At 63.4% G+C, this 57,671-nt stretch carries 44 protein-coding genes and 1 tRNA gene (1 of these 45 running past the window's edge); 19 read left to right on the plus strand and 26 right to left on the minus strand.

Annotated elements, in window-relative coordinates:
• Positions 1 to 1,182: biotin/lipoyl-containing protein (locus ACFDTG_RS00770; protein WP_375289169.1), on the plus strand; the 1,182-nt coding region annotated here is incomplete at its 5' end.
• A 113-nt stretch (positions 1,183 to 1,295) separates the two neighbouring features.
• Here the strand turns inward: ACFDTG_RS00770 and ACFDTG_RS00775 are convergent.
• Positions 1,296 to 2,561 (minus strand): multidrug effflux MFS transporter, encoded by a 1,266-nt coding sequence (locus tag ACFDTG_RS00775; RefSeq protein WP_375289297.1) that lies wholly within the window; start codon positions 2,559 to 2,561, stop codon positions 1,296 to 1,298.
• Between the two features lie 64 nt (positions 2,562 to 2,625).
• Here ACFDTG_RS00775 and dinB point away from each other — a divergent pair, with 64 nt between their 5' ends.
• A complete protein-coding gene (dinB, locus tag ACFDTG_RS00780) occupies positions 2,626 to 3,750 on the plus strand; it encodes a DNA polymerase IV (RefSeq protein ID WP_375289170.1) in 1,125 nt (374 codons plus the stop codon).
• Here dinB and ACFDTG_RS00785 read toward each other — a convergent pair.
• The 3 genes from ACFDTG_RS00785 to ACFDTG_RS00795 all read right to left on the minus strand — a co-directional run bounded on the left by ACFDTG_RS00785 (position 3,737) and on the right by ACFDTG_RS00795 (position 5,357).
• Complete coding sequence (locus tag ACFDTG_RS00785; protein ID WP_375289171.1) at positions 3,737 to 4,210, minus strand: NUDIX hydrolase; 474 nt, start codon at positions 4,208 to 4,210, stop codon at positions 3,737 to 3,739. The two genes, dinB and ACFDTG_RS00785, sit on opposite strands and share 14 nt — an antisense overlap.
• Entirely contained in the window at positions 4,207 to 4,827 is a 621-nt protein-coding gene (locus tag ACFDTG_RS00790) for a 6-phosphogluconolactonase (RefSeq protein WP_375289172.1), read from the minus strand. Before ACFDTG_RS00790 ends, ACFDTG_RS00785 begins: the two co-directional genes overlap by 4 nt.
• A 68-nt stretch (positions 4,828 to 4,895) precedes the next feature.
• Positions 4,896 to 5,357, minus strand: a complete 462-nt coding sequence (locus ACFDTG_RS00795; protein WP_375289173.1) for a Dps family protein — start codon at positions 5,355 to 5,357, stop codon at positions 4,896 to 4,898.
• Positions 5,358 to 5,530: 173 nt separating this feature from the next.
• Between ACFDTG_RS00795 and ACFDTG_RS00800 the strand changes: the two genes are divergently transcribed.
• Positions 5,531 to 6,604, plus strand: a complete 1,074-nt coding sequence (locus tag ACFDTG_RS00800; protein WP_375289174.1) for a PLP-dependent cysteine synthase family protein — start codon at positions 5,531 to 5,533, stop codon at positions 6,602 to 6,604.
• A 53-nt stretch (positions 6,605 to 6,657) separates the two neighbouring features.
• Here the strand turns inward: ACFDTG_RS00800 and ACFDTG_RS00805 are convergent.
• From ACFDTG_RS00805 to ACFDTG_RS00855, 11 genes are all read right to left on the minus strand, one after another.
• Positions 6,658 to 6,731, minus strand: a tRNA-Gly gene (locus ACFDTG_RS00805).
• Positions 6,732 to 6,786: 55 nt separating this feature from the next.
• Positions 6,787 to 7,554, minus strand: coding sequence for a competence/damage-inducible protein A (locus ACFDTG_RS00810; RefSeq protein ID WP_375289175.1), 768 nt, complete (start codon positions 7,552 to 7,554; stop codon positions 6,787 to 6,789).
• A 13-nt stretch (positions 7,555 to 7,567) separates the two neighbouring features.
• The gene (locus ACFDTG_RS00815; RefSeq protein ID WP_375289176.1) at positions 7,568 to 9,070 is read right to left on the minus strand and encodes a flavin-containing monooxygenase; all 1,503 of its coding nucleotides are present in this window, start codon (positions 9,068 to 9,070) and stop codon (positions 7,568 to 7,570) included.
• Positions 9,071 to 9,161: 91 nt separating this feature from the next.
• Positions 9,162 to 11,888: a phosphoenolpyruvate carboxylase gene (locus ACFDTG_RS00820; RefSeq protein ID WP_375289177.1), complete on the minus strand. Its 2,727-nt coding sequence runs from the start codon at positions 11,886 to 11,888 to the stop codon at positions 9,162 to 9,164.
• A gap of 62 nt (positions 11,889 to 11,950) precedes the next feature.
• Positions 11,951 to 12,535: a TMEM165/GDT1 family protein gene (locus ACFDTG_RS00825; RefSeq protein WP_375289178.1), complete on the minus strand. Its 585-nt coding sequence runs from the start codon at positions 12,533 to 12,535 to the stop codon at positions 11,951 to 11,953.
• A 247-nt stretch (positions 12,536 to 12,782) separates the two neighbouring features.
• Entirely contained in the window at positions 12,783 to 13,820 is a 1,038-nt protein-coding gene (locus tag ACFDTG_RS00830) for a serine hydrolase domain-containing protein (protein ID WP_375289179.1), read from the minus strand.
• 176 nt (positions 13,821 to 13,996) lie between these two features.
• The gene (locus tag ACFDTG_RS00835; RefSeq protein ID WP_375289180.1) at positions 13,997 to 14,104 is read right to left on the minus strand and encodes an enoyl-CoA hydratase; all 108 of its coding nucleotides are present in this window, start codon (positions 14,102 to 14,104) and stop codon (positions 13,997 to 13,999) included.
• A gap of 233 nt (positions 14,105 to 14,337) precedes the next feature.
• Entirely contained in the window at positions 14,338 to 15,807 is a 1,470-nt protein-coding gene (locus tag ACFDTG_RS00840) for an alpha-amylase family glycosyl hydrolase (RefSeq protein WP_375289181.1), read from the minus strand.
• Positions 15,804 to 16,694 (minus strand): ROK family protein, encoded by an 891-nt coding sequence (locus ACFDTG_RS00845; RefSeq protein WP_375289183.1) that lies wholly within the window; start codon positions 16,692 to 16,694, stop codon positions 15,804 to 15,806. Before ACFDTG_RS00845 ends, ACFDTG_RS00840 begins: the two co-directional genes overlap by 4 nt.
• Complete coding sequence (locus ACFDTG_RS00850; RefSeq protein WP_375289184.1) at positions 16,691 to 18,217, minus strand: MFS transporter; 1,527 nt, start codon at positions 18,215 to 18,217, stop codon at positions 16,691 to 16,693. The genes ACFDTG_RS00845 and ACFDTG_RS00850 overlap by 4 nt, the downstream gene beginning before the upstream one ends.
• Before the next feature lie 93 nt (positions 18,218 to 18,310).
• Positions 18,311 to 19,345: a LacI family DNA-binding transcriptional regulator gene (locus ACFDTG_RS00855; RefSeq protein WP_375289185.1), complete on the minus strand. Its 1,035-nt coding sequence runs from the start codon at positions 19,343 to 19,345 to the stop codon at positions 18,311 to 18,313.
• 361 nt (positions 19,346 to 19,706) lie between these two features.
• Between ACFDTG_RS00855 and ACFDTG_RS00860 the strand changes: the two genes are divergently transcribed.
• The 9 genes from ACFDTG_RS00860 (at position 19,707) to ACFDTG_RS00900 (ending at position 34,655) form a co-directional block, all read left to right on the plus strand.
• On the plus strand, positions 19,707 to 22,469 hold the full coding sequence (locus ACFDTG_RS00860; RefSeq protein WP_375289186.1) for a TonB-dependent receptor: 2,763 nt from the start codon (positions 19,707 to 19,709) through the stop codon (positions 22,467 to 22,469).
• 87 nt (positions 22,470 to 22,556) lie between these two features.
• Positions 22,557 to 24,062, plus strand: coding sequence for a tryptophan halogenase family protein (locus ACFDTG_RS00865; RefSeq protein WP_375289187.1), 1,506 nt, complete (start codon positions 22,557 to 22,559; stop codon positions 24,060 to 24,062).
• A complete protein-coding gene (locus ACFDTG_RS00870; RefSeq protein WP_375289188.1) occupies positions 24,059 to 25,894 on the plus strand; it encodes an alpha-amylase family glycosyl hydrolase in 1,836 nt (611 codons plus the stop codon). The genes ACFDTG_RS00865 and ACFDTG_RS00870 overlap by 4 nt, the downstream gene beginning before the upstream one ends.
• The gene (locus ACFDTG_RS00875; RefSeq protein WP_375289189.1) at positions 25,891 to 27,507 is read left to right on the plus strand and encodes an alpha-amylase family glycosyl hydrolase; all 1,617 of its coding nucleotides are present in this window, start codon (positions 25,891 to 25,893) and stop codon (positions 27,505 to 27,507) included. The genes ACFDTG_RS00870 and ACFDTG_RS00875 overlap by 4 nt, the downstream gene beginning before the upstream one ends.
• On the plus strand, positions 27,504 to 29,537 hold the full coding sequence (locus ACFDTG_RS00880; protein WP_375289190.1) for a glycoside hydrolase family 97 protein: 2,034 nt from the start codon (positions 27,504 to 27,506) through the stop codon (positions 29,535 to 29,537). Before ACFDTG_RS00875 ends, ACFDTG_RS00880 begins: the two co-directional genes overlap by 4 nt.
• Entirely contained in the window at positions 29,534 to 31,006 is a 1,473-nt protein-coding gene (locus ACFDTG_RS00885; protein WP_375289191.1) for a tryptophan halogenase family protein, read from the plus strand. The genes ACFDTG_RS00880 and ACFDTG_RS00885 overlap by 4 nt, the downstream gene beginning before the upstream one ends.
• A 91-nt stretch (positions 31,007 to 31,097) precedes the next feature.
• Complete coding sequence (locus tag ACFDTG_RS00890) at positions 31,098 to 32,309, plus strand: acyl-CoA dehydrogenase family protein (protein WP_375289192.1); 1,212 nt, start codon at positions 31,098 to 31,100, stop codon at positions 32,307 to 32,309.
• Between the two features lie 37 nt (positions 32,310 to 32,346).
• Positions 32,347 to 33,417, plus strand: a complete 1,071-nt coding sequence (locus ACFDTG_RS00895) for an acyl-CoA dehydrogenase family protein (protein WP_375289193.1) — start codon at positions 32,347 to 32,349, stop codon at positions 33,415 to 33,417.
• On the plus strand, positions 33,417 to 34,655 hold the full coding sequence (locus ACFDTG_RS00900; protein WP_375289194.1) for a serine hydrolase domain-containing protein: 1,239 nt from the start codon (positions 33,417 to 33,419) through the stop codon (positions 34,653 to 34,655). The genes ACFDTG_RS00895 and ACFDTG_RS00900 overlap by 1 nt, the downstream gene beginning before the upstream one ends.
• 41 nt (positions 34,656 to 34,696) lie before the next feature.
• Here ACFDTG_RS00900 and ACFDTG_RS00905 read toward each other — a convergent pair whose 3' ends face one another.
• The 6 genes from ACFDTG_RS00905 to ACFDTG_RS00930 all read right to left on the minus strand — a co-directional run bounded on the left by ACFDTG_RS00905 (position 34,697) and on the right by ACFDTG_RS00930 (position 40,636).
• Positions 34,697 to 34,837: a hypothetical protein gene (locus tag ACFDTG_RS00905; protein ID WP_375289195.1), complete on the minus strand. Its 141-nt coding sequence runs from the start codon at positions 34,835 to 34,837 to the stop codon at positions 34,697 to 34,699.
• 129 nt (positions 34,838 to 34,966) lie between these two features.
• Positions 34,967 to 35,089, minus strand: coding sequence for a DUF2474 domain-containing protein (locus ACFDTG_RS00910; protein ID WP_375289196.1), 123 nt, complete (start codon positions 35,087 to 35,089; stop codon positions 34,967 to 34,969).
• The gene (gene cydB, locus ACFDTG_RS00915; protein WP_375289197.1) at positions 35,086 to 36,093 is read right to left on the minus strand and encodes a cytochrome d ubiquinol oxidase subunit II; all 1,008 of its coding nucleotides are present in this window, start codon (positions 36,091 to 36,093) and stop codon (positions 35,086 to 35,088) included. The genes ACFDTG_RS00910 and cydB overlap by 4 nt, the downstream gene beginning before the upstream one ends.
• The gene (locus ACFDTG_RS00920; RefSeq protein ID WP_375289198.1) at positions 36,090 to 37,550 is read right to left on the minus strand and encodes a cytochrome ubiquinol oxidase subunit I; all 1,461 of its coding nucleotides are present in this window, start codon (positions 37,548 to 37,550) and stop codon (positions 36,090 to 36,092) included. The genes cydB and ACFDTG_RS00920 overlap by 4 nt, the downstream gene beginning before the upstream one ends.
• 242 nt (positions 37,551 to 37,792) lie before the next feature.
• A complete protein-coding gene (locus ACFDTG_RS00925) occupies positions 37,793 to 38,953 on the minus strand; it encodes an alpha-hydroxy-acid oxidizing protein (RefSeq protein ID WP_375289199.1) in 1,161 nt (386 codons plus the stop codon).
• A gap of 75 nt (positions 38,954 to 39,028) precedes the next feature.
• On the minus strand, positions 39,029 to 40,636 hold the full coding sequence (locus ACFDTG_RS00930; protein ID WP_375289200.1) for a carboxylesterase/lipase family protein: 1,608 nt from the start codon (positions 40,634 to 40,636) through the stop codon (positions 39,029 to 39,031).
• Between the two features lie 250 nt (positions 40,637 to 40,886).
• Between ACFDTG_RS00930 and ACFDTG_RS00935 the strand changes: the two genes are divergently transcribed.
• The gene (locus ACFDTG_RS00935) at positions 40,887 to 42,047 is read left to right on the plus strand and encodes a dihydrodipicolinate synthase family protein (RefSeq protein WP_375289201.1); all 1,161 of its coding nucleotides are present in this window, start codon (positions 40,887 to 40,889) and stop codon (positions 42,045 to 42,047) included.
• Between the two features lie 19 nt (positions 42,048 to 42,066).
• Positions 42,067 to 43,695, plus strand: coding sequence for a carboxylesterase/lipase family protein (locus tag ACFDTG_RS00940; protein WP_375289202.1), 1,629 nt, complete (start codon positions 42,067 to 42,069; stop codon positions 43,693 to 43,695).
• Positions 43,696 to 43,753: 58 nt separating this feature from the next.
• Here ACFDTG_RS00940 and ACFDTG_RS00945 read toward each other — a convergent pair whose 3' ends face one another.
• Entirely contained in the window at positions 43,754 to 44,167 is a 414-nt protein-coding gene (locus ACFDTG_RS00945; protein ID WP_375289203.1) for a VOC family protein, read from the minus strand.
• Positions 44,168 to 44,264: 97 nt separating this feature from the next.
• On the minus strand, positions 44,265 to 45,128 hold the full coding sequence (locus ACFDTG_RS00950) for an acyl-CoA thioesterase (RefSeq protein ID WP_375289204.1): 864 nt from the start codon (positions 45,126 to 45,128) through the stop codon (positions 44,265 to 44,267).
• A gap of 152 nt (positions 45,129 to 45,280) precedes the next feature.
• Here ACFDTG_RS00950 and ACFDTG_RS00955 point away from each other — a divergent pair, with 152 nt between their 5' ends.
• Positions 45,281 to 46,459 carry an amidohydrolase family protein gene (locus ACFDTG_RS00955; protein ID WP_375289205.1) on the plus strand — a complete coding sequence of 393 codons (1,179 nt, stop codon included), beginning with the start codon at positions 45,281 to 45,283 and terminating at the stop codon, positions 46,457 to 46,459.
• A gap of 64 nt (positions 46,460 to 46,523) precedes the next feature.
• On the opposite strand, the gene ACFDTG_RS00960 is transcribed toward ACFDTG_RS00955, so the two are convergent.
• Complete coding sequence (locus ACFDTG_RS00960; RefSeq protein ID WP_375289206.1) at positions 46,524 to 48,017, minus strand: MmgE/PrpD family protein; 1,494 nt, start codon at positions 48,015 to 48,017, stop codon at positions 46,524 to 46,526.
• Positions 48,018 to 48,169: 152 nt separating this feature from the next.
• On the opposite strand from ACFDTG_RS00960, the gene ACFDTG_RS00965 reads away from it, so the two are divergent.
• Positions 48,170 to 48,763: a TetR/AcrR family transcriptional regulator gene (locus tag ACFDTG_RS00965; protein WP_375289207.1), complete on the plus strand. Its 594-nt coding sequence runs from the start codon at positions 48,170 to 48,172 to the stop codon at positions 48,761 to 48,763.
• Here the strand turns inward: ACFDTG_RS00965 and ACFDTG_RS00970 are convergent.
• Positions 48,744 to 49,610 (minus strand): TetR/AcrR family transcriptional regulator, encoded by an 867-nt coding sequence (locus tag ACFDTG_RS00970; RefSeq protein ID WP_375289208.1) that lies wholly within the window; start codon positions 49,608 to 49,610, stop codon positions 48,744 to 48,746. The genes ACFDTG_RS00965 and ACFDTG_RS00970 overlap by 20 nt on opposite strands.
• A gap of 152 nt (positions 49,611 to 49,762) precedes the next feature.
• Here ACFDTG_RS00970 and ACFDTG_RS00975 point away from each other — a divergent pair, with 152 nt between their 5' ends.
• The 3 genes from ACFDTG_RS00975 (at position 49,763) to ACFDTG_RS00985 (ending at position 55,941) form a co-directional block, all read left to right on the plus strand.
• The gene (locus ACFDTG_RS00975) at positions 49,763 to 51,181 is read left to right on the plus strand and encodes a carboxylesterase/lipase family protein (RefSeq protein WP_375289209.1); all 1,419 of its coding nucleotides are present in this window, start codon (positions 49,763 to 49,765) and stop codon (positions 51,179 to 51,181) included.
• A 51-nt stretch (positions 51,182 to 51,232) separates the two neighbouring features.
• On the plus strand, positions 51,233 to 54,235 hold the full coding sequence (locus tag ACFDTG_RS00980) for a TonB-dependent receptor domain-containing protein (RefSeq protein ID WP_375289210.1): 3,003 nt from the start codon (positions 51,233 to 51,235) through the stop codon (positions 54,233 to 54,235).
• A gap of 86 nt (positions 54,236 to 54,321) precedes the next feature.
• The gene (locus ACFDTG_RS00985; RefSeq protein ID WP_375289211.1) at positions 54,322 to 55,941 is read left to right on the plus strand and encodes a carboxylesterase/lipase family protein; all 1,620 of its coding nucleotides are present in this window, start codon (positions 54,322 to 54,324) and stop codon (positions 55,939 to 55,941) included.
• 71 nt (positions 55,942 to 56,012) lie between these two features.
• Here ACFDTG_RS00985 and ACFDTG_RS00990 read toward each other — a convergent pair whose 3' ends face one another.
• Positions 56,013 to 57,671 carry the 3' portion of a 3-hydroxyacyl-CoA dehydrogenase NAD-binding domain-containing protein gene (locus tag ACFDTG_RS00990; RefSeq protein ID WP_375289212.1) on the minus strand. Its footprint extends 378 nt past the window's final position, so 1,659 of the gene's 2,037 nt are visible here — the last part of the coding sequence; its start codon lies off the right edge, out of view; its stop codon occupies positions 56,013 to 56,015.

The raw sequence follows: 57,671 nt of genomic DNA on the forward strand, positions 1-57,671 counted from the left end.
TGCTCGCTCCAGCGCCGCCACCAGAAGGTGATTGAGGAAGCCCCCGCCCCCGGCATGGACGAAGCGACGCGCGAGGACATCTGCGCCGCCGCCGTCCGCGCGGCCAAGGCGGTCGATTACGAGGGCGCTGGCACGATCGAATTCATCGCCGACGCCAGCAAGGGGCTGAGGGCGGACCGCATCTTCTTCATGGAAATGAACACGCGCCTTCAGGTGGAGCATCCGGTGACCGAGGAGATCACCGGGGTGGACTTGGTCGAGTGGCAGCTGCGCGTGGCGAACGGCGAACCGATCCCATTGAAACAGGAAGATCTCTCAATCGATGGTTGGGCAATCGAAGCGCGCCTCTATGCCGAGGACCCAGCGAAGGGGTTTCTGCCTAGCATCGGAAGGCTTGAGATGTTTTCGATCGACGATGGATATAGCCGCATCGAAACTGGCGTAGAGCAATACGATGAGATTTCCTCTTTCTACGATCCGATGATCGCCAAGCTCGTCGTGCATGCGGACGATCGGGAATCCGCGATCTGGCGGATGGAAGACTGTCTGGAGGAATTGCTCGTCCACCCAGTCAAGACCAATGCGCCTTTTCTTTTGCAGGCCCTCACCTCGGACGAATTCGAAGGCGCAATGCTGGATACAGGCCTGATTGAACGAAATCCGGAATGGAGCGCATCGGTCGATTTGTCGCAAGCCGCCCTCGATCAGGCGGCCATATCGTTTCTGGCCCGCAGAAGCGATGGCGATACGATCGCGCGCAACGGCTTTCGCCTGAATGCTCCGCCGCGCACCAAGGTCGCGATGACCCACGGTACCGAAGTCGTGGTCGGGGACGCGGCGCAGCCCTTCGATGGCGTTCTCCAGTTCGATGACGGCGAAACCGTCTGGGTCAACCAGATGGCGGAAACCTTCGCCCTCAAGCCGTTCGAAACGCGTGGTACGGGTTCGGCCTCCGCCGCCGACGGCGCGATTCTCGCCCCGATGCCGGGCAAGGTCATCGCGGTCGATGTGGCTGAGGGCGACAGCGTCACCGCCGGCCAGCGGCTGATGGTGCTCGAGGCGATGAAGATGGAACACGCGCTCACCGCGCCGTTCGACGGGACCGTGACCGAGCTCAACGCCAGCGAGGGCGGGCAGGTTCAGGTCGAGGCGGTGCTGTGCGTGGTGGAGCCGTCGCAATAGCAGCGATGCCGTCATCCCCGAGAAGTCGGGGATCCAGGCTCACTTGACGCCAATCTTAAGGCTCCCGGCCCACCTTCGCGAGAGCGACCATCGACCTAGAACGCGCGTCGCTCTCAGTCGTCAACCGGCACCGGCGCGCCGAACAGCTCGCCTTTCTCGCTGAACAGCACGAACGCCAGACTCAGCACCGCCGTTGCCAGCAGGGCGAGCGCCAGTGGCCGTGCGGTTCCGTCATACGCATAGCCGATGAAGGCGCCCAGCGCCGCGCCGCTCGTCATGCGCAGGAAGCCCTGCGCGCTGCTGGCCGCCCCGGCAATATGGCGGAAGGGTTGAAGCGCGATGCTGCCGAAGTTCGCACCGATGAAGCCCAGAAGGCTCATGTTGGCGGCCATCAGCGGCACGAAGGTCCACAGGGTTTCATCGGGCTGGTTGGCGAAATACAGCTGGATTGCGGCGATCACGATGAACGCGAACAGTGCGAAATGGCTCACGCGCCGCGCGCCATAGCGTTCGACGATCCGGCTGTTCGACCAGTTCGCGACCGCCATGCACCCGGCGCAGATCGCGAAGATCATCGGGAAATCGTCGCCAGCGCCGAAAGCCTCGCCGATCAATTGCTGGCTCGAATTGATGAAGCCGAACAGGCCGCCGAACACCAGCGCGCTACCCAGCGTGTATCCGATCGTCTCCCGCAGGGTGACGGCGCTCGTCATGTTGCGCAGGATCGTAGGGATGTGGATGGCCTGCCGGTCGTCCTCATGCAGCGTTTCCGGCAGGCGGACATAGACCCACACGCTCATCACCGCGCCCAGGATCGCCATCGAAACGAAGATCCAGCGCCAGTCGCCTAAGAGGGAAAGCACACCTTGCCCGATACTGGGTGCGATGGCCGGAACCATCAGGAAGATCACGAAGATCAGGCTCATCATCCGCGCCATCTTGTCCCCGCCCACACGGTCGCGAATGATGGCCGGGGGAAGCGCGATGATCCCCGCCGCGAAGAACCCCTGTGCCGCACGCAGGATCACCAGCATGCCGAAGCTGCTCGCCAGCGCGCAGAGGATCGAAAACGCGATGTAAAAGAACAATGCGGTGAACAGGACCGGTCGGCGCCCGTATCGATCGGCGAAGGCGCCGGGCACCACCGTTCCGAAACCTGCCGCGAGCAGATAGGCGCCCACCACGAATTGCCTGCTGTTGCCGCTGGCCCCCAGGTCGCCGGCAACGGCGTCGAGTGCGGGGAGGATGGAATCGATGCCGAAGGCGTTGCACGCCATCAGCAGCGCCATCATCCAGATCAGCTCGCGTTCGCCGATGACGGCTCGCTTGGCCGAAACGGCCTGCGGGCGCTCACCGTCCGCCAGTTGATCAATTCGCATCTGCACAAAACGCCAAGTGGCGAGGGCGGTTCCGATTTGCAACCAGCGGCATTATCCCACCATCATGGATGATGACGAGGAAGGGAATGACGAGGGCGAGGCGGCCAGGGGCCTGCGCAAGATCATCCACGTCGATATGGACGCCTTCTTCGCCAGCGTGGAGCAGCGCGACAATCCCGAGCTGCGCGGCAAGCCCGTGGCGGTGGGCGGATCGAGCGGACGGGGTGTGGTTGCCGCCGCCAGCTACGAAGCGCGCAAATTCGGCGTGCGTTCGGCCATGCCGTCGGTCACCGCGCGGCGCCTGTGCCCGGACCTGATTTTCTGCAAGAGCCGGTTCGACGTCTACCGCGAGGTCAGCCAGCAAATCCGCGCGATTTTCCGCCATCACACCGATCTGGTCGAACCGCTCAGCCTCGACGAAGCCTATCTGGATGTCACCACCGACAAGCTCGGCATCGGTTCGGCGACGCGCATCGCCGAACTGATCCGGCAGGAAATCCGGGCCAAGACGAAGCTGACCGCGAGCGCGGGGGTGAGCTACAACAAGTTGCTGGCCAAGCTCGCCAGCGACCAGAACAAGCCCGATGGGCTATGCGTCATCCGGCCGGGCGCGGGCGCGGACTTCGTTGCAGGGCTGCCAGTACGCCGCTTCCACGGGGTGGGGCCGCGCGGCGCGGAAAAGATGTCCCGGCTGGGCATCGAAACCGGAGCCGACCTGGCGGAAAAAGATATTGCCTGGCTCCGCTCGAACTTCGGAAGCTTTGCCGATTATCTCTATCGCGCCGCGCGGGGCATCGATCTGCGGCCGGTACGTTCGAGCCGCATTCGCAAATCGGTTGGCGGAGAGCGCACCTTTTCCGAGGACATTTCGAGCGGCCCCGCTTTGCGCGACACGCTGGAAACGATCATCGACATCGTGTGGGGCTATATCGAAAGGGCCGAGGCGAGCGGACGCACCGTCACGCTCAAGCTGAAATACACAGATTTTCAGATCATGAGCCGGGCGCGCACGCTGACTGCGCCGATCGCCGACAAGTCGCAGTTCGCCGAGGTCAGCCGTGGCTTGCTGGACGAGGTTCTGCCCTTGCCGCTACCGATCAGGCTGATGGGGCTGACCCTGTCCAAGCTGGAGGGGGCACGGGATGCCGCCGCCCCTCCGGCAGACGACGCGCAACTCAATCTGCTTTGACGGCTCCGGAGCGGTCCTGCCAGAAGGCCAGCCGTTCCTGCGTTCGCGGGGTCAAGGGATGAGGCAACGAGTGCAGGGGGAAGAAGCGCGCCTCCACCACCTCGCGCCCATCCGGCTTCGGCGCATTGTCGGTAATGCAGGTGAAGATATGCGCGGTATGGGGACTGCCGGAAACCACCTCTTCGAATGTTCCGAGCGCTCGCACCGCGCTGGCACTGCACCCGGTCTCTTCGGTCAGTTCACGGATGGCTGCATCGCGCATCGCTTCGCCGCGCCGGGCTCCCCCGCCGGGAAAGCTCCACCCGGCTTCGGCATAGCTGAGCCTGACGAGGAGCAGCTTGCCATCCAAATCGCGTGCCACCATGCTCACGCCGTGGAGGTGAACCTTGCGCCAGCGCCGCCAGCGATGACGGACCGTATGGGCAATGTTGAGCGCGACGCGAAACGCGCGATCGATCATGCGAAATAGGTGATCGGCTGCGCCGCCGCGGCCAGGAGACGGGCAACGGGGGTGTCGCTGGCACCCTCGCGCGCGGCATCGAATACCGCGCGTTTCTCAGCGCCCCGCGCTACGAACACGATGGCCTCGCTCGCCAGCAGCGCGGGCATCGTCAGGCTGATACGGTCGAAGGGCGCTTCCGGCGGCAGCGGATCGGGCGTCAAACTGACGATCGGCCTGGTTTCATCCGCGCGCGGATCGGTGTTCGGAAAGAGCGATGCGATATGCCCGTCCGCACCCATGCCCAGCCACGCCAGTACGAAGGGCGGGACCTGCTCCATAATGGTCAGGGTCGCCACTTCCGCACCCGCGGGCTCGAAGAGGGCGCGCAGCTTTCCTGTGTTGGAGGCCGGGTGGTCCTCCGCCACGATCCTGTCGTCGTTCGGCCAGACGACGAGGCGATGCCAGGGCAGATCGCGGCGCAATAGGGTTTCGATGATCGGAAAGGGCGTGGATCCACCCGGCACGGTAATGGTGACCGGGCCTTCGGTCGCTGCGAAGGCCGCTTCCAGCCTCTCGGCCAGCCATGCGGCTATGGCAGCGTCGTCGCTGCATTCGATGATGGTGATCTTGCCCATGGGACCAAGCCTATTGGCAAACAGGCGGACGGGGAAGGGTAATCGCCTGCCCGCCCACCGTTTGCCCGTCAGGCCATCGTCTGGCCCAGGAACCACACCCGTTCTTCGGCGGCGTCCTGCCATTCGTCCACCAATGCGCTGGTGGCATTGTCGCCGGCTTCCTCCGCAGCCTCCTTCAGGGCCTTGAGATCGGCAACGACCTTGGCGTTGTCGGCGTGCAGTTCCTTCACCATCGCGTCGGCATCCAGCTTGGTGGAATCCTGGTCCTTGATGCGGGCGTGCTTGGCGATGGAGCCGATGGACGTCAGCGTCGATGCGTCGACCTTGCGCGCCCGCTCCGCCATCGGATCGGTCACCGCCAGGATCGCGGCCGCCTGCTCGTCGAACATCAGGTGCAGATCGCGGAAGCGCGGACCCTTGAGATGCCAGTGAAAATTCTTCGTCTTGATGTAGAGCGCGAAATGATCCGCGAGCGTGGCATTGAGCTGTTCGATCATCGCGGTTTTGGAATTGTCGCCGGAATTGGCCATCGTGTTACCCTCTAGGAAAATTACATGGGAGTTGGTTTGCCAACGCATGATCGCCTCGGGCGGTTTCCTGGATAAGTTTCATAAAACAGATCAACCAAACCGATTAATAGCGGGCGAGCCAAAATTAGAGCGGGGGGCTTTCCGCAATGCGCCCACTCGATAAAAGGGCCAGCATGGCGACGCAGAGAGAATGGGTAAACTGGGCCATCGGCCGGATCGAGGCCGATTTCAACAGGTCGGCGGATACGCATCTCATCCCGCTTCCCGTTCCCGTCCTGCCCGATATCGCGATCTATCTGAAAGACGAATCCAGTCACCCGACCGGCAGCCTCAAGCACCGGCTGGCACGCTCGCTGTTTCTCTATGGATTGTGCAACGGGTGGATCCGCAAGGGAACACCGGTCATCGAGGCCTCGAGCGGATCGACGGCCGTTTCCGAAGCATATTTCGCACGCATGCTGGGGCTGCGGTTCATCGCGGTCGTCCCGCGTTCCACCGCCCGCGCCAAGATCGAAGCCATCGCCTTTTACGGCGGCGAATGCCATTTCGTCGACGGCCCCTCCCAGGTCTATGAGGTCGCGCAGTCGCTAGCGGACGAACTGGACGGTCATTACATCGACCAGTTCACCTTCGCAGAACGGGCGACAGACTGGCGGGCCAACAACAACATCGCCCAGTCGATCTTCGCGCAGATGGCGCGCGAGCCCTATCCCGTGCCCACCTGGATCGTCTGCGGCGCGGGCACCGGCGGCACCTCCGCCACCATCGGTCGCTTCGCGCGCTACAATCGGCACGATACGCAGATCTGCGTCGCCGATCCCGAGGGGTCGGTCTTCCATCGCCACTGGGCCGACCGGTCGATCCTGCGGGTCGACCATGCGTCCGGATGTATCGAGGGGATCGGGCGGCAGCGTGTCGAGCCAAGCTTCCTGCCCGATGTCGTGGACCGCATGGAAGCTGTCCGCGACACCGCGTCCATCGGCGCCGCGCATGAAGTGAGCGAGCGGCTCGGACGGCGCTGCGGAGGCTCGACCGGGACCAACGTCTGGGCCTGCGCCACAATTGCGGCGGAGATGGCCGCGCGGGGGGAGAAAGGATCGATCGTGTCGATCCTGTGCGACGACGGCGCGCGCTATACCGATACGATTTTCGACGAGGCCTGGCTTGCGGATAAGGATCTCGATGTGGCGCCGGACCGGGCCCGCATCGCGCATTTCTTCGAAACCGGGAATTTCGCCGCTCTTTGACCGGCGGCTACGGGGGACATCCGCTGACTCACGACCGCGATGTCGGTCTGCGCTGGAGCGGGTGAAGGGAATCGAACCCTCGTCGTCAGCTTGGGAAGCTGCTGCTCTACCATTGAGCTACACCCGCGCGCGGGATCGGCGCTTTGCCGTGTGGGGGAGATTCGGTCAATGACCGACTTCGCCTAGCGGCTGAGGGCGACTCCGCCCGGTTGCCAGGCGAAGCCCGCTTCGTCCAACCCGTCGGTCAGGTCGCGCACGCAGGCGGCCAGTGCCGCGGAATCGGTCGATCTGACCACGAAATTCGATCCCACCTTGCCTTCGCGGAAGAAGGGATAGCTGCCGATCTGGCATTCGGCATGCGCTTTCTCGGTATCGCGCAGCAGGGCCGAAACCTCGCTTTCGGGAATATAGCCGCCAACCGTTTCCGACATCAGGGGGGCGCCGCCTTCCAGGGTGCCGGTCAACGCGTCCAGCATGCCGGCGGTGATGTGCGGAACACCCGCCATCAGATGGCAATTGCCGATGCGGATACCGGGTGCCCCCGACATGCGGTTCGGAATGAGGTCGGCCCCCTCGGGCACGCGGGCCATGCGCAGGCGCCCTTCGTTGAGGCCGCCCTTGTCGGCGTAATACTTCTCCAGAATGGCGCGGGCGTCGGGGTGGATGACCACGGAAACGCCCAGCGCCTGGGCCACCGCGTCGACCGTAATGTCGTCGTGCGTGGGGCCGATCCCGCCGGTGGTGAACAGATAGTCGTAGCTTTCGCGCAGCACGTTCACGGCGTCCACGATCCGTTCGATCACATCGGGCACCACGCGCACTTCGGCCAGGCGGATGCCCTGCACCTGCAGCCAGCTTGCGACCTGCGCGATGTTCTTGTCATGCGTGCGGCCGGACAGGATTTCGTCGCCGATCACGACGAGGCCGGCGGTGAAGATGCGGGATGTCATGCGCCGGTGATAGCTATTCGGCGGCTTCGAGCAACTCCGAACCGCGTTCGGGCTGGCCGCCCGCAGCGCGGAAAGTCAGGATGCCATCATCCACCGGATCATCGCGCATGCGTTTGCGATCGATCACGTACTCCTGATTGAGACGCCACGGATAGGCCACAGCGTTGCGGGGCATGATGTGCTTGGAACGCTGGATGTAGCCGGAAGAAAAATCGAACACATCGTCTTCTTCCAGGCCGTGGTCGGCGGCGAGGACGGGGACGGCGATCTCGGCTCCGGATGCCTTCATGTGGTTGAGCACGCGGCACACATATTCGGAATTGATGTCGGCTCGCAAAGTCCAGCTTGCGTTGAGATAGCCGAACACCACGGCAAGGTTCGGCACATTGGAGAACATGCAGCCCTTGTAATAGAAATGCCGGGCGAAATCGACCGGATCGCCATCGACGCTGACTGCGATCTTGCCCGCGACCGCGAGTTTGAGGCCCGTGGCAGTTACGACGATATCGGCATCGATGTGCTGCCCATCCTCCAGTCTCACGCCGCCCTTCTCGAAAGCCGAAATCCGTCCGGTCACGACATCCGCCTTGCCCGCCTTCATCGCCTCGAACAGATCGGCGTCGGGGACGAGGCACAACCGCTGGTCCCACGGATCGTAGGGCGGGGTGAAGGGCGTGACGTCGAAATCCTTACCCATGATCTTGCGGATGCGCTTGTGCAGCCATTCCGCCATTTTCTGCGGTTTCTCGCGCGCGCGCTTAAAGCCCTTGTCCTGCAGCGTGATGTTCTTCCATCGGGTGATGTCGTAGGCGACCTTCTCGGGCAGCCATTTGCGCAGGAAATTTGCAAATCCATCCTTGGCCGGGCGGCTGAACATCCATGTCGGCGTGCGTTGGAGCATTGTGACGTGTGCGGCCGTCTTCGCCATGGAGGGCGCGATGGTGACGGCGGTGGCACCACTGCCGATCACGACGACCTTCTTGCCCGCATAGTCCAGATCTTCGGGCCAGAACTGCGGATGCACGACCTGCCCGGTGAACGCGCCGAAATCGAAGCCGGGATCGAACGGCTCGTCATAATCGTAATAGCCGGAGCCGAGATAGAGCCAATTGGCGGTCAGCCGCTTGCGCTCTCCATCGGCGAGCGCGACGGTAACCTGCCAGCGCGCCGTCGCGCTGTCGAAATCGGCGGAAAGCACCTTGTGGCCGAAGCGGATATGTTCGCGGATGCCGCGTTCGTCTACGATGCGGTGAAGGTAATCGAGAATGGCGGGGGCGTCCGCGATCGATTTCTCGTGCCGCCAGGGTTCGAACGCGAAGCCGAGCGTATGCATGTCCGAATCCGAACGGATGCCCGGATATTTGAACAGATCCCAGGTCCCGCCCAGATCGTCCCGCCGTTCCAGAATGGCGTAGCTGCGATCCGGGCTTCTCATGCCCATGTGAGCAGCCATCCCGATGCCCGAGATGCCCGCGCCCACGATCAGGACGTCGAAATCGGTGGCCGTTTGCGCCATTGTCTTTCTCCCGACCGGGAGGTTTACCCGACTCCGAAGTCGAGTGCCAGCCTTGGTTGCAATTGGAAACCGACCCGCAGGGATGCCCCGACTAGCCGAAGGCCCCGAACTCGTTGGCGATGGCGGTGGCGACGCGCAGCGACAAGGTGTGGGCACGCTCGATCGGATCGATATAACCTGCATGAAGCGCCGCATATCCGCGCGTCTCGCTGGCCGGATAGTCCGCGGATTCGTCCATCGCGAAATCGGACAATCCGGGGAATCGGGTGGGAAAGGCCCGCCGCAGTTGGGCGAGAGCATCGTCCACGCGCAGGCTGAAGATCATCTCCAGCACATCTTCCCGGCTAATGTCGTTGGCGCGGCTAAAGGCTGGGATCGACACGGCTTTCAGCAGCATATGCATCAACAGTGTCAGGCGCAGGGCCTGCAGCACGCCGATAACGCGGCGGGTATGCTCGCGATCGGGCATGGGCGCCTCGTCCGGCATCATGTCCAGCATCCGGTGCAGCTTCAGCCCGTCCACGCGCAGCCTTGCGGCCATGCGCCGAAAGGTGCCGGCCCTGTCATCGTCGAGCAGATGGCCCGCCAGCGTTTCGCAGGCATGGGCGATCGAATCCTCGGTGCCGCGATAAGGGCGGCTGGCCCAATAGGCGGAATTGAACAGCTCCCCGAAGGCGGCCACGGTCTTGATGCTGCCGAGAGCATTGGAGGCGCGCACCAGCCGCACGATCTGGCGCCCGCGCGCGCTGTCCGCGAGAAGGGTGGATAGCTCCTCGAACTGCCCTTCCGACGCGGTGCCGAAGCCGGCGATGATGTTCACCGGATAGCCAAGCTGTTGCAGCACCGCATTGTGCGGGATCGCGCGGATCTGGCGCAGGCTCATCTCGCGATCCGCCGTCAGGTCCGACTGGCGTCGGGCCTTGCGGCTTCCGGTGGTGGGGACGAGGCCAAGACCGAAAGCGGTGATGGCGCGCGCATAGGTGCGGCTGGCGAGATAGCGCCGCTGGTCGTCCTTGATGGCACGATAGAAATCGAGGCTCAGGTCGGTACGGCGATAGAAGGGATCGTCGTTCTCGGTGGACCATTCTCCCGAGAGCGCGGCAATGGCGGACAGGGTCTTGTAAGCCATCTCCTCGGTGGCGAACCAGACGTAACCGTCGCCGCCCTGGAAGCTGGCTTCCGCTTCCAGGGCGATGCCCGCGCTGGCGAACTTGCAGCGCGCCCACGGGGACAGCGGCCATTCCAGCCGGTCGGCCAGGCTCGCCGGGTGCGCGCCGCGACCCATCCCCTCGCCATGCGTGTCGAAGACGAGCGCGGCGACCTCGGTCAGGCCGTTTCTCGCCATCGCCTCGGCGAGGCGCCCCTGAAGGCGTTCGATGGCGAGGCTGGCGGGGATCTGGCCCAGGAAGCGCCCGGCATCGGAAAACCCGGTCTGGATGGCGATCCGCCCGCGCTTTCTGGCGTAGTTCTGGAAGGTCTCTTCCTGTAGCAGCGCGTCGAGCAGACGCCCGCCATGTTCCAGCGCTTCCTCGGTCTCGAACAGGGGGGAGACGTCCACCTTGTCCTCGATCCCGAAGAGCCGCGCGAAATACAGCGCCACGAGCACCGTAGCGGGTTGTTCGCATTCCGCGATCAGCATGCGGATCGGCTGATCGGCGTCGATGTGCTTCAGGATCTCGCTCATGGCGAGGAACTGGCGGATCGCGGTGCTGCTTTCGATGGCGAGCGCGGCGAAATTGGCCCGCAAGGGCTGCGTTTCTTCCAGCAACTGGCGCAGCGCGGCGATGGCCGTGCGGCTTGCCATGTCGAGATCCTCGCGCTCGGGCAGGTGCTGGCGCAGCGCGTTGTGAAGCTGCTTGGCATTGACGCGGAAATGCACCCATCCCATGCCAAGGCCATCGGCCCGCATGGCTGCGGCCAGGGTCTTGAGCGCAACCGCCCGCTCGCCCTCGGCAGTGGCGGCCTCTTCCTCCAGCGACGTGATCAGGGGCGCCAGGCTGAGCAACTTGGCGGGATCGTCGGCGGTGAGGCGGTTGGCGGCTTCGGACAGTTCGGCAGGATCGTCCAGCTCGCCCGCGAAATCGGCGGCTCGCGCGGCGGCATAGTCGGCGGCGGGGCGCAGCGTGTCCAGCAGCGGATGGCCATCGTCGATCGCTTCGAGCTGCTCGACATATCGGGCCAGCCGCTCCGATTTCTCGGCCAGACGGAAGCCGATGGAGGTGTGCCACTTAATGTCGGTGCGCCCGTCCATGTCGTAACCCACCCAGGTCGCGAAACGGAACGGGAGAGGTTCGAATCCGCGCCATTCGTCGGGCCAGCGCTGGTGCGCCGTGCGGACCAATTCGCTCACGATCCGGTCGCGCGCGTTCTGCGCATTGGCGATGGCCGCCATCGCGCGCGCATGTTCGTAGGGCAGGGTGATCTCGGCCTTGTCCGACGAGGGGGCCGCCACCTTTTCCCCCAGCGCGCGACGCGCGATCGACTCATATTCCTCGGCGCTCAGCAGAAAGGTCGGATGCGCGGTGAAGACGGCATGGAGCGCAGGATGCTCCCAACGTGCCTTGAACGCCGCGAAACCTGGCGCATCGCTGCGCGGCGAGGCGCTCGCCAGCAGGCGTGCCAGGCGCGACGCGCGGCTGTCCAGCCCCAGCGCATAGAGCTCGTCGATCCACTTCGCGATGGTGTCCAGCGAGATATCGCCGCCCTCCAGCCGGCGGCTGAGTTCGTGGCTCAACTGGAATACCGGATTGTAGAGCGGTGTCTCCGCGGTCCGCTGGGCCAGTTCGCGCAGGCGCTGGAGCAATTCGTCGACGATCATCTATGGCTTCCTCTTGGGGAGTTCGAGAAACATTTGTGCATTGCAATAGCAACGCCGCGCAATCAACCGCCAGTGTCGAGCAGCGGAAATGCCGCCAAGATGACCCATATCCCGATGACCAGGAACAGCAGCGCCGCGATGATCCGCACCCATTTGAGCGACACCCGCTCCACGATCGCATTGCCGAAATAGACCGCAGGCACATTGGCGATCATCATTCCCAGCGTGGTGCCCAGCGTCACCAGCAGCACATTGCCGAACTGAGCCCCCAGCGCAATGGTGGCGATCTGCGTCTTGTCGCCGATTTCCACGACGAAAAAAGCGATGGTGGTGGTGAGGAAGGCGCCCAGGCGCGGCGTCTTCACGGTCTCTTCGTCGTCCAGCTTGTCGGGCACCAGCGTCCAAGCGGCCATGGCGATGAAGCTGACGCCCACCGCGATCCTGAACCACGGGCCCTGCAACCAGGACGCGATGGATTGCCCGAGAAAGGCGGCGATACCGTGATTGGCCAGCGTCGCGACCAGAATGCCCAGGACGATGGGAAAGGGCTTGCGAAACCGGGTGGCGAGCAGGATCGCCAGCAACATCGTCTTGTCGCCGATCTCGGCCAGTGCGACCACGGCGGTGGAGGTGAAAAGTGGTTCCATGCGAAGAATACTCCGGCCGGGCATTCGAAACGGCAACGACACCTCACCTCCCGCCCGGCCAGGCGGAAGTCAGGTGTCGCCGGTCTCGCACGAATGGAATTCCGACTGGCGGATTTCCAAACCCTGGGCGCCATGGCCTCTCGACCAAGCATGTTGACGCGAAGGCACCACAACAACGCGGCGCGCTACTCCCCAAACGACGGGGAGTCGGTAGCTCCACCGCAGGAGGTAAGCAACCGTCTCCGGGTCAGGCCCCGATCTCTGCGGCGGGGACGATACCCTCGCTCAGCAGGGTCCATAGCGCGCCGATATGCCCGCTTCCGCGCTCGACATCGGTGCCGGATGTCATCACCACGGTCAGCGCCAGTGAGGGCACGATGTAGATCATCTGCCCGCCATATCCCCAGGCAAAATAAACAGGATGCCCGCTCGCCTCAGCGATGAACCAGCCATATCCGTAGCCCTGCCCGCTCCACGGGGATGTCGTGGCCTTGGTCCAGCTTCGCTCTATCCACGCCTCCGGCACTATCTGCGTGCCGTCGATCGTGCCGCCCAGACGATAGAGCTCGCCGAAGCGCGCCATGCCGCGCGGGCTCATCGCCATCTGATTGCCGCCGAGATAGATGCCCTGTGGATCGCGTTCCCACTGGGGGATCTGAACGCCCAAAGGCTCCGCCAGCCATTCCTGAGCGAGTGCCCAGGTGGATCGACCGGACGCTTCGGTCAGCATGGCGGAAAGCAGATGGGTGCTGCCGGTCGAATACAGCATCGCGCCCCCCGGCTCTTCCACGAAAGGCTGCGACAGGGCGTATCGCACCCAGTTCGGGCTCGACACCCAGCGTCCGTAATTATCGCCCGATGTGCGCGCGAGCCCTGCCTGCATCGACAGAAGATTGCCCACCGTTACCCGGCCCAGCCGCGGATCGGGCTGTTGCGGCGCGTATGGGCGCAGTTCGCTCAGAACCGGCTGTTCCACGCCATCGAGCACCCCGCGCTCGATCGCGATGCCCACCAGGGCAGACATGACCGATTTGGACGCCGACTTGATATTCACTGTGCGGTCGAGATCGGGACCGCCGTTGAAGCGCTGCGCGACAAGCTCCTCGCCGTTGCGCATGACGATCAGCGAACGCAAATTGGGCAGTTCGGCGGCGCGCAGCAGAGTCGCGTCCACCCGCTCCCGATCAAGGCCGCGGGTCGGTGGCGCGGCCTCTTCCCAGTTCTCGCGCGGCGCGGTGTCGCTGGCCGCCCCGCAGCTTGCGATGGCAAGCGAGAAAGCGGCCACAAGGAGGCCTGCGAAACGCCAGGGGCTTGTGAGATTCGTGGCGGGGCAATTTGTGCGCATGAATGCCCTTCAAGCGCCCGCCGCGACGCCCAGTTCCGCCATTTTGTTAGCGTGTCGCCGCTGCAGCGCATTCGAGGGGCAACCGCACAAGCCGCCCGCTCGCGTTAGCCAAGCTATCAGACGAAGGTCGTGGGGCTGGCGGGGATGATCGCATAGGCGAACAGGCCGACCGAGAGAGCGATGGAAAATGCTGCGGCGAAGAGGTTGCTGGCGGTGTTGGTCATGTGATGTCTCCTGTTTGGCCGATTGGCCTTTAATTCCGTCTCCAGAGGGACGCTGCCGCTGGACATCACATGGATTGCAGGAGGCGTGCCAAACTTGGCACCATTATGTTTTCAATGGGTTGGCCGTCGAGAGTGGTTCTTGACGGAGGACGGATCCGCAAGGATCGGTGGAAATTGCCAACAGTTGGGGAGCAACCCGCCTCGCTCGCGACGAGGGCCAGGCCTCGCGGTTCCTATCCCTCTTCGCGCATGATCGGCGGGGCGCTGCTGCGGGCTGTGTCAGTGGATAGCAGGCGGTAACCGTGGGCGGGCACCGTCATCGCATCGCCCGGCTTCACCGTCACACTCTCGTCCTTGCCGAATTCCCTGTAGGTGCTGGCAGGCAGGGCATCGGCAAAGGTCGCGGTCACCGGCGCCGCAGCGAAGTTGAAAAGGGCCAGCACCTTGTCGCTGCCTTCCTGCCGCACCCAGGCGAAGATTTTCTGCGGCACGTCGGTTTCAACCTTCACCATACGCGCGCCCCATTGCCCGTTCGCGAGCGCGGGGTTGGCCTTGCGGAAGGCGATCAGGTCTCGGAGCAACGCGCCATAGGTGCAGCTTTCGCCCTTGTTCCAGTCGATGGGGTCCTTCTCGAAGAACTCCAGCCGTTTGACGTTGCAGGCCTCCATGCCGTTGTAGACCAACGGGATACCCTCGCCCATGAAACTCAGCACCGTGATCGGTTCCAGATTGGCGCCGTAGTTTTCTTCCACGGTGCCTTCCCAGGCGTTGGAATCATGGTTCTCGATATAGGTCATGCGCATGGCGGAGCGGGGCCACAGGCTCTCGTTCTCGGCGTAATAGCCATAGAAGGCGGTTGGGTCCGCCTCGCCCAAAGCCACTTTTTTGGCGGTGTTGTGCCAGTCCCAGGCATAGGTCGCGTCGAAGGCGGCGAAGTGGAAGGCGGTCTGCTGCACTTCGCCCAGCATGAAGACAGGGCGGATCGCCTTCAGCCGGGTTCGCATGGTTTCCCAGAAATCCAGCGGGATATATCCCGCAACATCCGCGCGGAAGCCGTCGACGCCGAAATCGCGAACCCATTTTTCCATTGCGCCACCGACATGCTCGCGCACGCCGGGTTTCGACCAGTCGAGATCGATGATGTCGGTCCAGTCCCACCACGGCGTGGGCCGGAACTGGCCGTCCCAGCTCTTCTCGTACCAATCCGGATGTTCGCTCGCGAGCGGGTTGTCCCAGGCAGTGTGATTTGCGACGAGATCCAGGATAACGTGGAAGCCCTGCGCGTGGGCGGCATCGACGAAAGCCTTGAAATCCGCCTCCGTGCCGAACTCGGGATTGACCGCGTAATAGTCCTTCACGGCATAGGGGCTGCCCAGCGTGCCCTTGCGGTTTTCCTCCCCGATCGGATGGATCGGCATCAGCCACAGGATATCGACGCCCAGCGCCTTAAGACGCGGGAGCTCGGCCTGCGCGGCCTTGAAGGTGCCCTCGGGCGTGAACTGGCGGGTGTTGATCTGGTAGAGGATCGCATCCTTCGACCATTCGGGATGCTCGATGGTGACTTTGTCGCGCGGGGCCCAGTCCGACGAGCCGGTTCCGGGCTCTTCCGGCGTCCCCGTCATCGCATAGGCGCCGCCCGCGATCAGGGCGAGCGCGGCGATCCCGGACAGGAGGGGGCCTGGAAGGATACGGGACATGGTCATAACAATTCTCCGTCTCGGGCGCGGCGGCCAAGTTCCAGGGCGCCGGTGATTCCGGCGTCGTCGCCGAGCTGCGGCAGGACGATGCGCCCGGTAAGGTCCCCGCTCCATTCGGGCAGATATCCCGCCAACCCCTCGGCGACGCGGACGCGCAATCGCTCGATCAGTCCGGGCGCATGCATGACCCCGCCGCCGAATACCATCAGCTCAGGGCGGTGGAAGCCGACCAGAATACCGGCGAGGTGGGCCAAATAGCTGGCGATGAGATCGATCTGCTCCGCGCTGGCGTGGGAAAGGTCGTGGCCCCAGCGTCGCTCGATCGCAGGGCCGCTTGCCAGCCCCTCCAGGCAATCGCCGTGATAGCCGCAGACACCCTCGAATGGGTCGCGCGCCGGATCGCGCGGGGGGTGGAAATGGCCGGTCTCGAAATGCGATTCGCCCACCAGCACGCGGCCGCGACTGACCACGCCCGTGCCGATGCCGGTCCCCACCGTGGTATAGGCGATCGTGCTGCGGCCCCGGCCCACACCGTGTAGAGCTTCGGCGAGGGCGGCGGCGTTGACGTCGGTGTCGATGGCAACGGGCACGCCGAACTGGCGCAGCGCGTCGGTCAGGCTGGCGCCCTTCCAGCCCGGCTTCACCGTGGAGAGATAGGTCCCGTAATCGGGCTTGGCAGGATCGATCCCGATGGGTCCGAAGCTGCCGATCCCGAAGGCTGCGATGGGTCCATGCCGTTCGGCCATGAGCGCGAACCATTCACGCACCGATCGAAGTGTTTCAGTGGGATGATCGGTCGAAATCCTGTGGCGATCGAGCGGGTGATCGACATCTCTCGCGACCGCCAGGACAAACTTGGTGCCCCCCGCCTCGACTGCGCCGATCAGGCTCATAGCGCGGCCCTGACGCGGAGCATGGCAAGTGCCGCGATCAGCCAGCTGGCGGCGGCGAACAGCATGGTCCACACCGGCTCCCCGGGGAAGAACGCCTGCATGATCGACCCCATGACCGTTGCCACCAAAAGCTGCGGCACGACGATGAAAATATTGAAAAGGCCCATGAAAACCCCGAGCTTCGCCTGCGGCAGATTGCTCGCCAAAATGGCGTAGGGCATGGCCAGGATGCTCGCCCATGCGATGCCGATCCCCACCTCCGCCAGCAGCAGCGCCTGCGCATCGCGCACCAGGAAGAACATCAGGAACCCGGCGGCCCCGATGGTGAGACAGATCGAATGTGTGGCCACCTGCCCGAAGCGGCGGCTCATCGCCGGCAGCAGCGCGAGCGCGGCGACGGCCGCTATCCCATTGTACACGGTGAACAAGACATTCACCCAATTGGCGCCCTCGTTATAGGCCGCGCTGGCGGTGTCGGTGCTGCCGAAAACATACTGCGTCACCACGGGCGTGGTGTTGATCCACATGATGAACAGTGCGCTCCAGCTGAAGAACTGGACCAGTGCCAGCCGCTTCATCACCGCCGGCATACCGGCGAAATCGCCCACGATGCTGGATAGCATGTTCGCGCTATGGCCCTGTTTTGCAAGGTAGATACCGGTCGCGCTCAGCAGACCATACACCGCCAGTAGCGCTCCCAGAAGCAGCACTTCCTTTTCCAGGCCCAGCGCATCGACTGCGATCACGACAACCAAGCCAGCGGCAATCCACGCCGCGCTCGCCAGATAGCTTTTGCTGACCAGGGCCTGGACCGCGGAGGCGGGTTTCGGCACCGGCTCCCCGGCAAAGCGGGACAACTCGTCGGGACTGTATTCCCGCGTGGTAAGGATCGTCCACAAGACCGCCAAGAGAAGCGCGGCACCCCCCGCCCAGAAGCTCCATTTGACGGTGTCCGGAATGCCGCCATCCGCGGCGACATTGGCGACCCCCAAATGCTCCAGAACAAACGGAAAAATCGATCCGACCACGGCCCCCGCGCCGATGAAGGCGGTCTGCACGGCGTAGCCCGCGGCGTGCTGGTCCGTGCGCAGCATGTCACCCACGAAGGCGCGGAATGGCTCCATCGAGATATTGAGGCTGGCATCGAGCAGCCACAGCATGGCAGCGGCAAACAGTAGCGGCGCACCGAAGGCGGGGGACAACGGCATCAGAAGCAGCGCCAGCGCGGACAGCACCGCGCCGGTCAGGAAATACGGCCGTCTGCGCCCAAGGCGGTTCCAAGTGCGGTCGCTCAGATGGCCGATGATGGGCTGGACGATCAGGCCGGTCAGCGGTGCGGCCACCCAAAGCGCGGGCAGGTCGTCGATACTGGAGCCAAGCGTCTGAAAAACCCGGCTCATGTTCGCATTCTGCAACGCAAAGCCGATCTGGATGCCGAAAAAGCCGAAGCTGATGTTCCACAGGCCAGCGAAGCTCTGGCGCGGCTTTTCCTGCGATCCGGCCATGGTGGCGACCTGATCCATTGACACTCTACTCCCTGAATGGCCGGTGTGTCCCCGGTCTCCAGCCGCTAGCTTGCACGCGCCGCTGTCTGCGGCAAGGCGCATACGAATGTGCTAGGGCGCAACCGTGCTGGCGCGTACGATCAGCTTCGTTGGCAGGCGCGGTTCGGGCGGTTCGCTGCCTTCGATCTGCGCCAGCAGGGTTTCCACCAGCCTCTCGCCAGCACCTGCCAGATCCTGCTGGATCGTCGTAAGCGGCGGCGTGGTGAGAGATGCCGTGGGTATGTTGTCGAAACCGACCACCGCCACGTCATCGGGTATCTTGCGGGAAGCGCCCGCCAGCGCACGGACCGCGCCGATGGCGATCAGATCGCTCGCCGCGAAGACCGCGTCGAATTCCCGGCGTGAGGCGATCAGCCTGCTGGCTGCGCGGTATCCAGCGTCCTCGTTCGTCAGGGCATCGAATTGAAGCGCCGGATCCGGCTCCACACCCGCCTCGCGCATCGCTTCGCATAGCCCATCATAGCGATGGGCGAATTCGGGATAATGTTCGTCCGCATGGCCCAGAAAGGCGATCCGGCGCCGGCCGAGACCTAGCAGGTGTTCTCCCACCAATCGCCCGGCACCCAGATTGTCGGAGCCGACCGTTCCGCCACTGGTGTCCGACCGTACCGATCCCCAGCGCGCGAAGTGGGTCCCTTGCGACACCAGTTGCTCGATACGGGCGGTGTAGCTCGCATAATCACCGTATCCCAGCAGGATCAGCCCATCCGCGCGTTTGGCATCCTGATATTGCGTGTGCCAATCGTCTTCCATCCGCTGGAAACTTATCAGCAGGTCCAGCCCGTGATTGGCGCAGGCACGGGTGATCGAACCCAGCATCGCGAGGAAAAACGGGTTGATGACGTTCTCGTCGGCGCCATCTTCGAAGAACAGCAGCGCGATCGTGTTGGTGCGCTGGCTGCGCAGGGAGGACGCGTTCTTGTCGACCGTGTAGTTGAGATCGCGTGCGATCCGCTCGATCTTCTGGCGCGTCTGCTCGCTGACTGACCGATCCCCGCGCAGCGCGCGACTGACCGTCGGTTGTGACACCCCCGCCAGATAGGCGATGTCGAAGCTGGTTGGCCTTCCGGTGGGTGCCCGGCCCATGCGCCTTGCGGTCCCCTGCTGTCTGCCCAAAGATATCTTTATCGCCGCGGACGGTACTTCGCAGGTTTCGTCTTGGCAATCACCGCCGGGCGCCTGCGATGGGCGCGGAGCGCGGTTGTGCGGCCTTTGCAGTCTCTATCGCGCGGGATGACGCAAATTTGTCACAGCAGCGATCGCGGCCCGAAGCGGCATACGTATGCGATCTATTCATCCCACAAGCGCCGGGCGTAACAGCAGCGATGGGAGAAGGTAGAGCCTTGGCGTACGCAGACTTCGTGCGCGGCAATCGCATACCTTTGTCAGATTTTTCAACCTGCTGCTGCGGGCGCACCGCGGCACAGCATGAGGGGATAGGACTATCATGGCCATTCGCAGCGGTTTGCGTACCGGTATCAGCTTGGGCGCCTTCACGGTCGCCCTCGGCGCATTCGCGCTTCCCCAGATCGCCAGCGCGCAGGATGCGTCCCCGGTCAGTGGCCAGGTAGACACGCCGGAGGACGAGGATGCCATCGTCGTTACCGGTTTTCGCGCTTCGCTCGAATCCGCGGTGGCGGAGAAGAAGTTCGCCGAGCAGATCGTGGAATCGGTCTCTGCCGAAGACATCGGCAAGCTGCCTGACGCTTCCATCGGCGAATCAATCGCGCGTTTGCCGGGGCTCACCTCACAGCGCCTGAACGGGCGCGCGAACGTGGTTGCAATCCGCGGCTTCGGCCCTGACTTCTCGCAGACGCTGCTTAATGGCCGCGAGCAAACGACCACCAGCGACAACCGCTCGGTCGAACTCGATCAGTACCCCAGCGAAATTGTCAGCCAGGTCGTTGTCTACAAATCCCCCACCGCGTCGCTGGTAGGTCAGGGTCTCGTTGGGACGATCGACATACGAACGATTCGTCCGCTCGAAACGGGAAAGCGCATCTTCGCCATCGGCGCGCGTGGTTCATGGGCTGACCTCGGCGCGCTCAACGCTGGATCGAAGGAATTTGGCTATCGCCTGAACGGGACGTATGTGGACCAGTTTGCGGATGACACGGTCGGTGTCTCGCTTTCTGCGTCCTACGTGGACGAACCTTATCAGCTCCAGGAATTCAACGCTTGGGGTTATGCGGGAGGCGGTACCGCCACCGATCCGACCGTGATCGGCGGTTCCAAGTCCTATGTCACCTCCACCCAGCTCAAGCGGCTCGGAATCAATGGCACGCTGCAATACCAGGCCGCTCCGAACCTGATGTTGACGGTCGATGGCTTCTATTCCAACTTCGACGACGATCAGTCCAAGCGTGGAATAGAGCTTCCGCTCGCATTCGGCGGTGGGTCCGGCGTCGCGCCTTTCAACCCGTCCACTGGATCCGTGACCGATGGCTTCGCCACCTCCGGGCGCTTCGACAACGTGCGCGGTGTCGTTCGCAACGACATCTTTCAGCGCAAGGCGGACCTTTATTCCTTTGGTTTCAATGCCGATTACCAGGGCGATGATGGTTGGAGCGCCCTGTTCGACTTCGGCTATTCGCGGACCGACCGCAACGAGTTGAGCCTGGAAAGCTATTCCGGTACCGGCTTCAACGGTCCGGCAACCGGCAATGGTGCCGCCGGGACCATCGGCTTCACTTCCGGTTCTGACGGCACCGTGTTTAGCCCTTCGCTCGATTATAGCGATCCATCGGCAATCTTCCTGACCGATCCACTTGGCTGGGGTGGCGGGACGATCCCGCAAGCGGGTTATTACAACAACCGCATCGTCGATGACGAGCTGTTCCAGTTCCGTGTCGAGGTGGGCAAGGAATTCGATTCCAGCTTCCTCAAGGGCATCCAGTTCGGCATGAACTATACGACCCGCGAGAAGAGCCTGACTCCAGACGAGGCCTTCGTCCGGTTGCCGAACGGGGCCACCACCGTGTCGATCCCCTCCCAATATCTGCTGGATTCGACCAATCTCGACTACCTCGGGCTGGGCCCGATCGTCAGCTACGACGCGCGCGATCTCATCGCCAATGGCGTATTGGTGCTTGAGCCCCGGGTGACTACCGGCCCAGGCGCCGCGAACGACGTGCTGAGCAAGTCGTACACGGTCAACGAGGATCTCATGACCGCCTATCTCCAGGCGAATATCGAGCGGGAACTCGGCAATGGCGTCCTGACGGGCAATATCGGCGTACAGGCCATCAACACGGTACAGAAATCGACCGGCTTCATCTTCCCGCCGGCCGGGCCGCAGCTGCTGACACTAGGCGACGATTACTGGGACGTTCTGCCGAGCGCCAACCTGTCGCTGCGACTCAACAGCGACTGGGTGTTTCGTTTCGCTGCCGCGCGTGAAATCATGCGGGCACGGCTCGACGACACGCGCCTGTCGATTGGTTACGGTATCGATGCAACGGTTCCGGGTGGCCTTATCCGCGGCAGCGGCGGCAACCCCGAGTTGAGGCCATATCGCGCAAATGCGGTGGACTTCAACGTCGAGAAATATTTCGGCGTCGGAGGGGTGGTGGCGCTCCAGCTGTTCTACAAGGACATCGTGAGTTACGTTTTCAACGGTCGATTCCCGTTCGACTATACCGGCTTTCCGGCGCCCACGGGTGTCAGCGCATACCCCAACGTGCCCGCCGTCGGCACCCTGGAGGCGCCCGTCAACACTGGCGGCGGCGACCTCTACGGTGCAGAAATTGCGGTGACGCTGCCCTTAGCTACCTTCACCAATGCTCTCGATGGCTTCGGCCTGACCGGTGGCGCGAGCCTTACCGAGACCTCCATTCAGAATGACGAGGGTGAGGAGACGCAGATCCCCGGCTATTCTCGCTGGGTGGTGAACGGCACGGCCTATTACGAGAAGGCCGGGTTCAACACCCGCGTAAGCGCGCGTTACCGGTCCAGCTTCCTGGGCGATTTCACAGGCTTCGGCGGCTCCCCGACCCGTCGCACCGCGCTTCAGGAAACCATCATCGATGCGCAGATCGGATATGATTTCCAGCCGGGAAGCTCGCTTGAAGGGCTGTCGCTTTACATTCAGGGCCAGAACCTGACCGATGAACGGTTCGCCTCGGTCGCCAACACCGATCAGCCGCTGACCGTAACCGACTATCAGATCTACGGTCGCCGGTTCCTGGCCGGGTTCACGTTCAAGTTCTGATCGATGCGCCGGGTGTCCGGGCGCTCAGGTGCCCCGTCACCTGGCGTGTTGCCTGCCGCCAGCCGGTTCATCGAGGGAGCAACCCCAATGACCGCACCGAAATTGCGATCCGTGGTAATCCTCGGCGGTGGGACGGCCGGATGGATGGCGGCTGCCGCTCTGTCGCGTTTCGCACCGCATCTCGCGGTAACGCTTGTCGAAAGCGAGGCGATCGGCACGGTTGGCGTCGGCGAGGCTACTATCCCTCAGATCCGCCTGTTCAATTCGGCTTTGGGCATCGACGAGGGCGAGTTCCTGCGCGAAACCAAAGGTAGCTTCAAGTTGGGCATCGAGTTCGCCGGCTGGACGCGCGAGGGCGAAAGCTACATGCATGCTTTCGGAGCCGTGGGCCGTCCGGTCGGCCTCCTCCCTTTTCAGCATCACTGGCTGAGAGCCAGCAAGCTCGGATTTGCTGGACCACTTGCGCGGTATTCCGCCAATGAACAGGCCGCCAGGGCGACGCGCGTTCCTCCCGCCGGGCGCAAACCGCCGGCGACTGACTTGCCCTACGCCTATCACTTCGACGCGTCGCTATATGCGGCGCTGCTGCGCCGTCACGCGGAAGGGCGCGGGGCTACCCGTGTCGAAGGCCGCGTCGCCAGCGTGGTGCGCGACGGCGAACGCGGCGATATTGCGGCCCTGCACCTTGAGAACGGTACTGAAGTTGCCGGCGATTTCTTTATCGACTGCTCCGGTTTTCGCGGGCGCCTGATAGAGGAAGAAATGCGGTCCGGTTACGACGACTGGACGCACTGGCTACCGTGCGACCGGGCGCTGGCCGTCGCCTGCGCCAGTGGCGGTGAATTTACTCCCTACACGCGCTCGACCGCACGCCAGGCGGGCTGGCAATGGCGCATCCCTTTGCAGCACCGGATCGGCAACGGCTACGTCTATGCCAGCGCGCATATCTCGGATGATGAAGCCGCCGCAATGCTGATGGTCCATCTCGACGGCGCGCCTCAGGGAGATCCGCGCGCGATCCGCTTCACGACCGGGAAGCGGCGCAGCCATTGGCGGGGAAATTGTCTGGCGCTTGGCCTTGCAGCAGGTTTTCTGGAGCCGCTGGAATCGACCTCCATCCATCTAACGCAAAGCGCGATCAACCGCTTCCTCTCGGTCCTGCCGGAGGGGAGACCCGATCACGCGATCGTCGACTGGTTCAACGCCCAGGCCGATTTCGAATGGAGCAGGGTGCGCGATTTCATCATTCTGCATTACTGGGCCAACGAGCGGCAAGGCGAGACCTTCTGGGACGGAATGCGCGCGCTGGACCTGCCGGCCACCCTGACGGAGAAGATCGCTGCATGGAAGGCCGGGGCCTTTATCCATCGCGAACATGAGGAACTGTTCACCGAAGTGGGCTGGTTTCAAGTTCTGGTGGGTCAGCACGTCCAGCCGCACGGATACAATCCCATCGCGGATGCCATCCCCGAACACGATCTTCGACGGCTGCTGGACGAAACTGAAGCTGCCATATCCGATAGCGTCCCGCAGATGCCGGTCCATGCCGATGTGCTCCGCACCATCATAACCCGCGCAGGAATTGTATCATGAAATCGATCTTGGGCCTTATCGCGGCATCGCTGCTCTCGTCCTGCGCGCATGCGCAAACGAGACCTGTGGCAACGGATAGATTGGAATCGCTCCGCGCCCGCGCGCCCAGCGAGGAAGTGATCTACTTCGTGCTACCGGACCGCTTCGCCAACGGCGATACATCCAACGATCGCGGGGGACTGACGGGCGACAGGCTGACGACCGGTTTCGATCCCGAGGCGAAAGGGTTCTACCATGGCGGCGACCTCAGGGGCCTGACGGAAAAGCTGCCTTATCTGAAATCCATGGGCATTACCGCGATCTGGTTTGCGCCAATTTTCAAGAACAAGCCGGTGCAAGGCCTGCCGGGCCAGGAGAGCGCCGGCTATCACGGATACTGGATCACGGACTTTACCCGGCCCGATCCCCATTTCGGCACGCGGGAGGAGTTCAAGGCCTTCGTGGACGCGGCCCACGCGATGGGGATGAAGGTCTATATGGACATCATCACCAATCACACGGCCGACGTCATCGGTTACGCCGAGGGCGATGCAGCGAACTATGTCTACCGCAGCCGCGGCGATTATCCCTATTCGACGCGCGGCGGGCCGGATGGCGACAGGATCAACGAAGGCTTCGGCGGCGATGTCGACAGTTCGCCCGAGAACTTCGCCAGGCTGACAGATCCGCGTTACGCCTACACCCCCGTCGTTCCGGAGGCTGAGAAGAACGTCAAGGTGCCGAGCTGGCTCAACGATCCGATCTATTACCACAATCGCGGCAACTCCACCTTCACCGGCGAGGATTCGCGGTTCGGAGATTTTGCGGGGCTGGACGATCTCTTCACGGAGAATCCGCGCGTGCGCAGCGGCATGATCGAGATCTACGGCCAGTGGATCGACGATTTCGGCGTGGACGGTTTCCGGATCGACACCGCCCGCCATGTCGATCCCGGATTCTGGCAAGCCTTCGTCCCGGCGATGGAGGCCCGGGCCAGGGCGCGCGGCATCCCGAACTTCGTGATGTTCGGCGAAGTCTACAAGGACATCCCCCAGCCGGGCTATATCGCCGAATATACCCGCCGGGACAAATTGCCTCAGGTGCTGGATTTCGCCTTTCAGGCCGCCATGCGCGAATTGCTGGGCCGGGATGCCGGCACCGCGTTGCTGGCCCAGACCTTTGACGGGGATGTGCTCTACGAGGGCGGGGCTCCCGCCGCTGTCAATCTCCCCACCTTCCTCGGCAACCACGACATGGGGCGTTTCTCCACGCTGATAAAAGCGGATCGCCCCGAGATTTCGCAGGACGAACTGCTGAGCCGGGTGCTGCTGGCGCATGCCATGATGATGACCCTGCGCGGCGCGCCGGTGATCTATTCCGGAGACGAACAGGGTTTCGTCGGGGACGGGGGCGACCAGCTGGCGCGCGAGGACATGTTCCCCTCCCGCACGGCCGTCTACAACGACAACCGGCTTATCGGTACGCAGGCAACTACTGCCGATGCCAATTTCGACCAGAACCATCCGATCTATCGCCTGATCGCGCAAATGGCGTCCATTCGTGCGGACAGTGACGCGTTGCGGCGGGGCAGCCAGTCCGTCCTTCACTACGAACAGGAGCCTGGCGCCTTCGTCGCAAGCCGCGTGGACGAGGCCAGTGGCGAGCAGGTGCTGCTGGCCTTCAACACTGCCGAGCACGACGTTTCGGTGAATGTCGCCGTGGATTACGACATCCGCGGATTTACGGAGCTTGCCGGTGCGTGTCCGGCCCAGGTCACCGCGCCCGGCAGCGCGCAATTCACGCTGCCTGCCTTCGGATGGGCGGTGTGCAAAGTCGGCGACAGGGCAGAATGAATACCATGAACCCTATTGCCAGTCCTGGAAACGAGACATTGCCCTGGTGGAAGGGCGCGGCGATCTACCAGATCTATCCGCGCAGCTTCATGGACCAGAACGGTGACGGGATCGGCGACCTTGCCGGTATCACCGCTCGGCTCGATCACGTCGCCCGGCTGGGTGTCGATGCGATCTGGATCAGTCCGTTCTTCACGAGCCCGATGAAGGACTTCGGCTACGATGTGGCCGATTACCGCGATGTCGATCCCATTTTCGGCACCCTCGCCGATTTCGATGCCCTGGTCGCGCGGGCGCATGGGCTTGGGCTGAAGGTGCTGATCGACCAGGTCTATTCCCACACCTCCGACGAACACCCATGGTTCGTCGAAAGCCGTTCCAGCCGGTCAAATGCGAAAGAGGACTGGTATGTGTGGGCCGATCCCAAGCCCGATGGCTCGCCGCCGTCGAACTGGCAGTCGGTGTTCGGCGGTCCCGCGTGGACCTGGGATGCCCGCCGCGGGCAATATTACCTGCACAACTTCCTGAGCAGTCAGCCGCAGATCAACGGCCATAACCCCGATGTGCAGGATGCCCTACTGGATGTGGCGCGCTTCTGGCTGGATCGCGGGGTAGACGGGTTCCGCATCGACGCGCTGAATTTCCTGATGCACGATCCGGCGCTGACCGACAATCCACCCGCGCCGGCGACGGACCGGCCCCGGAGCCGGCCGTTCGATTTCCAGATCAAGCGCCACAACATGTCGCACCCGGCGATCCCCGGCTTCATCGAGCAGCTCCGCGCGCTGACCGATCGCTATGACGGGATTTTCACCGTCGCCGAAGTCGGCGGTGACGAGGCAGAAGAGGAGATGAAGGCGTTCACCCAAGGCGAGACGCATCTCAACTCGGCTTACGGCTTCAACTTTCTCTATGCCGACCAGCTGCGACCGCAGACCGTATGCGCGGCGCTGGCCGAATGGCCTGGGGAACCGGGTATAGGCTGGCCGAGCTGGGCTTTCGAAAACCATGACGCGCCGCGCGCGCTCAGCCGCTGGTGCGCGCCCGAGCGTCGCGATGCCTTCGCCCGTTTCAAGATGCTTCTGCTCGCTTGTCTGCGAGGCAACGTCATCATCTATCAGGGCGAGGAGCTGGGCCTCAATCAGGTCGATATTCCCTTCGAGCAGCTCCACGATCCCGAAGCGATCGCCAACTGGCCGCTGACGCTCAGCCGGGATGGGGCGCGCACTCCGATGCCCTGGGACGCGGAGGCGATGGACGCCGGTTTCGGTTCGCAATCGCCGTGGCTTCCCATGGGCGAGGAAAACCGTGACAAGGCCGTTTCCTTGCAGGAGATGGACGAGGCATCGCTGCTTCACCATACGCGGCGGATGCTGGCGCTGCGCGCCGCGCATCCGGCTCTGCGCTATGGACAGGTGGCGGCTTGCCGAACGGATGGCGACCTGCTCATCCTCGAGCGGGAGGCTGAAGGTGAGCGTCTGACGCTATACGCGAATTTTGGAGAGAGGGACATCATGCTGGATAATCGACAAGGCAGCCGGATACTGGTCGCGATAAATGGAGCGCGCGGGGAATGCCTCCCCGCCTATGCGGCCATGCTGGTGTCCGCATGAAGCGTGCCGCCATATTCGCCGCCCTGCTGGCGAGCGCCGCGCCGGCCTGGTCTGCCACCGTTTCCTCTCCGGACGGGTCGATCGTGGTCACGGTCGATACCGACAACGAAGGCAAGCCGTTCTACGAAGTGACCCGTGCCGGTCAGCCCCTGATCGGGCGCTCGGTCATCGCGTTCAACTTCACGGACGAAAGCCCGTTGCGGCGCGGCATGGCCATCGAGAGCGAGAGCCGGGATACCGTCGATACCCGGTGGGAACAGCCCTGGGGCGAGCGGCAGTGGGTGAGCGACCGTCACAACGAACTTGCGGTCACTCTGGCGGAGCAGAACGATAATCCGCGCCGCATGACCGTGCGCTTCCGGGTGTTCGACAATGGAGTGGGATTCCGCACCGAGTTTCCAGATCGGCCCGACCATCCCGTTACACATATTGCCGAAGAGCTGACCGAATTCACCATCGTGCCCGAAGGAACGGCATGGTGGATCCCGGCGGGCGATTGGAACCGCTACGAATATCTCTATTCCCGGACCCCGATCGAAGGCGTTTCGATGACGCACACGCCCATCACCATGCGGCTGGCCGACGGGACGCATCTGTCGATCCACGAAGCGGCGCTGGTCGATTATTCGGGCATGTGGCTTCAGCGCCTGCAGGATCGCCGTTTCCGCGCACATCTCGCGCCGTCCAGTCGCGGCGCGAAGGTCGTCCGCACGGGCGCCTTCACGACGCCCTGGCGTACGATCCGCATCGCGCCCGATGCCGCCGGTCTGGTCGAAAACGATCTGGAACTCAATCTTAACGAGCCCAACAAGCTGGGCGACGTAAGCTGGTTCAAGCCTGCCAAATATATCGGCATCTGGTGGGGCATGATCAGCGGCAAGTGGACGTGGGACGAAGGCCCGCGCCACGGCGCCACGACCGAAAGGACCCGGCAGTATATCGATTTCGCCGCCAAGCACGGTTTTCGCGGCGTACTCGTCGAAGGCTGGAACAAGGGGTGGGCGCAGTGGAAGAATTACAGCTTCACCGAGAGTTATCCCGACTTCGACCTCGAGGGACTGGCCGACTATGCGAAAGAAAAGGGCGTCCACCTGATCGGACATCACGAGACCGGAGGCGATATCGCGGGCTACGAACGTCAGCTTGCCGATGCCATGGCTCTTTATGGGCGGCTGGGTGTGGATGTGGTGAAAACCGGCTATGTCGCAGACGCTGGGAATATCGCATCTTGTAATGCGGACATCGCGGATCCGTGCGACGAAAAGGTGATGGAATGGCATGACAGCCAACGGCAGGTGCAACACCATCTGCGCATGGTCGAGGAAGCGGCGAAAAACCGCGTGGCCGTAAACCCGCACGAGCCAGTCAAGGACACGGGCCTGCGCCGGACCTATCCCAACTGGGTCTCGCGAGAGGGCGCGCGTGGGCAGGAGTACAATGCCTGGGGTCCCTTCGCCAACGGACCCGATCACGAGCCTACGCTGGTCTATACGCGGATGTTATCCGGACCGATGGATTACACGCCGGGTGTCCTCAGCGTCACCGGCGGCAACGGCGTTCCGATGGCCAGCACGGTGGCCAAGCAATTGGGCCTGTATCTTGCGATCTATTCGCCGATCCAGATGGCGGCCGATTTCGTGGAGAGCCTGGCGGAACATCCGCGCGAGCTGGAATTCATCAAGGCCGTGCCGGCCGATTGGGCGGAAAGCCATCTGGTCGCGGGCGAGGTGGGCGATTACGCCATATTCGCCCGCAAGGATCGCAATTCGGCCGACTGGTACGTGGGCGGCATCAACGATGCCACGCCGCGCGAGGTGACCATCGACTTCGATTTCCTAGATCCGGGCAAAACCTACCGCGCGAAGATCTGGAAGGACGGCGAAGGCGCCACGTTTGAAACGGAGGCGCGCCACCGGATCTCCTACGACGACCGGACCATCCGCAAGGGCGACCGGCTGACCGTGTGGCTGGCGCCCGGCGGGGGAGCCGTGATCCAGCTCAAGCCCGGTAAGGAAACGGCGGGTAAGTGAACCAGTCTAACCCGCCTTCCGTCGTCGTCCTCGGCGGCGGCAGCGCGGGGTGGATTACCGCCTGCCTTCTGGCGAAGGAGTGGGGCGCGGACCGCGTTACTGTCGTCGAAAGCCCGGAAGTGGGCATTATCGGGGTGGGCGAAGGCTCCACCCCCCAGTTGAAATTCCTGTTCGACCATCTCGGGATCGAAGAGGCGGAATGGATGGCGGCCTGCGACGCCACCTTCAAGCTGGGAATTCGCTTTAGCGGATGGAGTGAACGGGCGGGCTTCGAAAGCTATTTTCATCCGTTTCCCGGCCCGGTCGATCTGCACACCGAACCGGGCTTCGTGCGCAATTGCGCGCTTGCCCGGCGCGGTTTCGACGTGGCGGCCCATCCCGACCCGTGGTTCCTCGCGACGCATCTCGCTGATCGGGGCAAACGCCCGCATCCGGCCGAAAGCTTCCCTTTTCCGCCCAGCTACGGTTACCATTTCGATGCGTACAAGCTCGGCGCATTCCTGCGGGATTGGGCGGTGGCGCGCGGGGTCATTCATCGGCAAGCCAAGGTCGCCGAAGTCTCACTGACCCCCGACGGCGACGTAGCCGCGCTCGCCTGCGAGGATGGAAAGACGATTGCCGGCGACATCTTTGTCGATTGCTCCGGCTTCCGCAGCGTTATCGTGCAGGAGGCGCTCGGCGAGCCTTTCCTGTCTTATGGGAATGCCTTGTGGGCGGATCGCGCGGTGGTGCTTCCATCGGCGGCGCCGGTCAGCTTCCGACCGCAGACCGAAGCGGTGGCGATGTCGGCCGGATGGCGCTGGGCGATCCCGCTCACCACTCGGACAGGCAACGGCTATGTCTACTCCAGCCGTTATGTCGGGGACGAGGACGCGGAGGCTGAGCTGCGCACCGCAATCGGCATCGGGCCTGAGGTGGAGGCTCGCAGGCTGGCGATGAAGGTGGGACGGGTCGAGCGCAGCTGGCACCGCAACTGCCTGGCCGCGGGCCTTGCGCAAGGCTTCGTCGAACCGCTGGAGGCGACGGCGCTGCATATCGTGATTACGACCGCGTTGGAATTTGCGCAGGCTTACCGCTCGGGCGGGTTCGGCCCTCGCCACCGGGATTCCTTCAACGCGCGCATCGCCGAGCGCTATGACGGAATCAGGGATTACATCGTCGCCCATTACCGGATGAACGGGCGCGGGGGACGATACTGGCGCGATTGTTCGCAAAACCACGCCTTGTCCGATCGACTGAAAGCCATGATGACCGCGTGGTTCACGCATGAAAACCTCGAAGAAGCCAACCGCGAAATCTACGGTTCCGCGCCCGCCTATTCCGCGGCCAGCTGGCATTGCCTGTTTGCGGGGTACGGCACATTCCCGGCGGCGGAGAAGCTTGCGCCCTTGCCGGATGGTTTGATGGCTGCCGACGAGGATCGCGCCATCGCCATGCTGAAAGCCTGCGCCGCCAATTTTTCCTTCTGAAGATAGAGTATGGTTGTTTGTGTGGTGGGATGCGTGGCATTTTGCGCCGGAGCGGTCTAGATCGATTGCGAATCAAAACGAGGAGAGTGTCATGGCAACCCAGCCCGACGTGCATCCGGTGGATGCCGACCAAGCCTTTCGCGAGGAGGTGAAGGATTTCCTTGCCCAGCATTTCCCGGCTGAGCTGAAAGGCAAGAGCAACGCGCTGGCATCCGTGGAAGGTCCGACCGACGAAACGCCTGCCCAGAAGGGCTGGCGCGAGGCCGTGGGCGAACGTGGCTGGGGCACGCCCACTTGGCCCAAGGAATATGGCGGTGGCGGTCTGACCCGTGTCCAGTCGCGTATTTTGGACGAGGAGTTTGCCAAGGTCGGAGCTTTCAATCCGATCGGCGGAATGGGCGTGATGATGTTCGGCCCCACGCTGCTGGAATTCGGGAGCGAGGCGCAGAAGAAGGAGCATATCCCCCCCATCTGCCGCGGTGAAATCCGCTGGTGCCAGGGCTACTCCGAACCCAATGCCGGGTCCGATCTCGCTAATTTGCAAACCATGGCGGAGGACAAGGGGGACCATTACCTCGTCAACGGGCAGAAGACGTGGACCAGCGGCGGGCAATGGGCGGACAAGTGCTTCGCCATCGTGCGCACCGACCGCAGCGACAAGCACAAGGGCATCAGCTTCATGTTGATCGACATGGATGCGCCCGGCGTGGAGGTCCGCCCGATCAAGATGATTTCGGGCATGAGCCCGTTTTGCGAGACATTCTTCACCGATGTGAAGGTGCCCAAGGAAAACCTCGTTGGCGAGGAAGGGCAGGGCTGGACCATCGGAAAGCGCCTGCTTCAGCACGAGCGCACGAACCTGTCCGGCGGCGGCAGCCTGGCCCGCATGATGGGTGCGAACCTGTCCGATATCGCCAAGAAGCATTGCGAAACCGATGCGGACGGCAAGCTGGCCGACAAGGTGCTGCGCGACCGTATCGCCGATTTCGAAATCCGCTGGAACAGCTTTCTCCTGACCGCGCGCCGCGCGATGGAGGAAAGCAAGGCGCAGGGTGGGGTTTCCGAAATCAGCTCCGTGCTCAAGAAGCTGGGCACCAAGCTTGGCCAGGAACGGGCCGAAATGCTGATCGAGATCCGCGGGCTGCAGGGCCTGGGCTGGGAAGGCGATGGCTTTTCGGACGGCGAACTAGAGTCAGCGCGTGCCTGGCTCTTCGGGAAGGCCACCACGATCTATGGCGGATCGACCGAGATCCAGAACAACATCATCGCCAAGCGCGTGCTCGGCATGCTGGACCACCAATAAGCTCCGCGAAAAGACGCGGACGAGGGAGATACGGACAATGGCAGTTCTCAGTGAAGAGCAGGAAATGCTGCGCGATATGGCGCGCGAATGGGCGTCGAACGAAAGCCCCGTCGCCGCCTTCAGAAAGCTGCGCAACAGCGACAATCCGGACGGGTTCGATCGCGGCGCATGGAAGACCATGGCCGAAATGGGCTGGACCGGAGTCATCATACCCGAAGCGCACGGCGGTTCGGATTTCGGTTGGCTGTCCATGGGCCTGGTGGCCGAAGAGCTGGGCAAGACACTGACGGCCAGTCCGCTCATAGCCAGCACGGTGGCGGCGAGCGCGATCGTGCTTGGCGGTAGCGAGAAGCAGAAGGCCAAATGGCTGCCCCGGCTAGCCAGCGGCGAAACGATCGCCACGCTGGCAGTGGACGAGGGCCCACGCCACGATCCTGCGACGATCGAGGCCAGCGTTTCGGACGGCAAGCTCAGCGGCACCAAGGCTTTCGTGCCCGAAGCGCACGGCGCGGACCTGTTCGTGGTCGCGGCCGCGGACGGGCTTTATCTGGTGGAAAAGGGCGATGGCGTCTCGCTGTCCGATCGCAAGCTGACCGACCAGCGCAGCCACGCACAGGTGACCTTCGATGGCGCCCCCGCCGACAAGCTGGCTGAGGGAGGCGACGCACTACTGGATGATGTTCTCGACCGGGCGCGGATCCTCGCCTCCTGCGAGATGCTGGGCATGGCGCAGGCGGTGTTCGACAAGACGCTCGATTATCTGAAACAGCGCGTGCAGTTCAACCAGGTGCTCGCCAGCTTCCAGGCGTTGCAGCATCGCATGGCGGATCTTTTCGCCGATCTGGCGATGATGCGTTCCGCCGTGGAGGGCGCTCTGCAGGCGCTCGACAGCGGGTTCGGCGCCTCACGCTCAGCCACCATCGCCAAGGCGGAGGCGAACCGTGTCCTCCACAAGATGGCCAGCGAGGGCATCCAGCTGCACGGCGGGATCGGCATGACCGACGAATACGATGTGGGCTTCTATCTTAAGCGCGCGCGGGTGCTGGAATCGCAGTGGGGCAACAGCGGCTACCTCAAGGACCGGTTCGCCACGCTGAGCAGCTATTGATGGGGATCGAATTGGCGGACGCCGGGGCGCTCGGCTTCGATTCTGAACGGCTGGCGCGGATCGACGGCTTCCTTGCGGAAACCTATGTCGATCCGGGCAAGCTGCCGTGCGCGCAGATCCTGGTCGCGCGCGACGGCAAGCCAGTGCATCATGCCACGCTCGGCTCGCTGCGCGAGGACGGCACGTCCATGCGAGAGGATGCGATCTTCCGCATCGCCAGCATGACCAAGCCGGTGACCTCGGTGGCCTTCATGCAACTGGTGGAACAGGCCAGGGTGGCGCTGGACGATCCGATAGCGCGGGTCCTTCCGGAGCTGGCCGATCTGGGGGTCTATGCGGGCGGCGGCGGGGCAGTTCCCTTTGCGCCCGCCACGCCGACGCGGCCGATCCGCTTCGTCGACCTGCTGACGCATATGTCGGGCCTCACCTATGGCCTTCAGAACCGCACCAGCATCGATGCCGCCTATCGCAAGGTGGAGCTAGACTTCGGGCGAGATCATCATACCAGCGACGAATATCTGCGGCACCTTTCCGGCCTGCCTTTGGAATTCGAGCCGGGCACGGGCTGGAATTACTCCGTCTCCACCGATGTGCTGGGCATCGCGGTAGAACGGCTGTCCGGCATGCGCCTGGGCGAATATTTCAAGGCACATATCTTCGATCCGCTGGGGATGGAGGACACCGCCTTCGGGGTCGCCGCCGAGAGGCAGGATCGCCTGGCCGATGCCTTTGGCTACAGGCCGGGCAACACCCCGCGATGTGTCGATCAGGCCGCCTCCAGCAGGCTGGCCAGCCCGGCGAAATTCCACAGCGGTGGTGGCGGGCTGGTCGGTACAACGGCGGATTATCATCGTTTCTGCAGCATGCTTCTGGGCCGGGGGGCATTGGACGGAGCGCGCATCCTGGCGCCCAAGACGCTGGAGCTTATGACTCGCAACTTCCTGCCGGGCGGGGCCGACCTGGCCTCGGTCAGCCGCAGCCTGTTCTCCGAAACCACAAGTGCGGGATCCGGATTCGGGCTCGGGTTTGCAGTGGTGACGGAGCCGGCCAAGACGCTGATGCCGTCGAGCAAGGGCGAATTCTACTGGGGCGGCGCCTATTCCACGGCCTTCTTCGTGGACCCGATGGAGGGCATCACCATGGTCTTCATGACGCAGCTTTATCCGTCGAGCACTTATCCGGTGCGCAGGCAGCTCAAGACCCTGATCTATTCGGCGCTCGTGGAAAGCCGCGCCTGAGGGCGCGGCAGCAGGTCAATCGAAACTGAAGAGGTCGGGCGTCAGCCGAAGAGGGCGGCGATCAGCCAGGTGATCAGCACCATGATCGACACGCTTCCGCTCCAGACAGCGGCGATCCAGGCTAGCCGCTGCCAACCGGGTAACAAAGTCACATCGTCAAAATTTCGCGTCTCTGCGGCCATTCCTGCTCCCCGAAGCTTATACCCGCGAGCCTGCCAGATAGCCTGCCAGATTTACGGCGCTTTCGATTCGAACATGTCTTGTATCAGGACATTAACCAAAATGTCATTAAGGAAATACACGTGGCGGCTTTAGTTCAGCCACCACCGCAGCAGATAGGCGACCGTGCCCAGCACGGCCACGCTTCCCGACCAGATGGCTGCCATCCACCCCAGCCGCTGCCACAGCGGCGCCTGATCGGCGTGCCTACTCAATGGTACCCCTCGTCCCCAACCTTGCCGCGAAAAACCCAGTAGGCCCAGGCGGTGTAGGCGATGATCAGGGGCATGGTGATGGCGACGCCCACCAGCATGAAGATCTGGCTCCGCTCGGGCGCGGCAGCGTCCCATATGGTGAGCGAGGGCGGCACGACATAGGGCCACATCGTCACCCCCAGCCCCGCCATGCCGAAGAAGAACAGAGCCAGGCTCAGCCAGAAAGGTTTGGAATGTCGTTCTACCGAAAGGGCCCGCAACAGCACCAGCGCGACGATGCCCGTCAGGATCGGCACCGGCGCCGCGAAATAGATCTCGGGCGCGGTGAGCCAGCGAGCGGCGTATTCCGGATTGAGCGAGATGTTGTAGAGGCTCACCCCGCCCATCAGGACGAAGGTCGCCCAGGCGGCCCGCTTGGCCAGCTTGCGGGCGTGGTGCTGGCTTTCGCCCTCGAATTTCCACACCAGCCAGGTTGCGCCTAAAAGGGCGTATCCGGCCACCGTGCCCAGGCCCGTGAGCAGCGTATAGGGCGTAAGCCAGTCGAACCAGCTTCCCGCATAGGCGCGCCCGTCCACCGTGATCCCCTGCAACAGCGCGCCCAGCGTCATGCCCTGCGCGATCGCGGCGACGAAGGATCCGCCGGTGAATGCCGCGTCCCAGAACCTGCGATGCCCCGGATCGCGCCAGCGGAATTCGAACGCCACTCCGCGGAACACCAGCCCCAGCAACATGGCGATGATGAGCGGATAGGTCGCCGGCAGGACGACCGCATAGGCAAGCGGGAAGGCGGCAAACAGACCGCCCCCGCCCAGCACCAGCCAGGTCTCGTTCCCGTCCCACACCGGCGCGATCGAATTCATCGCGCGATCGCGCTCGGGACCGACTTCGAAGGCGGGGAAAAGGATGCCGATGCCAAGGTCGAACCCGTCCATCACGACATAGGCGAAGACGGAGAAGGCGATGATAAACGCCCAGATGGTCGTCAGATCGACATCGACGCTCATGGCGCTGTCTCCGGTTCCTGCTTGTCGCCCGAAAGGTCCCGCGTGCTCCGGTCGGTCGGGTCCTGTGTCGGGCCGGGAGTGATGCCGGCGGTGCGGATCGGACCCTTGTCCCCGCGCTTGACGCCGAATTCGCCGGGATGGGGCGGCTTGTGCATCAGGTGGAGGATATACCACACGCCCGCGCCGAAAACCGCGAAATAGACGATCACGAAGGCAAGCAGTGAGGCGGCGACCGCGGGTGCGTCCAGCGGGCTGGCGGCATCGGCGGTGCGCAGCAATCCATAGATCACGTAAGGCTGGCGGCCCACTTCCGTGGTGATCCATCCGGCGATCACGGCCACGAAGCCCGATGGAGCCATGACCAGCGCTGCCCTGTGAAGGAGGCGCCAGTCGTACAGCCGCTTGCGCCAGCGCGCGAGCAGGCTCCACATGCCGAGTGCCAGCATGGCGAAACCGATCGCGACCATGACCCGGAAGGACCAGAACACGATCCCCACGGGCGGTTGCTCGTCATCGGGAATCGTGTCGAGCCCGGCCAGCGGCGCGTCGAGCGAATGCTTGAGGATCAGCGAGGACAGCTTGGGTATCCCGATAGCATAATCGAGCCGCTGTTCCTTATCGTTCGGAATTCCGAACAGATAGAGCGGCGCGCCATCGGGATGGCTTTCGTAATGGCCTTCCATGGCCATGACTTTGGCGGGCTGGTGCTCCAGCGTGTTGAGGCCCTGCGTATCGCCGGCGAAAATCTGCACCGGCGCCACCAGCGCCGCCATCCACATCGCCATCGAGAACATCTTGCGCGCGTGCGGGTTCGCCTTGTCGCGCAGCAGGTGCCAGGCCCCCACGCCGCCCACCACGAAGGCGGTGGTGAGATAGGCGGCGATCACCGTATGCACCAGGCGATAGGGGAAGCTGGGGTTGAACACGATCGTAAACCAGCTGTCGCCAGGCAGATACTGCCCGTTGGCCCCGATCTCGTAGCCTGCCGGTGTCTGCATCCAGCTGTTGACCGACAGGATCCAGAAGGCCGAGATGAAGGTGCCGAACGCAACCATGCAGGTGGCGGCGAAATGCAGCTTACGCCCCACGCGGTTCATCCCGAACAGCATCACGCCCAGGAAGCCGGCTTCCAGGAAAAACGCGGTCAGAACCTCGTAAGCCATCAGAGGGCCGATTACCGGCCCGGCCACATCGGAGAAGACCGACCAGTTCGTTCCGAACTGGTAGCTCATCACGATGCCCGACACGACGCCCATGGCAAAGGCGATGGCGAAGATCTTGAGCCAGTATTTAAACAGGTCGAGATAGAGCCCCTTGCCTGTCTTCAGCCACAGCCCTTCCAGCACCATCAGATAGCTCGCAAGCCCAATGGAAAATGCGGGAAAGATGAAGTGGAAGCTTACCGTGAAGGCAAACTGGATCCGGGCAAGCAACAGGGCGTTCAAGCCTTCGGGCACGTCGTTTCTCCTGACCGGGCGGGCCTATAGCAGCAATTGGAGGTCGCCGCTGATGCAATTTGCGCAACAGGTCGTGCCCTCCGCCGGGGGAGTCCCCCGCGCACGATAGGCGGGCCGGTCAGATTCTGTATGCTGTCCTACATGCGCTGCAGAAGTTTGCCTGCGCGCTGTTTCCCAAACCGTGGCCCCTTCCGCAGCTTTTTAAAATGACCCGGTCGGCGTAGCCCACCGATGGTCACGGGTCATACCCGCCTTGCGCCCGCCGCGCGTACCGCCTCCAGGTTGGGATAGCCGTTCACTGCCATCAGCAGATCGGCTTCGGCCAGGATGGAGCGCAGCACGTGCGCCGCGCCGCGCGCGCCGCCGATGGCCAGGCCATAGGTATAGGGACGGCCGATGCCGACCGCCGTCGCGCCCAGCGCGATCGCCTTGACGACATCGCTGCCCGAACGAATACCGCTGTCGAACAGCACGGGGACGGAACCCGCGCCCGCTACCACGCCGGGCAGCATATCGATGGCGGCGATCCCGCCATTGGCCTGGCGTCCGCCGTGGTTGGAACAATAGATCGCGTCCACGCCATGGTCGGCGGCTTTGCGCGCATCATCTTCGTGGCAGATGCCCTTCAGGACGATGGGCATGTCGGTGATGTCCCGGAACCAGCCGATGTCGTCCCAGGTCAGGACCTTGCCGAAAGTGGCGGCCCAGGTGCCGATCGCGGTTTCGGGTTCCTCTTGGGGCGGTTTCTCCAGCAGGCTCTGGAACACCGGATCGCTGAAGTAGTTCTCCAGCACCTTGCCGCGAAGTTGCGGGAAATTCGCCGTGTTGAGATCGCGCGGGCGCCATCCGGTGACCCAGGTGTCCAGGGTGATGACCAGCGCCTTGTAGCCGGCCTCCTGCGCCCGAACTATCAGGCTTTCGGCCAGCCCTTCGTGCTTGGGCGTGTAGAGCTGGAAGAAGGCGGGGGTATCGCCGGTGGCCTCCACCACGTCCTCCAACGGGGTGTTCGACAGGGTCGATGCGCAGAACGGCACGCCGGTTTCGGCGGAGGCCTGTGCGGCGGCGAGGTCTCCCTTGCGATCCTGCGTCACTTCTCCGTTGAGACCAATGGGCGCCATGAAGACGGGAGAGGGCAGGCGGATGCCGAACAGATCGATCGACAGGTCGCGCTTGCGGCAGTCGACCATCATGCGCGGCACCATGCCCCATTGGTGGAAGGCGCTGGCGTTGCTTTCCTGCGTGTGCTCGTCCCCGCAGCCGCCCTGCACATAGTTGAGCAGGCCGGGGGACAGCGCCTTCTCCGCGCGTTCCTCCAGCGATGCGAAATCGACGGGGAAGTCGGGCAGGATGCCGTTCAGTCCGCCCGCATAGATCGCGTTCTGCATGTCCCCGTAATGCGCCATGGTCCTCTCCTCTCGCTTATCCGTTGCGGGTGTTGTGCCGCTTTAGAGAGGCGCGGTCCATCCCGCCCGGCGCGCCTACTCCGCTTCGGACTCCGGCTGGCCCACCCAGTATTGCCGGAAGGCCGCACGCGGATCGCTTTCCACCCGCAGGTCTTCGTCGAAGATCATCGTCCTGCGTTCGGGCGGTGAGTAGGGCTTCCACTCGGGCACATTCTCGTTGTTCGGGTCGCCATTCGCCGCGAAGGCCGCCCAGCTCGAAGCGATGGCCGCGGCGAGCGTGTTGGCTTCCCTGCTCGACCCATTCAGCGCGCCGCGGGTGTTGTAGAGACTGGGTGCGACATCGATCCCGTGGACCGCGCCGAAGCGGCCGTCCGCCGCCGGGCTCGGCTGGGTCCATAGATAGGTCCAGACCGGCGCACCGCCCTGTTTCGCCTTCAGTTCGGCCTGTGCGAAGGCGGACTTGCGGAAGGTCAGATCGGACTCCAGCCGAGCGGCCAGCAGGAAGGGGGGCGCCTCCGGATCTTCCTGGCGATAGGCGGCGACTGCGTCTTCCGCCCTGTCGCCCAAGCGTTTGCGGGCAAACTCCGTCAGGCGCGCCTGGTCCATCGAAAAATCACCCATTCGGTAGGCCCGCTCGTCCAGGACGGAGGAGACGATCATCGGCACGTCGGCGGATACGGCTGGCGCGTCGGGGGCCCATGGGTGGCGGGGCAGGGCGATCCCGTCCACCACCGGCGCGAAGGATCGCGGGGCCTCCCCCCTGGCCCGGTCAGCAGCTTCGAGCTTCGCCTGCGTTTCCAGCAGGATCGTCCAGGGCACCTCTTGCAGCTTGCGCACGTCGCCCGGGCCGATCTCCAGCGCATCCATCAGTCTCTTGGCGGTGACGCTTGCCATTTCGGGGGGCATCATGCGCAACGCCGAACCGCTCATGACACCGGCGCGGTGGAAGAGGCCCTTGCCGCCGGGCATCGCCATCAGCACGCTGGTCTTCGCTCCTCCGCCCGACTGGCCATAGACCAGCACGCGCCCAGGATCGCCACCAAACGCACCCACGTTCTCGCGCACCCATCCAAGCGCGGCGACGATATCCTGCATCCCCACAGTGCCCGATGTGGCGAAATCATCCCCGCCGAATTCGGCCAGATGCAGGAAGCCGAACGCGCCGAGGCGATGATTGATCGCGATCACCACGCTGTCGGAAAAGCGCGCCATCGCCTCTCCGTCCATGCCGACCGAATTGCCCGAGCCGGAGTAGAAACCGCCGCCGTGCAGAACCACGATCACTGGCTTCTTCGCGTTCGGATCGAGCCCGGGCGACCAGAGGTTGAGCGACAGATTGTCTTCTCCCATGCCCGAAGGGTTGCGATCGACAAGGATCAGGTCGGCATAGGTATGTCGGCGGTCACCGGGAATTTGCGGCGCCACATCCGTCCAATGCAGGGCATCGCGCACGCCAGCCCAGGGTTCGACCGGCTGGGGCGGCATGAAGCGGTTCACTCCCGAGGTGTCCGCAGCATAGCTGATGCCCTTGAACACTGCGACCCCGCCCGACTGAAGCCCGCGCAGCTTGCCCTGCGCTGTCTCTACCACGGGGAACATCCCGCTGGCCGCGAAGGCAGGCCGCGCCATCGTGGCACTGCCCAGAGCCAATGCGCTGCCGATTGTCTGCCGCCTGGTCATCATCGCTTTTCTCCCTTGTGCCGCGCCACCGACGTGACGGCGCGCCTTGGTTTGACACTAGAACCAATCGCACTTGCGTGTTAAGTCCTTTTTCGTAAATGCGGTATGTCAGCAGGGCGCACACAGCCTTGGTAAAAGCATTTGGTTCAAACACCGGGTTCCCAATCAGGCATCCGGCTGAGTTATTAGGGAGAGGCAGGATTTGCTTGGTTTGCGCCTTTCGCGCCGCAATGCGCTGTCTGGATTGTCGACGATGACGGCGGCCTCGCTTGCCGGACTGGCTGCGCCGGGGCTCTCTCAGGCGACTGGGCGTCTGGTTCCGCGTGTGGACTCGCCCCAGCGCATATGGGCGAAGGCGCATCTGCACGGCCTGATGAACCTCTTCCTCCCCACCTTCCGCGAAGACGGGCGCACGCTGGACGAAGATGCCATCCGCCACGACGTTCGCCATGCGATTGCGCAGGGGTTCTCCGGCACGCTGCCGATGATCAACTGGACACTGCCCGGCGATCCACGCTGGGGGGAATTTCACCGTATCCTGATCGACGAATCGAGGGGCGCGCTTCCCATCCACGGCATCATCGCGAGCGATAAGGTCGAATCGGACCTGACGCTGCTCAGCGCGCTGGAAGACATCGGGGTTGAGCTCGTTCTGCTCGCCTCGACCTACCCGGCAGATAGCAGCGAAACGCAGTTGCACGATCTGATGGCGCGCCGGATAACGGCGACCGAGTTGCCGATCATGCTCTATGCCGCCACCGGAAGACGCGCCTTTCCCACGCTCGGCCCGGCAGGGCAGCCGCTCGACGTCTACGACAGGATCGCCGATCTCGACAACGTGGTCGCGGTCAAGATCTCGCAGCCGGTATCGCTTACGTCCACCGTGCAGCTGTGCCAGCGGCTTGGCGACCGCCTTTCGATGGGCCCGGTGAACCTCGACTTCCTGCCGCTCCTGGCGCGCCATTTCGGCATCGGCTGGAGCGGGCAGTGGAATGCCGAAGCCGTGCAGACGCCTGACCAACAGATCGGCAACCGCTTGCTCGGTGCGTCGGCGACGGGTGATGTGGCGCAGGTCGATGAGCTTGCCCGCCAGATCCAGCCCGCCCTTTCGCACTTCTTCGCAGTGCAGGCCCCGGTGATCCGGGCCGGGGGCCACCCATGGCAGCACAATCGCTATTATCAGTGGCTGTCGGGCGCGAACGGCGGGTTGCTGCCACGCGATCCCCACGCCCCAGAAGGTGCCATTCCGGTGCTGGATGCACAGGCGCGCGCAGCGATGCGGGCTGCCTATCGGGCGTCCGGTCTGGAGCTGACCGACGCGCCGGAGGAGCAATTCGTCGTCGGCCGCGCGGCGTGGGCGCGGGGGGTGCGCGCTTCAGACCTGGCCGATCTGCCGTATTATTCGAAAAACTGAGACAAGAGGGACGAGGAACATGAGCATCCGCAACATCTATGCAGGCTTTGCCGCCGCCGCTGCGCTGGCGCTTTCAGCCTGCGCGACGCCGGGGATGGAGACATCTTCGCAGCAGCTAGCGAGTGCGGCGCCGATACTCGTAACACGATATGGCGCCCTTTCCGGTACGCGCGAAGGCGAGAGCGGAACGGTCCACGTCTTTCGCGGCGTGCGCTACGGCGCCTCAACCGAAGGGCGGCGTTTCCAGACCGCGGCCGAGCCGCAAAGCTGGTCCGGCACGCGTCCCGCCACCTGGTTCGGCAGTGAGTGCCCGCAGATCCCTTCGCCCGATGTGCCCGTATTCCGCTCCTGGGAAAATTCGGTCGGCACCAGCGAGGATTGCCTGTTCCTCAACGTCTGGACCCGTGGCCTCGACGATGGCAAGAAACGCCCGATCATGGTCTGGCTGCACGGCGGCGGCTACGTCACGGGCTCGGGTTCGAGCAACGGTTACGACGGCTCGCGGCTGGCGGAGCGGGGCGATGTGGTCGTCGTCACGCTCAACCACAGGCTCAACGCGCTGGGCTATTCCTACCTCGGCGGACTGAGCGACGACCCGAAATATGCCGATAGCGGGAATCTGGGCAGCCTCGACATCGTCAAGGCGCTCGAATGGGTGCGCGACCATGCGGAGGAGATCGGCGGCGACCCGGATAACGTGACCATCTTCGGCGAGTCCGGCGGGGCCGCCAAGGTTTCCACGCTGATGGCGATGGAGGGTGCGCGGGGCCTGTTTCAGCGCGCGATCGCGCAGTCCGGTTCGATGTCGCTCGCGGGTTTCACTCCGCGCGTCGGCACGCCGCTGGCGAAGGACCTGATGGCGACTGCGGGTGCATCCAGCGTGGAAGAACTGGCAGCGATGCCGATCGAGGATTTCATCGCCGCGATGATGAAGTCGCGCAGCCGGGGTGCCTATTACCGCCCGGTGGTCGACGGGCGCTCGCTCACGCGGCAGCCCTATACTCCTGATGCCAATCCGGTGTCCGCCGACATTCCGCTGCTGGTCGGCACGAACAACAACGAGATGCGCCTGCAAGGCGGCCTGGGCAGCCCGGAGAACTTCGCGCTGACGTGGGAGGAGCTGCCCGCGAAGCTCAAGGCCTTTACCGGCGACGCAGATGTCGAAGAATTGATCGCGGGCATGCGTGCGGCGCACCCCGATTGCGACGCGAGCGACGTGTTCTTCCAGGTGGCTACCTTCCGCAATTATCGCGGCACCGCGCTGTTGCAGGCCGAGCGCAAGAGCGCGCAGGCTGCTCCGGTCTACATGTACCGGCTCGACTGGAAGACCCCGGTCGAAGGCGGGCGGCTGGAAACACCGCACGCGCTCGATATCGCATTCGTCTTCGACAATGTCGCGCGCTCGACCAGCTTTACCGGCCCGGAAACCAGCGAGACCAAGCGGATGGCGGATCTGATGGCCGATGCGTGGATCGCCTTTGCGCGAACCGGCAACCCGAACACACCTGCGCTACCCGCGTGGCCCAGTTACGATGTTCCCGGCCGCGCAACGATGATCTTCGACATCGACCCCCAGGTGGTGCGCGATCCCGATAGCGCAGAGCGCGAACTGCTCCAGCGCCTGCTGCCCGAGGGGCGCGGCATCTAAACCAGAAGCCTTCAAGCGAGCCGGGTTCGCCCCCGGCTCGCTTCGATACGCCGAAAACCTACGATGCAGCTGATGTATCGGCGCTTGGTTCGCCCATCTGCATGATCTCGATCTCGTGGCTCTCGGGTGTGTGGACGAAAGCGATCCGGGCGGGGCCGAAGGTGATCGTCTCGCCCTTCTGCTTCGCTCCAGCGGCTATCGCCCTCGCAAGATCGGCGTCAAGATTGCGCGAGATCATGCCGATCGGGCCATAGCCGTTGCCGGTTTCGATGGTGCGGCCGTCTTTCCAATGAAACAGGACGATCGTGGTCGAACCCTGCTTCCCCGTCATGACGTGTTCTCGGAAGGTGGAGGTATCCACCGTGTCGGCATGTGTCAGGCCGAAGCCGTTCTTGAAGAAACCGGTTGCGGCATCGATATCGGCTACGGTCAGTTTCACGAACGTGAAGGCTGCTGGCTCCTGAGTGCTCACGATGCGTCCTTTCAGATGTGGTTTGATCGGATTGTACAGGGGGCGTCAATTTCTCGAGGCCGACCAATTCTTTGTCTCGCGATGAGGCCTTCGCGGCTCAGCTTCTCGGGCGCATCAGATTTTCCTGCGTGACGCTTGCCACCAGGCGTCCATCCAGATCGTAGAATTGGCCGCTGTTTAGGCCGCGCGCATAGCCTGCCCATGGACTTTCCGAGGCGAAGAGATGCCACCGGCCGAAGTCCGGGGTCTCGTGAAACCACACGGCATGATCAAGCGAGGCGCCCTGCACCTTGTCGCTGCCGGGACGGATGCCATGCGGCAGCATCGCGTTGCGCATGAACATCATATCTGAGGCATAGGAGAGCAGCGCGCGCTGGAGCAGAGGGTCAGCGCCGCTCGCGTCGCGCATGCGCATCCACACCGCCGTTTTCGCTTCGCATCCTTCGATCCCGAGCAATGTATCGGGATCGACAGGTACGATTTCTACGGGGCGCTTTTGCAGGCGGTCGATAATCCGCAGGCTGACGGCTTCCGAATTGGCAGCGCGCCATTCCTCCAGCGCAGCCTTCGCCGCATCGATATCGAGTGAAAAGGGCGGCGGGCTCGAATGGGCATAGCCAGTTTCCCTGACGTGGAAGGACACTGTCATCGAAAAGATCAGTTGATCGCCCTGCTTTCCATCGACCCGGCGCACCGCGAAGCTGCGCCCGGCAGACAGCGTGGTTACCGAATAGCGCACAGGCTCCGCGCTGGAGCCTGCTTTCAGAAAATGGGCATGCAGCGAATGCGGCAGGCGCCCGTTATTCTCTAGCGCGCACGTCGCGAGCAGACCCTGCGCAACCGCCTGGCCGCCGAACAGGCGAGGACCCATCGCAGGCCCGACGGGTCCTTCGAAAATCGCGTCATCGATGGCCTCGACGGCGAGAATTCTGCTCAGATCGACGATGTGCGTCCTCCCCATTTATGGCCATACCCTATATTCAGGATAATTCGATATGGCAAGAACGCATAGGATAAATTGCCAAACTCCAACTTGGAAACGCGCATAGCTTGGGAATTGACACTAGAACAACTAGTGTGAGATAACACGACGAACAGAGAAGGGAGAAGACGATGACGTACACCAAGGGCCGAATCGTAAATGATGCCGATTCGCACACGATGGAAACTCAGGACTGGCTCGCCGACCACCTTGATGGCGAATACAAGGAGATGTATTCGCAGGTTTATTCCAAGCGCGATGGAGGGGACCGGATCGTCAAGATGATCGACGCCGCCAAAGCGCGGAAGAACGATCCCGAAGCGCGCGCCAAGGCGCTGGAAAACCCGATCGAAGGCGCCAAGGGCTGGCTTGGCTATGGCGGGTTCGACAAGGAAGAGCGAGTCGAGGCGCTCGATTGGTTGGGGTTCGAGCGGCAGCTTGTCTTTCCGACCTTCGGCCTAGGCGCGATCACCAAGGCCGAAAGCGACGATCAACGCTATGCCGCAGCCACTGCACTCAACAAGGCTCAGCAGGATTTTTGCGATGCCGATCCCCGCATGGACTGTGTCGCCTTCACTCCGCTCGATGACCCCGAACGCGGTCTGGCCGAGGCCAAGCGGGCGGTCGAGGCTGGCGCGCAGGCGGTGATGTTCAGCGCGGGGCCGGCGGGTGACAAAAGCCCTGGCCACCCGGATCTGGATCCGTTCTGGCAGTTTCTTCAGGATAGCAGCATCCCGTTCATGCTACATATCGGGCCCGGCACGAAGACCCAGCCATCCAAGTTCAGGAACAATGGACGCGAGCGCGCGGCGGATCTGCATGGCGGCGGCGAGAACCTGCGCTTCCCCGACTTCCTCTGCCTGTGGTACGCCCCGCAGGAATTTCTTACCGCGATGGTCTACGATGGCGTCTTCCAGCGCTTCCCCGATCTGCGCGGTGGCGTGATCGAAAGCGGGGCCGGCTGGGTGCCCGAATTCCTGCGCATGCTCGATCACGGCTGGTATTCATTCAACAAGACCGACCAGTACCTGAAGGACATGGACAAACTGCCGTCCGAATACATCAAACGCGCAGTGCGCTTCACGCCGTTCCCCAATGAGGACGTGGGCCGGATGATAAAGGATTCCGCACCCGAGCTTTACCTGTTCTCGAGCGATTATCCTCACCCGGAAGGCACGAAGGATCCCTTCGGCAAGTTCGAAGCCTCACTCGATGGGTTCGACGAGGACGTGAAGGACATGTTCTACCGCACCAACTACGATCACATGATGTACCGCAAGAGCGAGGCGCTGGCCGAAGCCGCGGAATAGCATCCTTTCGGGAAGACGCCGGGGAGTGCATCCGCGCGATGCCCTCCCCGGCTTTGTGAGCAGGTCAGGTCGTTTCGAACCGCATCAGTTCGATGATCGGATCCACACTTTTTGCGCTGTCGAGCCCGTCGCACAGGGTGACCAGCCGGTCGGCCTTTGCCACGCCCAGCACCGGCTCCACCAATTCGTGCGCCTTCTCCTCGACCTCCGCCTTGGACAGAGGGTGCGTGGGGAAGCCCGGCACGAAGGGCACGTAGCGTTCCGTGCGCGTGCCGTCCTTGCGCACCAACGTGACCCGCGCGCTTTCGGTGCGGTCTTCGGCCTCGCCCGTCTCCTGCGCCTCATCCCGCACCACGGTCACCTTGCGTGCGAACGCCTGCGCCGCCTCGTCGTTCGCCTGCCGATCAAGCGATTGGGCGGCGACGAAGTCGAGCTGCCCGTCGAGCATGATGATCGCAGCGAGATGGGGAATGTTAAGCGCGGGCATATTGGCTCGCTCGAAGGTGGCTGCCTCGCCCGGCATGGCTACCGTTATGCTTTCCACTTCGTCCGGTGACACATCTTTGCGAAGGTCCAGCAGTGCGCGCACCGCCGGCTGGGTCGGCCCGCCCACCGGATAGCGTTTCATCGCCGCCAGCGAGAGTTCGTACCTCTCGTTCAGGCCTTCGACCAATGAGGCGTGGTCCGCGCCTTCGCCTTGAAAAGCGCGCCAGCGGAACCATCCGTTTTCGTCGTCGAAGCTGGCGGGCACTCCGGTGAATCCCAGCTTTGCCATCTGCGCAGCCTGCATTCCGTTGCGCGCCCCCATGCCTCCGAACACGAAGGCCTTTTCCACGTGCCTTACATCGAGCAGCCATTGCCACGAGCCGGACGCCTGCTGAGCGCAGTAGGCGAGCATATGATCAACCTCGTCGGGCGAGTGTCCCATCAACGCAGCCGCCGCGGTGGCTGCGCCGAAGGTGGGCGCAATTCCGTGATTGGCGAGCCCGGCGAGATAGAGGTTTCGCGTCCCGATGGCCTTGGGAAGCCTGCCCGCGATCTCGTAACCGGCGACCACCGCGCCGACCAGATCCGAACCGGGCCGATTCTGCGTGCGAGCCGATTCCAGCGCGGTGGGAACGATAGCCGGGCCGGGCTGGACGTAGGCCGAGGGAATGAAGTCGTTTATCTCCGCAGCGTGCGCCGTCATGGCGGAGGCGAACACCGCATCGACCGGTGAGGCGGTCTGGAGGGATGCCAGGATCGGGCTCCCCCCTCCCTGTGACATGGCGGACGCATAATCGCGCCCCAGCTTGGCTGCCTCGAGTGAGTGACAGGCTATGATGGCGGCCAGCGTATCGAGGATATGGAGCCGCGCCCGCTCACGGATGGGTTCGGGCACGGGATGGCGAGCCGCTCCGGAGATATAACTGGTCAGAGCGGGCGTAATCTCGCGCCATTCACTGTCCTTCGGGCTGGTTACGGCGTCTCCGCCTGCTTGTCGCGCAACCAGAGCCGGGGCCGAAATCGCCAGCGCCGCCGTCGCCGACCCTGCCTTTATCAGATGGCGTCGCGTCATGCCTTTATCCGCTTCCTCGTCCACTCTCATACTCCCCGCTGATCACCGTAAAGGTGCAGGCCTATCCACTGACAGTCAAACCAATAGTGATAAATTCGCGTGGCGGCCCCGCACCTATTGCCATTCATCACGGGCGACTGCACAGCACACGCATGGGAGCCACGCCGGTAGAGGGTGATCGCGAGCAGCAGGTACTCGCAGAGGCGGAGGCGTTGATCCTCGAACGGCGCACGCTCGACCTTTCGCTGGGCGAAGTAGCGGACCGCGTCGGAGTCAGCCGAAGTCTTCTGTACGTCTATTTCGACGGCGTGCCGGCAATGGTCGATGCTCTGTTCGGTCAGCATCTTTCCCGCCTGGAGGCGCGTGTTTTCTCCGACCCGGATGGACCGCGACGGTTCGACCGGGATGGCGCGATCGAGGCTTGCGCCGCCTATTTGGACTATCTCGTTAGCAATGGTCCGATTTTGTTATTGATCCTGCGCGAGCGACATCGGGATAGCCCGCTTGGACCCGCAAGCCGGCGAAATTTCCGCAGGCTGCTTCGGCGTGCCGCTCGCGACATATCTCGGCTACTGGGCCTCACGCCGCGTGAAGCGTTCGTCATGATCGAACTGGTCGCCGGAATACCTGAAGCGCTCGCGCGGCTTGCTCGGGAAGGCGAGATCACGAGCGATGTCGCGCACGCGACGTGCCGCCGCTTGACGGCCGCATCGATCGCCGCCTTTATCATCGAGCCGGCGGATTAGGCGGGGGCATCTGCGCGAGGGCTTCATCGCTCACGACGCCTGCCATGACTACGCCCAGACAAATTTCCTCGACCATCGGGAACGGCGCGCGTTTTCCCGCCACGATTCCGCCTGCTTTCAGGCAAACCGCCGCCAGCGCTGCCGTCGATGCCCGCGCGCTCTGCGCGTCCATGCTCCCCCGCCCGACCAGCTGCTGAAGGATGGGCGCGCGCGCTGCGTCGCTCAGTGCCGTGCGCTCTGCCTTCAGCGAGTCCCGGACCTCGGGCATCCGCAGGAGCATCTGCAGAAGCGGCCCTCTCTGTGCAGCCTCGTGCAGATAACCAATGGTCGAAAGCATAACCCGCGTCTGATGGTTGGTACCCTTGGCGGTGCGCCGCCGTCGCCGGGTTTCCTGTAGCGAAATCTCACGCCGTGCGATCGCGACAAGCAGTTCCGTGCGGCCCCCGAAGCAGTTGTGAGCCTGCGTCTCGCTGATACCCGCCATACGCGCTACCCGCCGGATGGTTACGGCAGAAAGCCCCTCTGACAAAGCGATGCGACTTGCCGTTTCAATCAGATTTCGGCGCCGATCTTCGGCCGACATACGGGTGCGACTCCCGGGCGACTGGCGGGTCTGCCGGCGGCCCAGGGCAAAGGTTTCACTGAGCCCGATCGGCGCCGGAGGGAGAGCCGGGCGCGGGTCGCGTGTGGTCGCGCTGCGGGTCCAGTGCGAGCGGGGAGGGCGCGGAATGTCGAGCCGGTCGCAAATCTTGGCGAGGCCATTGCCGGTCAGGCCATAACGCGCGGCGACAACACCCATCGGTTCAGACCAGATGTGTTCGAACAAGTCGGCGCGTGTTGTCTCCATCGCGTTACGCTATTCCCGTGACGGGGGTGTTGTCCACCTGATTGACGGAAGCGCAGTTGGGAAGTTCCTGTGTCGTACCCCATATTCAAATATGCTTGTTGTTAGATCGTAAATGGTCCGCTATGCCGGGGGGATAAGAGGAGGGGAGGCGAATGACTCGAGCGATTATCACTCTGCTACTGGCTACAACCGGATTTGGCGCAGTTCCGCTCAAGGCGCAGATGCCCAAGCCGATCGACCCGGTGACCGTAGAAACTGATGCGGGCACTCTTCGCGGCTCGCGAAAGGGCGGCGTACTGGTTTTTCGAGGTGTGCCTTATGCAGCCGCACCCGTGGGCGAAAATCGCTGGCGACCTCCGCAGCCTGTCGAGGGGTGGGAGGGCGTCCGTGCAGCAACCGCGCACGAACCGCCCTGTGTCCAGCCGGTCGACACCGACACCACCGTCGCGAATTTTGGGGGCGTAAACGGTGCCCAGTCGGAAGACTGCCTTTATCTGACCATTACGGCGCCCGACGGTGCTAAGAACGCCCCGGTGCTGGTTTGGTATCACGGGGGCGCGTTCTTTCTGGGTTCGGGCAGCCTTGGATCCTACGACGGCACGGCCAACGCGCGGAACGGGGTTATAACCGTCAGCGTCAATTACCGGCTCGGTGCGCTGGCCAACTTCGTCCATCCGGCGCTCGATCGAACCAATCCAGATGAGCCCAAGGGCAATTATGCCTTGCAGGATGCCGTCGCGGTACTCGAATGGATCAAGGCGAATATCGGCGCATTCGGGGGTGACGCACAGCGGGTAACCATCGCCGGGCAGTCGGCAGGGGGTGGCATCGTCACCAACCTGCTCTCGCTCCCGTCCGCCAAGGGTTTGTTCGACAAGGCCATCGTCCAGTCCGGCAGCCTGCTGCTGCCCGACCGTCCGAAGGCGGAGGCCGAGCGCATGGCGGTCGAAGCGCTGGAAACGATCGGCATCGGCGCAGACGTGACAGGAGATCAGCTGCGCGGCATTTCGGCGCAGACCTTCGCTGCGTCGGAGCCGTTGCGCGCCGGCTTCTTCTTTACCGCCGACAATACGTTCAAGCCTACTTCGACCATCGCGGCATTGCGGGCGGGCACCGAAGCGGACGTCCCGTTGCTGGTCGGCTCCAACGAGGGTGAAAAGGGCTTTGCCGGCGCACGCACTTTTGCAAGTCTCGCGGGCGACGAAGGTGCGCCTGCGTTTCTCTATCGCTTCGACCATACGCCCGCCTTCCGGACGGCCGAGTGGGCCAACGGCCCCATCCACTCGGCGGAGCTGATGTTCACCTTCGATTCGATCGACCGGTCCAGTTGGGGCGGGGAGCGTGCAGACGAGACCGACCGGGCGTTGGCTGCGAAGGTCAACAGTTGCTGGGTCGCCTTCATCAAGATGGCGCCCGGCGCGCGTTCCTTCGCGTGCGGCAACGGGTTCGTCTGGGAAGCCTACCAGCCCGGCGGAGATGTCGCGCTGATCGAAAGCGGTGGCCTTCGCATGGCCCCTGCCGATGCCCTGCCAGATGGGCCGGAGGAGGCAGGCGCGCCGCGAGAGGAATAAGAGAAGACGATAACGAAAGCCGCAAAAAAGCGGCGAAGTTGGGAGAGAAAAATGATTGGAAAATCGCAACTGATGGCGGGTGCGGCATGCGCGCTGTTCCTGGCGCCTGCAACATTCGCGCAGACGACTCCGGTCGATGGCGAGCAGAACCAGCCGGATCTGGCCGAGCAGGTCGAATCAGACCCCGAGCGCACGATTATCGTCACCGGATCCTATATCCGCGGTCAGCGCGAGGACGGCGCGCAGCCGGTAGACGTTTTCGGGCAGGAAGAGCTGGAATCGCGCGGGATCGACAGCCCGCTCGAATTCATCAAGAGCCTTCCTTCCGTGGGCCCCGTGTTAGGCGATTCCAATCAATATGGTGCCGGCGGCAGCCAAGGGGTCGGTTCGATCAACCTGCGCAGCCTTGGCCGCGAGCGAACGCTCGTGCTCTTCAATGGTCGTCGTTTCGCGACCGAGCCCGGCGATGGCGCCGCGGACACCAATCTGATCCCACTCTTCGCACTCGATCGGATTGAGGTCTTGAAGGACGGCGCAGCGTCTACGTATGGATCAGATGCTATCGCGGGCGTTGCTAACTTTGTGACCCGTCGCAACTTTACCGGAGTGGAAGTTGCTGGCGACTGGGAGTTTGTCGACGGATCGGATGATAATTACCGCATCAGCGCGCTGGGGGGCATTGATCTGGGCGCCGCCAACCTCATGATCGGCGCTGGCTGGCAGCACCGCTCCGAACTTCCGACGACGGCGCGCGACTTCACGCAGACACCCTACGCTGAGAACCCGACCGGCTATTCGTTCTTGGGCAATCCCGGCCTCTATGCTCCCCTGGGCATCATTCCGGGTCGCGGGGTCAGCACCCTGGGCCTCGCAGTGGATGGCAATCAGGTGGATGCGTGTGAGTCGCTCGGCGGAATTGAGGGCGTATTCCCGCGACCCGGAACCACGCCTCTCCCGGTCTGCCGCTACAGCTACATTCCCTTTGTCAATCTGATTGAGGAGGAGGATCGCTATCAGGTCTATGGGCAACTGACCGCGGATCTGTCCGACAGGATAAGTTTCACGGCAGAGGCACTTTATTCGCACACCGAACTGAAGGAGTTGGGCTATTCCCCCAGCTATCCGATCACCCAGGGTCCAAATGGCCCCGGCAGTTCGAGCGCCTTCACGGTTCCGGCGCGCAACCCTGGCTATGCCGCCTATCTTGCGCAGACCTTTGCGCCCGGCACGCCGCCCCGCTTGTTCACCCCGGTGCTCTCGTCGATCGTGCTGTTTCGTCCCTTCGCCCTCGGCGGCAGCCCGCTCGACCCACGCGGCGCCGGCCAGGGGCAAGCGATCAACGATGCGTGGCGTGTTTCTACCGGTTTCGACTTCGAATTGTCGGACGCTCTGACCCTTCAGACGTTCGGAACCTATATCAACAGTTCCCGCACCGCATTCTCCAACGACATCGTCAGCGACCGTTTGCAGCGCGCGTTGAACGGGTTTGGTGGCGAATCCTGTACCGGCACGACGCCCGGTGCCAACGGCTGCCTTTATTTTAACCCGTTCATTAATGCGGCGCCGGGCAACCCGGCACTCGGACTGACCAATCCGGCCTATGTGCCAGGTAACGAGAATTCGCAGGAGGTAATCGACTATATCACCCGGCGGAGCGGGACGCGGGCCACTGAGCAGCAGTATATCTTCGATGCGGTGTTCAGCGGTGAAGCAATGCTGTTTGGAAAGACACTGGGCTATGCCTTCGGAGGACAATACCGCAAAACCGAATTTGCCACCGATCCCTTGAATCGGTTCAGCGATCCCAGTGCCTATCCGTGCGCGATTGACGGAGATCGTTCTTGTCTAGACAGTTCCACTGACACGAACTTTCCCGTCGGCGCATTCACCTTCCTTGGCCAGTATCCGGCCGCCAGGCTTTCGCAAGACGTTTACGCCTTCTTCGGCGAGGCGCAGATGGAGGTGTTCGACGGGTTCGAGCTGACCGGCGCCGTGCGTTACGAAGATTACGGCGGTGAGGTGGGTTCGACTGTCAATCCAAAGGTTTCCGCCCGCTGGCAGGTCTCCGATTTTCTGGCGCTGCGCGGATCGGTAGGGGACACGTTCCGCGGCCCCTTGCCTGCAGATCTTGGCACCGCGGGCGTCAGCGCGGTCGCAGGAATCAACGTACTGGGCGGCGCCTTCAAGGCGACCGACACGGTCGGCAATCCGGCGCTCTCGCCAGAGACCGCCTTCACGTACAATATCGGCGCTATTCTGGAGTTTGGCGGTCTGAACTTCAGTGTCGATTACTGGACTTATGAGTTCTCCGGGCGCTTCACGACCCTACCAATCCAGGCCATTGCCGCCAATGTGGCGCCGGGCCGCCTCGATGGGACGCAACTTGCCGACTGCTCCAGTCCCTTTGCAGATTTCGTGGTCTTCTCGGGCGGTGTCTGCACGCAAGGCACAACGATCGGGAACGACATAAGTCGGCTTCAGACACAGACGGTGAACGGCCCCGATGTCACCACAAGCGGGCTCGATTTCAGCCTGAATTACCGGAGCAATCTGGGTCCGGCGAGACTGAATGTCGGCGCGAATGCAACTTACACACTGAAGTATGAATTTGGCGATTTCGAATTCAATGGCCTTCTCTTCAGCCCAGGATATGACGCAGCCGGCTTCGCCAACTATAACCGTGCGCCAGGCACGGTTTCGGAATGGCGGGCAAGCGGATACGTCAATCTGCAAGTCGATCCTGTCAGCGTGACATGGTCGAGCAATTTCATCGGCGGGGTCGACGATAATCGGTGCGAGGGCCTGGAATTCTGCGCTGAAACCCCTGAATTCGGGGGCACCAACTTTGGCCGGCGGGTGGACGATTTCTTCGTCCACGACATTTTCGCCACGGTCGATCTGAGGGTGGCGGGCGTCGATGCGGAATTGCAGGCGGGGGTGGAGAACGTGTTCGACACCGATCCGCCCGCAGCGCGGCTTGAATACAGCTACGATCCGTTCATCGGCACCGCAAAGGGGCGCACGTTCAAGGTTGGCACGAAGGTGCGGTTCTGATCCGCACTGCTGGTGAATTTAAGACTGGAGCGGGCGGGGGGCTGGCAAGGCTTCCCCGCCCCCACGACACGAGGAGACGGGTGATCATGACCAGACTTCCAGCCATCTTTGGCTCGGCCGCGATGCTCGCGCTGAGCACCGCCGGCATGGCGCAGGAGACTACCGAGCCGTCGGCAGCGACCCCAGTCGTGCAGACCGAAGCGGGCAAGGTGCAAGGCCTCGAGCAGGGTGGGATCGATGCCTTCCTCGGCGTGCGCTACGCTGCGCCGCCGCTGGGCGAGCTGCGCTTCCAGCCTCCGGCAAAGCCCGAGCCATGGGACGGTATTGCGGACGCAACCGGCTACGGTGCGCCGTGCATGCAGCTCTATTCCGCGAGCGGACCCAATGAGTCCGACATGACCCGCCGCATCCAGGCCATCTTCCCCACCTCGACCGAGGCGAAGATGGACAACGAAGACTGTCTGTTCCTCAATGTCTGGACCCCGGCGGCGGGGGACGGGAAGAAGCGGCCCGTGATGGTCTGGTTCCACGGCGGCGGCTACGCGTACGGATCGGGCAGCTGGCCTGCGTACAACGGCCGCAATCTGGCGGAGAAGGGCGACGTTGTCGTCGTCACGGTGAACCACCGGCTCAACGCCTTCGGCTACCTCAACCTCGCGGAAAAGTTCGGCGAGGATTTCGCCGCCTCGGGCAATGTCGGCAATTTGGACCTTGTCCGCTCGCTCGAATGGGTGCGCGACAATATTGCGGGCTTCGGCGGAGATCCGGACAATGTCACGATCATGGGCGAATCCGGCGGCGGATCGAAGGTCAGCCACCTGATGGCGATGCCCGCTGCGGACGGGCTGTTCGACAAGGCCGTGATCCAGTCCGGGCCCGGCGTGTTCAGCGGCAAGCCTGCCGAGGCGGCGGATTATGCGGCCAAGATCCTTGATGCGGCGGTTGTCGAAACGCTCGACGACCTGCGCAATGTCCGCAGCGACGAGATCGTCGAGGCAGTGCGCAAGGCGACGCCGGCGGAAGGCGCGATGGGGCGCGGGCCGCAGTTCGGGCCGATCGCCGATGGCAAGATCATCCCGCGCGATCCCTTCCTTCCCGCCGCGCCCGAACAGTCGCGCGATATCCCTGTGCTGATCGGCTACAACAAGGACGAGATGACGCTTTTCCTCGCTGCGCAGCCGTGGTTCGGACGGCTGACCGACGGCACGCTCGCCGCGATGACCGGAGCGATGGGAGAGCAGGCGGTGGCGGCGGTCGCGGCCTATCGCAAGCGCTACCCCGACTATTCGCCCACACACCTCGCAAGCATAGCGATGGGCACACGTTTCGGGCGCGGCACCTATCTGCTGGCGGACCAGCAGGCGAAGACCGCCAGCGCGCCGGTCTATGTCTATCGCCTGACGTGGGAAACGCCGATCGGCGGGGGCATGCTGCGCACGCCGCACACGCTCGACATCCCGCTGATGTTCGACAACGCAAAGGAAAGCGCGGCGCTGGTCGGCACCGGCGAGGATGCGCAGAAAATGGCCGACATGATGAGCGATGCGTGGATCGCCTTCGCCAAGACCGGCACTCCATCGAGCGCTCTGCTGCCCGAGTGGAAAGCCTACACCCCTTCGGCTCGCAACGTGATGGAGCTGAACGTCGGGCCGAAGCTGGTCGAAGATCCCGAAAGGGACATTCGCGAATTGCCCAGCGAACTCTGAGGCACGGACAAGAAAAAGGCCGGCGTCCCGCGTGAGGCGCCGGCCTTTTCGTGTCCGGTTGAGCGAAGAGCCTAGTTGAAGCTCTCGCCCGCCTCGGCCTTCTTGCGCAGGTAATCGCTCACCGGCAGGCCGTGCTTTTCGATGCCCGCAACCACGGTATCCAGCCCGATCGTGTCGGCCCAGAACATCGGGCCACCGGTGTAGAGCGGCCAGCCATAGCCGTTGATCCACACCACATCGACGTCGCTCGCGCGCTGGGCCATGCCTTCTTCGAGGATCTTCGCGCCTTCGTTGACCATCGGGTAGAGCAGCCGCTCGCGGATTTCGTCCTTCGAGATCTCGCGCTGTTCATTGCCTTCCTTCTCGGCGAAGTCGGCGATGATCTGCTTCACCTCGTCCGACGGGGTGCGCTGGCGCGCTTCGTCGTAGTCGTAGAAGCCCTTGCCCGCCTTCTGACCGAAGCGGCCCACCGCGCACAGCGCCTCGCGAATGGTCGTCACCTTGCTCGGGTCGCGGTGCCAGCCGATGTCGATCCCGGCGAGGTCGCCCATCTGGAACGGCCCCATGGGGAAGCCGAACTCCAGCAGCACATCGTCGACGTCCCAGTAGTTCGCCCCTTCGAGGATCAGCTTGTTCGCCTGTTCCTGCCGCTTGGAAAGCATGCGGTTGCCGATGAACCCGGGGCATACGCCCGAAACTGCCGCGACCTTGCCGATCTTCTTGGACAGCTTCATCGCGGTAGCCAGCACATCGTCGCGCGTCTTCTCCCCGCGCACAACTTCGAGCAGCTTCATGACATTGGCGGGGCTGAAGAAGTGGAGGCCGAGGACATAGCCGGGGCGCCTGGTCGCGGTCGCGATCTCGTTGATGTCCAGATAGCTGGTGTTGGACGCGAGGATCGCGCCCTCCATCACCACCTCGTCGAGCTTGCCGAACACGTCCTTCTTGACGTCCATGCTCTCGTACACCGCCTCGATCACGAGGTCGCAATCGGCGAGGTCGCCGTACTCGAGCGTTGGCGTCAGCAGCCCCATCGCCTGCTCGACCTGATTGGCGGTCATGCGGCCTTTCTTGGCGGTCGCTTCGTAGTTCTTGCGCATCGTGCCGGTGCCCCGGTCGAGCGCGTCCTGCTTCATCTCAAGGATGGTGACGGGGATACCTGCGGACAGAAAGTTCATCGCGATCCCCCCGCCCATCGTGCCCGCGCCGATGATGCCGACCTTCTTGATGTCGATCAGCGGGGTGTCGGCGGGAATATCGTCGACCTTGTTGGCGGCGCGCTCGGCGAAGAAATAGTGCCGCATCGCTTTCGACTGCGTGCCGGTCATCAGCTTGCCGAACAGCTCGCGTTCCTTCTTCACGCCCTCGGCGTAGGACAGCTCGCCCGCCGCCTTCACCGCCTCGATTGCCGCATTGGGCGCGTCGAACCCGCGCATCTTGCGGCCGTTCTTGGCGCGGAATTCGTCGAAGATATCGGGGTTCTTGATCCCGTCCTGATTGGCCGTACCCTCACTCGTACGCGGGACGGGCTGGCCGATCTTCGACTTGGCGAAGGCGATGGCATCGGCGGCAAGGCTGTCCTCGCCCACCAGCTCGTCCAGCAGGCCGATCTCCTTGGCCTTCTTCGCCGAAATCGGATTGCCGATCGCGACGAGGGGGAGGGCGGCTTCCGCGCCGACAAGTCGTGGCAGGCGCTGCGTACCCGCGGCTCCGGGGATCAGGCCCAGCTT

It is taken from the genome of Qipengyuania sp., assembly GCF_042095715.1.
Classification (GTDB): Bacteria; Pseudomonadota; Alphaproteobacteria; order Sphingomonadales; family Sphingomonadaceae; genus Qipengyuania.

What these genes read in the sequence shown, in the direction of transcription:
- ACFDTG_RS00775 (WP_375289297.1), bottom strand. Translation starts at nt 2,561, where the DNA reads ATGCGAATTGATCAACTGGCGGACGGTGAGCGCCCGCAGGCCGTTTCG.
- dinB (WP_375289170.1), top strand. Translation starts at nt 2,626, where the DNA reads ATGGATGATGACGAGGAAGGGAATGACGAGGGCGAGGCGGCCAGGGGC.
- ACFDTG_RS00785 (WP_375289171.1), bottom strand. Translation starts at nt 4,210, where the DNA reads ATGATCGATCGCGCGTTTCGCGTCGCGCTCAACATTGCCCATACGGTC.
- ACFDTG_RS00790 (WP_375289172.1), bottom strand. Translation starts at nt 4,827, where the DNA reads ATGGGCAAGATCACCATCATCGAATGCAGCGACGACGCTGCCATAGCC.
- ACFDTG_RS00795 (WP_375289173.1), bottom strand. Translation starts at nt 5,357, where the DNA reads ATGGCCAATTCCGGCGACAATTCCAAAACCGCGATGATCGAACAGCTC.
- ACFDTG_RS00800 (WP_375289174.1), top strand. Translation starts at nt 5,531, where the DNA reads ATGGCGACGCAGAGAGAATGGGTAAACTGGGCCATCGGCCGGATCGAG.
- ACFDTG_RS00810 (WP_375289175.1), bottom strand. Translation starts at nt 7,554, where the DNA reads ATGACATCCCGCATCTTCACCGCCGGCCTCGTCGTGATCGGCGACGAA.
- ACFDTG_RS00815 (WP_375289176.1), bottom strand. Translation starts at nt 9,070, where the DNA reads ATGGCGCAAACGGCCACCGATTTCGACGTCCTGATCGTGGGCGCGGGC.
- ACFDTG_RS00820 (WP_375289177.1), bottom strand. Translation starts at nt 11,888, where the DNA reads ATGATCGTCGACGAATTGCTCCAGCGCCTGCGCGAACTGGCCCAGCGG.
- ACFDTG_RS00825 (WP_375289178.1), bottom strand. Translation starts at nt 12,535, where the DNA reads ATGGAACCACTTTTCACCTCCACCGCCGTGGTCGCACTGGCCGAGATC.
- ACFDTG_RS00835 (WP_375289180.1), bottom strand. Translation starts at nt 14,104, where the DNA reads ATGACCAACACCGCCAGCAACCTCTTCGCCGCAGCATTTTCCATCGCT.
- ACFDTG_RS00840 (WP_375289181.1), bottom strand. Translation starts at nt 15,807, where the DNA reads ATGACCATGTCCCGTATCCTTCCAGGCCCCCTCCTGTCCGGGATCGCC.
- ACFDTG_RS00845 (WP_375289183.1), bottom strand. Translation starts at nt 16,694, where the DNA reads ATGAGCCTGATCGGCGCAGTCGAGGCGGGGGGCACCAAGTTTGTCCTG.
- ACFDTG_RS00850 (WP_375289184.1), bottom strand. Translation starts at nt 18,217, where the DNA reads ATGGATCAGGTCGCCACCATGGCCGGATCGCAGGAAAAGCCGCGCCAG.
- ACFDTG_RS00855 (WP_375289185.1), bottom strand. Translation starts at nt 19,345, where the DNA reads ATGGGCCGGGCACCCACCGGAAGGCCAACCAGCTTCGACATCGCCTAT.
- ACFDTG_RS00860 (WP_375289186.1), top strand. Translation starts at nt 19,707, where the DNA reads ATGGCCATTCGCAGCGGTTTGCGTACCGGTATCAGCTTGGGCGCCTTC.
- ACFDTG_RS00865 (WP_375289187.1), top strand. Translation starts at nt 22,557, where the DNA reads ATGACCGCACCGAAATTGCGATCCGTGGTAATCCTCGGCGGTGGGACG.
- ACFDTG_RS00870 (WP_375289188.1), top strand. Translation starts at nt 24,059, where the DNA reads ATGAAATCGATCTTGGGCCTTATCGCGGCATCGCTGCTCTCGTCCTGC.
- ACFDTG_RS00875 (WP_375289189.1), top strand. Translation starts at nt 25,891, where the DNA reads ATGAATACCATGAACCCTATTGCCAGTCCTGGAAACGAGACATTGCCC.
- ACFDTG_RS00880 (WP_375289190.1), top strand. Translation starts at nt 27,504, where the DNA reads ATGAAGCGTGCCGCCATATTCGCCGCCCTGCTGGCGAGCGCCGCGCCG.
- ACFDTG_RS00890 (WP_375289192.1), top strand. Translation starts at nt 31,098, where the DNA reads ATGGCAACCCAGCCCGACGTGCATCCGGTGGATGCCGACCAAGCCTTT.
- ACFDTG_RS00895 (WP_375289193.1), top strand. Translation starts at nt 32,347, where the DNA reads ATGGCAGTTCTCAGTGAAGAGCAGGAAATGCTGCGCGATATGGCGCGC.
- ACFDTG_RS00900 (WP_375289194.1), top strand. Translation starts at nt 33,417, where the DNA reads ATGGGGATCGAATTGGCGGACGCCGGGGCGCTCGGCTTCGATTCTGAA.
- ACFDTG_RS00905 (WP_375289195.1), bottom strand. Translation starts at nt 34,837, where the DNA reads ATGGCCGCAGAGACGCGAAATTTTGACGATGTGACTTTGTTACCCGGT.
- cydB (WP_375289197.1), bottom strand. Translation starts at nt 36,093, where the DNA reads ATGAGCGTCGATGTCGATCTGACGACCATCTGGGCGTTTATCATCGCC.
- ACFDTG_RS00925 (WP_375289199.1), bottom strand. Translation starts at nt 38,953, where the DNA reads ATGGCGCATTACGGGGACATGCAGAACGCGATCTATGCGGGCGGACTG.
- ACFDTG_RS00930 (WP_375289200.1), bottom strand. Translation starts at nt 40,636, where the DNA reads ATGATGACCAGGCGGCAGACAATCGGCAGCGCATTGGCTCTGGGCAGT.
- ACFDTG_RS00935 (WP_375289201.1), top strand. Translation starts at nt 40,887, where the DNA reads ATGACGGCGGCCTCGCTTGCCGGACTGGCTGCGCCGGGGCTCTCTCAG.
- ACFDTG_RS00940 (WP_375289202.1), top strand. Translation starts at nt 42,067, where the DNA reads ATGAGCATCCGCAACATCTATGCAGGCTTTGCCGCCGCCGCTGCGCTG.
- ACFDTG_RS00950 (WP_375289204.1), bottom strand. Translation starts at nt 45,128, where the DNA reads ATGGGGAGGACGCACATCGTCGATCTGAGCAGAATTCTCGCCGTCGAG.
- ACFDTG_RS00955 (WP_375289205.1), top strand. Translation starts at nt 45,281, where the DNA reads ATGACGTACACCAAGGGCCGAATCGTAAATGATGCCGATTCGCACACG.
- ACFDTG_RS00960 (WP_375289206.1), bottom strand. Translation starts at nt 48,017, where the DNA reads ATGACGCGACGCCATCTGATAAAGGCAGGGTCGGCGACGGCGGCGCTG.
- ACFDTG_RS00965 (WP_375289207.1), top strand. Translation starts at nt 48,170, where the DNA reads ATGGGAGCCACGCCGGTAGAGGGTGATCGCGAGCAGCAGGTACTCGCA.
- ACFDTG_RS00970 (WP_375289208.1), bottom strand. Translation starts at nt 49,610, where the DNA reads ATGGAGACAACACGCGCCGACTTGTTCGAACACATCTGGTCTGAACCG.
- ACFDTG_RS00975 (WP_375289209.1), top strand. Translation starts at nt 49,763, where the DNA reads ATGACTCGAGCGATTATCACTCTGCTACTGGCTACAACCGGATTTGGC.
- ACFDTG_RS00980 (WP_375289210.1), top strand. Translation starts at nt 51,233, where the DNA reads ATGATTGGAAAATCGCAACTGATGGCGGGTGCGGCATGCGCGCTGTTC.
- ACFDTG_RS00985 (WP_375289211.1), top strand. Translation starts at nt 54,322, where the DNA reads ATGACCAGACTTCCAGCCATCTTTGGCTCGGCCGCGATGCTCGCGCTG.